Source organism: Burkholderia sp. AU38729 (assembly GCF_020419725.1).
Taxonomy (GTDB): domain Bacteria; phylum Pseudomonadota; class Gammaproteobacteria; order Burkholderiales; family Burkholderiaceae; genus Burkholderia.
The window spans coordinates 973808-1029873 of sequence record NZ_JAIZQO010000001.1 but is presented as its reverse complement, the minus strand read 5'-3'; the positions used below and the strand labels follow the sequence as shown (position 1 = coordinate 1029873).

Below are 56066 nucleotides of genomic sequence, written 5' to 3'. Positions count from 1 at the left end.
CGGCTCACGCAGGCTTCATCGAGCGCCACGCGCGCAATCGGCCGTGTTGCGTCGAGCGTGTCGAGCGGCGTGACTTTGAGCCCGGATGCCGTAGCGACGTCGATTGCGAACAGGCCGATCGACTGCCCTTCGTTCGCGATCCGCGCGGGCACCAGCAGCAGGTCGGCGCGCGCGCCGTCGAGCACCTGTTCGAGCGTGCCGGACAGCGCGTAGCCGCCCGCCGTTTCTTCCGCGACGACCGGCAACGACCGCGAAACGGTCGGCAGGTCGAACGGCAGCGCCAGCGTCGCGCTGCACGCGCCTTCTGCGATCCTGGCAAGCCAGTCTTTCGCCAGCGGCGTCTCGGCACAGCCCGCGAGCGCGGTCGCCGCGAGGCACGCCGTCGAAAAATACGGCACGCACGCCACGCGCCGGCCGAGCTGCTCCATCAGCACCGTCTGCTCGACCGCACCAAGCCCCAGCCCGCCGGCTGCCTCGGGCAATGCGAGCGCATTCCAGCCAAGTTCGCCGGACAGCGCGGCCCACAACGCATCGTCGCGGCCGGCCGACTGCCCGAGCGCGCGACGCACGTCGGCGGACGCGCTGCGTTCGGCGAGCACGTCGGCCGCCGCGTCTCGGATCATCGCCTGTTCGTCGGTGAGCGCCAGATCCATTTCTCAGCTCCCGTACACGCGCTGCGCGGGGCGCGCAGCGGCGAGCAGCTGCGCCACCGCCGGGCCAACCTCGGCCGCTTCCCAGCGCGCGCCGCGATCGACGCTCGGGCCGGTACGCCAGCCTTCCGCGACCGCGATCATCCCGCCCGCGACCTCGAACACCTGGCCCGTCACGTCGGCCGACAGCGCGCTGCCGAGCCATACGACCAGCGGTGCGACGTTGGCCGGATCGAAATAGTCGAAGCCGCCGTCCTCGGGCTTCTTCATCATGTCGGCGAAGACGCCTTCGGTCATCGACGTGCGCGCGGCCGGCGCCAGCGCGTTCGCGCGCACGCCGTAGCGCTGCAGCTCGACCGCCTGCATCAGCGTGAGCGCGGCGATCCCAGCCTTGGCCGCGCCGTAATTCGACTGGCCGATCGAGCCTTGCAACCCGGCGCCCGAACTCGTGTTGACGATCCGCGCGTCGACCGGGTTGCCGGCCTTCGCCGCATCGCGCCACACACGCGCCAGCACGCTCGACAGGCAGAAGTGGCCGCGCAGGTGCACGCGCATCACGTCGTCCCAGTCGGTTTCGGTCATGCTCGTGAACATCTTGTCGCGGCAGATGCCCGCGTTGTTGACGAGCACGTGCACGTCGCCGAATGCTTCGCGTGACGCGTCGACGATCCGCTGTGCGGTGTCGACCCGCGTGATGTCGTCCGCATTGGCAAGCGCGCGACCGCCGCGCTGTGCGATCTCGTCGACGACCGCTTGCGCGGCGTCGTGCCGGATGTCGTTGACGACGACCGCCGCGCCTTCGGCCGCGAACGCCAGCGCGTATTCGCGCCCGAGCCCGCCGCCCGCGCCGGTGATGATGACGGTGCGTCCGTTACAGATTCCCATGCTGGTGCCTCGTGGATCGTGAAGGTGACGCGCTCACAGGCGCTCGATGATCGTGACGTTCGCGAGGCCGCCGCCTTCGCACATCGTCTGCAGCCCGTAACGGCCGCCCGTGCGCTCCAGCTCGTGCAGCAGCGTCGTCATCAGCCGTGCGCCGGTCGCGCCGAGCGGATGGCCGAGCGCGATGCCGCCGCCGTTCGGGTTGGTCTTTTCGTGCGGGAAACGCGTGTCGGCGAGCCAGGCCTGCGCGACCGATGCGAACGCCTCGTTCATCTCGACGACGTCGATCCGGGACCAGTCGAGGCCGCTCTTCTTCAGCGCAGCCTTCGTCGCGGGAATCGGCGCGGTGAGCATCCACAGCGGATCGTCGCCGAGCACGCTCAGGTGATGGATGCGTGCGCGCGGCGTGAGACCGTAGCGCTTCAACGCCTCCTCCGACACGATCAGCAGCGCGGCGGCCGCGTCGCAGGTCTGGCTCGCAACGGCGGCCGTCAGCGAGCCGCCCGGCGTCAGTGGTTCGAGCGTCGCCATCTTCTCCAGCGACGTGTCGGGGCGTGGCGTTTCGTCGTGCAGCACGCCTTCGAGCGGCACGATTTCCCGCTTGAAATGCCCGGCCTCGATCGCCGCCACCGCGCGGCGGTGGCTTTCGAGCGCATAGCGCTCCATCGCGTCGCGCGACAGGTTCCAGTGATCGGCGATCCGCTGCGCTGCGACGAACTGCGACACCGGCGCGTCGCCGAAGCGCGCGCGCCAGCCGGTGCTGCCCGAGAACGGGTCGTTGAAGCCGAGCGGCGCCGCGCAGGTCATCGCGGACGAGATCGGGATCTGCGTCATGGTCTGCACGCCGCCGGCCACCACCACATCCTGCACGCCGCTCATCACCGCCTGCGCGGCGAAGTGCACCGCCTGCTGCGACGAGCCGCACTGGCGATCGACCGTCACGCCCGGCACCTGCAGCGGCAGCCCCGCTGCGAGCCAGCAGGTGCGCGCGATGTTGCCCGCGAGCGGGCCGATCGTGTCGACGCAGCCGAACACCACGTCGTCGTATTCATCGGCGGGAATCGCGTTGCGCTCGACCAGCGTCTTCAGCACGAAGCCGCCGAGGTCCGCCGCATGCACGTGCGCGAGCCCGCCCTTGCGGCGGCCGGTCGGCGTGCGCAGCGCGTCGACGATATAGGCTTGTCTCATCAGTTCAATTCCTCGAGGTCGAAGGTCTGCGCGGGGCCGATCGGCAACGCGTCGCCGAGGATCGCGTCGGCCACGCGGGCCTTGTGGAACGCGCTGTCGCCCCAACTGCCGGACAGCGCCCAGATGCGTTTCATGAAGATCTGCAGGTCGAGCTCCCACGTGTAGCCGATCGCGCCGTGCACCTGCATCGAGTGGCGTGCGGCGAGCTGCGCGGCCGACGTCGCCGCGAGCTTCGCGTGCGACACGAACACCGCACGTTGCGGGTGGTCGTCGGCGATCGCCTGTGCGGCGCGCGCCACCACCGGCCGTGCGAACTCGTAGCGGATCGCGACATCGGCGAGCAGGTGCTTGAGCGCCTGGTACGAGCCGATCGCCTTGCCGAACTGCTTGCGCTGCGCGCTGTAGTCGATCGCGACGTCGAGCACGCGCTGCGTGAGGCCGAGCAGTTGCGCGGCGACCGCGAACGCGCCGTGGTCGAGCGCGCGGTTCAGCAGCGGCGCGGCTTCGTCGGCGCTCGCGATGCGGGTGGCCGCCGACGGCTCCCAGTCGAGCGTGAACAGCCGCCGCGACGGGTCGACGCTGTCGACCGCACGCCACGCGCACTGCGCGGGGTCGACGCGGTGCAGCTCGCCGCGGTGCTCGCACAGCAGCGTCTGCGCGACGTGCACGTCGGCCGCATACGGATTCACCGGATGCACGAGCGCGACGCGCGCACGCCCTTCGGCGATGTCGCGCAGCAGCGCATCGCGCCAGTCGCTCGCCGGCAGCCGCGCGAGCACGCCGGCCGACACGAGCGCCGTGTCGAGCAGCGGCTCGGGGCTGCCGAAATAGCCGTAGGCCTGCGCGAGCAGCGCCCATTCCGCTTCGGTCAGGCCGAGGCCGCCGTGCGCGTCGGGCACCGACACGGCGGTCAGCCCCTGCGACGCGAACAGCGCCCATAGGTCGTCCGAGCGCCCGGTCGGCGTGGCCCACAGCTCGCGGATCAGCTCGGGCGTCATCTCGGTCATCAGCAGGCGCTTCACGCTGTCCGCGAGCGCTTCCTGGTCTTCATCGAATACGAAATCCATACGATGTCCGTTCTGTAAGAGTGGCGCCGGCGCGCTTACGCGCGCGGCATGCCGAGCATCCGTTCGGCGACGATGTTGCGCTGGATCTCGTTGGTGCCCGCGTAGATCGTGCCGGCCTGCGCGAACAGGAAGCCGTCGAGCCAGTGGCCGAGCGTCGCGTGCTGCGCGGCCGTCTGCGGGACGACCTCGCCGTGCGCGCCGAGGATATCGAGCGCGGTCTGGTGCATGCGCAGGTCGAGTTCCGACCAGAACACCTTGTTGGTACTCGACTCCGCGCCGATATGGCCGCCCTTCAGCAGCCGGCTCGCGGTCGCGTAGGTCGACAGCGCATACGCCTGCGCATCCATCCATGCCTGCACCACGCGTTCGCGCAGCGTCGGATCGCGGTCGGCGCTGTCGCGGTGTGCGAGATACAGGTCGCGCAGCGCCTGCGCGGTGCGCTGGAAGCGTGCCGGCGAACGCAGCATCAGCCCGCGCTCGAACCCGGCCGTCGCCATCGCGACCTGCCAGCCCGCGCCTTCGGCCGCGAGCCGGTTCTCGACTGGCACACGTACGTCGTCGAAGAAGATTTCCGCGAAGCCGGTCTGCCCGTTCAGTTGGCGGATCGGCCGCACCGTGATGCCCGGCGCGGACAGCGGCACCATCAGGAACGTGAGCCCGTGGTGGCGCGACGATTCGGGATCGCTGCGGAACAGGCCGAACAACCAGTCGGCCCACACCGCGCGCGTCGACCAGATCTTCTGGCCGTTCAGCACGTATTCGTCGCCGATGCGGGCGGCCGTCGTTCGGATCGCGGCCATGTCCGAGCCCGCGTTCGGCTCCGACCAGCCCTGCGCCCACACGTGTTCGCCGGCCGCCATCGCGGGCAGGAAGCGCGCCTTCTGCTCCGCCGTGCCGAAATCCATCAGCGTCGGGCCGAGCAGGAAGATGCCGTTCTGGTTCACGCGCATCGGCGCGTCGGCACGCCAGTACTCTTCTTCGAAGATCAGCCACTCGATCAGGTCGCAGCCGCGCCCGCCGAGCTCGCGCGGCCACGTGACCATGCTCCAGCGGCCGGAATGCAGCGTGCGCTCCCATTCGCGGTGCGCGGCGAAGCCTGCCTCGGTGTCGAAGCTCGGCAAGCGCTCGCGCGGCACGTGCGCCGCGAGCCATGCGCGGATCTCCGCGCGAAACGCCTGTTGCTGCGGCGTATAGGTCAGGTTCATGCGCGTGCCTCCTCGGCGGTTGCCTGCGCATCGAAACGCGCGTCGCGCTTCTCGACGAACGCGGCCCGCGCTTCCGTCGAGTCGTTCGTCATGTACGCCTGCAGCGTGAAGCCCTGCTCCCAGCGGTACTTGTCCTCGAGATCGCCGTCCTCGACGCCGTTCAGCGCCTCCTTCGCGAGCCGCACCATCGCCGGGCTCTTCGCCTCGATCTTGCGGGCGATCGCGAGCGCCGCGTCGCGCAGCGTGTCGCGCGTCACGACCTGCTCGACCGCGCCGAGCCGGTACGCTTCGGCCGCGTCGATCATGTCGCCGGTGAAATACATCGCGCGCACCTTCTGCACGCCGAACAGACGCTGCAAATGCGCGCCGCCGCCCATCGCGCCACGGTCGATCTCTGGCACGCCGAAGCGCGCGCAGTCGGCCGCGACGACGATGTCCGCCGCGCCGCAGATGCCGATCCCGCCGCCGAGCACGAAGCCGTGCACGGCCGCGATCACCGGCTTCGGGTTGCGGTGCACCGCGCGGAACGTCTCGTAGTTGCCCGCGTTGACCGCCACGATCCGTTCCGGATGCGCGGCCAGCTCCTTGATGTCGACGCCCGCGCAGAAACCGCGCCCTTCGCCGCGCACGACGATCACGCGCACGTCGTCGTCCTCGCCGAGCGCGTCGAGCGCGCGAGAGAGCGCGTGCCAGCCCTGTGCGTCGAGCGCGTTCACGGGCGGATGGGCGATCACCAGTTCGGCGATGCCGCCGGCGCGATCGATCCGGAACGGCATCGCGCCGGCCGGTTGGTTGGATGCTGTCATCTCCTCTGCCTCCCTGTGATTGTGTTCACGCGGCCTGTGCGGCCGGCACGCCGCGCAGCGCGGCCAATGCATCGAGCCGCTCGCCGGCTTCCGCGACGATCCGCGCGATCAGCGCGTCGCACGATTCGATCGCGCCGATCATCGCGGCCGCCTGACCGCTCGGCAGCACGCCTTCATCCGGGCGGCCCTCGACGATCGCGCGCTGGATCAGGAACGGCGCGTTCGCCGCCATCAGCGTCTGGCTGGCCGTGTAGTCGTGCGAACGCAGCGCCTTGATCGCGAGGCCGAGCATGTCGCCCGTGCTCAACCCGTTCTGGCGCCGCCACGCTTCGGCGGTCTTCAATGCGAACCACGTGCGTCGCAACGGGCCGAAGCGTTCGAGCTTCAGCAGATACGGGTTGTCGATCATCCGTTGCGGCAGCCCGTCGAGCGCGTCCGATACGCGGATGCGCGCCGGGTCGCCGACCGCGACGTAGCGTTCGAGCGTCTCGCGCGGCACCGGCGATTCGGCGCTCATCAGGAAGCGCGTGCCCATCGCGATGCCGGCCGCGCCGTACGCGAGCGCGGCAGCCAGCCCGCGCCCGTCGAAGAACCCGCCGGCCGCGACCACCGGCACGCGCACCGCGTCGAGCACCTTCGGCAACAGCAGCGTGGTGGGCACCGAGCCGGTGTGGCCGCCGCCTTCCGCGCCCTGCACCGTCACGATGTCCGCACCGAGTTCGACCGCCTTCGCCGCATGCTTCGGCGCGCCGACGGTCGGCATGCAGACGATGCCGGCCTCCTTGAAGCGGCGGATCGTCTTCGCATCGGGCCCCCGGCCGTAGCTCACCGCGCGCAAGCGGTGCTTGATCGCCAGCTCGACGACCTGCTGCGCGTTCTTCTGGAACATGTGGAAGTTGATGCCGAACGGCTGGTCCGTCAGCGACTTCACCTTCAGGATCTCGGCCTCAACCTGCTCGGGTTCGAGCGTCGCGCCGGCCAGGAAGCCGAAGCCGCCCGCGTTGCCGGTGGCCGCGACGAGCCGGGCATCGGCCACCCAGCCCATCGCGGTCTGCACGATCGGGTAGCGGCAGCCGAGCAGGTCGCACAAAGGCGTATGCAGCGTCGTGCTCATGCGGCGGCTCCGTTGACGGCAACCGGTGCCTGCGCCTGAGCCTGTGTGTCGCCGCGGTCCGCGCCGTTCGGCTGGCGCTGCGAGCTGGCCATGCTGCGCGCGTCGTAGCCGCCGAGGCGGTCGCCGCTCACCAGTTCGTTGTGCGCATGCGCAAAGTGATGCCACGCGAACGCCGCATCCATCGCCGCGCGCTTGCCCTGCAGTTCCTCGACGTGGTTCAGCGCCTGCTTGGTCAGCGTGAGCCCGAGGCGCGGCATCGTCGCGATCTTCGCGGCGATCGCGTAGGTCGCGTCGCGCAGCCGCTCGCGCGGCACCACGCGGTTGACCATCCCCATCTGGTACGCGCGCTCGGCCGGCATCCGCTCGCCGAGGAACAGGAACTCCTTCGCTATGCGCGGGTTCAGCTCGTACGCATGCGCGAAATACTCGACGCCCGGAATCCCCATCCGCACGACCGGATCGGCGAAGAACGCATCCTCGGACGCGACGATCAGGTCGCACACCCACGCGAGCATCAGCCCGCCCGCGATGCATGCGCCCTGCACCATCGCGATCGTCGGCTTCGGCAGGTCGCGCCAGCGCCGGCACATCCCGAGGTACACCTCCTGCTCGCGCGCATAGAGGAATTCGCCGCCTTCCTTGTCGACGTGGTCGTACCACAGCGACGCGCGGTCGAACGATTCGTGGATGTCGCGGCCCGGCGTACCGATGTCGTGGCCCGCCGAGAAATGCTTGCCGGCGCCCGCGAGCACGATCGCCTTCACCGCGTCGTCGTGCGCCGCGCGCCGGAACGCCGCGTCGAGCGCATACGTCATCTTCGAGTTCTGCGCGTTGTGATACTCGGGGCGGTTCATCGTGATCGTCGCGATGCCGTCCTCCACCGCGTAGTCAACGACACCGTCGCCGAAGGTCACCTGGGTCGCTTCCATGTCGTGCCTCATCCCCGGCGCGGCGCCGGATCGTTGCGCACGATCGTCGCGCGCAGGTTGTGCGGATCGAGCGCACGGACGATGCGCAGGTCTTCCGCAGTCGGCGGGGCCGTCGTGCCGATGTCGGGCGCCGCGATCAGCGGGAAGCCCGTCGCGTCCTGCACTTCGTCGAAGCTCACGCCCGGATGCAGCGAACGCACGCGGATCGCATGGTCCGGCCCGCCGAAATCCATCACGCACAGGTCGGTGACGATGCTGCGCAGGTCGACGAAGGTCTTCATCCCGGGCAGCCGGCGCGCCGGGTTGTAGCCGACCGTGCACACCATGTCGACTTCGCGTTCGACGAACGTGCGCTTGCCGTGGCCGCTGACGAAGAACGAGTTCGCGTGGTTCGTCGTGTTGCCGGGGAAGCCGCGCGCGCCGAGCAGTTGGGTTTTCGGGCGCGCGTAGTCGCTGCCGAGCCACGAGATGTTGGCCTGGCCGAAGCGGTCGATCTGCGTCGGCATCACGAGTGCGTGGCGGCGGCCGTGCCACAGGCAGTCGAACACGCGCTCGTAGGTCATCCAGCCGCTCGCCTTCACGCGATAGCCGTCGGGTCGGGGCCCAAGCGGCACCGGCTCCTCGACGAGATACGCTTCGCCGTCCGTCAGCATCAGCCCGTTGTTGTACGCGAGCCGCGCGAGACCGGCCGCGAGCCGCGGGCCCGTGCCGATGCCGGTCGCCAGCACTTCGCCGTCGTCGCGCCAGAGTCGCGCGGACGCGACGATCATCAGTTCCGCGAGGGAATGGTCGAGAGATTCGCTCACAGGCGCTCCTTTACAGAATCGGCAACGGCAGCGTCGTCACGTGCGACAGGCCGCCGACGCCTTCGAGGTACTGGCGTTCGTCCTGGCCGACCACGTCGCGCAGGTACGCCGTCGTTTTCGCGTCGTCTTCCGCACTCGCGCAGTACGCGCGCAGGTGCGGCAGGTCCCAGCCGTAGGCCGGCCCGCACGACGTCGGGTGCGCGCCGCCCGGCGCAGGCACGACGCCGGTGACGAGCGAGCGCTCGAACGGATTGCGTTTGGCGGCATCGAGGTCCTCGCTCGCGAGCGACGCGTCGACCGTTTCCGCCGACACGTAGCAACGCTGCGCGGCACGGGCCATCCACGCATCGAAGAACGGATCGGGGCCATCGATGCGCGTGTTGCCCATCCGGTCGGCCGCGTTCACGTGCAGCAGCGCGACGTCGAGGTCGATCGCGGGCATCGCGAGCAGCGTCTCGCCGTCGTCATATGGCGATTGCACGGTGCGCAGTTGCGGCGCGTGATCGAGCAGCGCGGTGCCGAGCCCGGCGCGGGTCGGCAGGAACGGCAGGCGCGCGGCGGCCGCGCGCAGGCCGAGCTGCAGCATCCCTTCGTCGAGTTCGAGCACGTCGACGCGGCCGTGCTCGCGGGCCCGGCGGAAATGCGGTTCGAGCGGAATCACGTCGAGCGACACGAAGCCGAACACCACCTTGCGCACCTTGTCCGCCGCGCACAGCAGGCCGACATCGGCGCCGCCGTACGCGACGATCGTCAGGTCCTTCAGGTTCGAGCGCGCGATTTCGCGCACCAGCGCCATCGGCTTGCGCCGCGGCCCCCATCCGCCGATGCCGATCGTCATGCCGTCGGCGAGTTGCGCGACCACGTCGCGCGCGGACATCGTCTTGTCGAGAGGTTTCATCGTCATCGTGCTGGCTTACCGGTATCCGATGCTGAAATCGTGGCCCCACTGGCTCACCTTCGTGGCCTCGAACACCGCGTGCTTCGACCAGTCGACCGTGAGGCCGCCGAAGCCGTATTCGAGATCGAAGCCGCCGGGGGTCTTCATGTAGAAAGAGATCATCTGATCGTTGCAGTGGCGGCCCAGCGTCGCGGACAGCTTCACGTCGTGCGCGGCCACGCGATCGAGCGCGCGGCCGACTTCGTCCATCGAGCCGACTTCCGCCATCACGTGCACGCAGCCCGACGGCACGGCCATCTCGAACAGCGCGAGGCTGTGATGGCGCGCGTTGCGGCAGTGCATGAAGTGGATGCGCTTCTCGGGTTCGGCCGGATCGGGCGTGAACTTCACCCGAAAGATGTCGGACAGCTCGAAGCCGAGCACGCCGCGCACGAACGCGTCGGTCGCGTCGAACTGCGGCGCGGGCAGCACCGCGTGGCCGAGCCCCATGTCGCCGGTGACGAAGTGCGAGACGCCCAGCGGCGACACGAAGCGGCGGAAGTCGCAGCGCGCGCCCCAGTACAGCTCGTGGCGATTGCCGGACGGGTCGGTGCACCACGCCATCGCCTGCACGCGGCGCAGCGCGGCTTCGTCGCGGGTCGCGCGCACCGGCTCGACGCCCGCCCGCTGCAGGGCCGCCAGCGCGGCATCGAACGCGGCGCCGTCGGGCAGTTCCCAGCCCGACGCGAAATAGCGGTCGGTCGAGCCGGGAACGATCACGTAGCGGAAATCGCGCTCGTCCATCTTCAGGTACAACGCGCCGTCGGGCGCGTCGAGCGCCTGCATGCCCAGCACGTCTTCCGCATAGCGGCGCCACGCGTCGACGCGGGTCGCCTCGACGACGACATAGCCAAGCGCACGGACATCGATCATGTCGGCCTCCTCCAGGTTCAGAATCCGTTGTTCGTGAAAGGATTCTGGCCGGTCGGGGGTGGTGTTACATCGTCTGTTGGGACGAGAGGCGGCGGGGAATCGGCGCGGCGCAGGTGCGCGCGGAAGCCCGGTGGGACGGGCCATGCATGCGGGAGGAGACGGCGAGCAGGTGCGGGTCGCCGCGGCGCGGCAGCCCGGGTCAGTCGAACGGGTTCAGCAGCCGGACGCCGGTGCGGGCGAAATCCGCGACGTTGCGCGTGACCACGGTGAGATCGTTGATCAGCGCGGTGGCCGCGATCAGCTTGTCGAGTTCGTGCGTCGGATCGGGCACGCGCAAATGCCCCCACATCTGGCTGATCTCGATGTCGACCGGCAGGATGTTCGGCGCATAGCCGGACAGGATGGTCGCCATCCAGGCCTCGAGCGCCGACGCCTGAGGATGATCGCCGCGATGACGGATCAGATCGACGCCGCGGCGAAGTTCAGCAACCGTCACGACGGACAGGTAAAGCGGGCTTGCGTCCGCCGCGGCCTGCGTGAAGAACGCCCGCACGCCCCGGTTGGTTCGCTTGCCCTTCCTGATTTCGCTGATGATGTTCGTATCAATCAAATACACGCCTGGCCTCGCCGGAATCCTGAACACGTTGAAAATCCGCGTCGTCGCCAACATCGGGCATGCTCATCAGCACTTGCGCAAATGTCTTTCGCTTCGGCCGGCCGAGCGCATCGGCCAGGATGGCCCGATGTTCGGCCTCGGCACTCCTGCCATTTGCCGCAGCCTGCTCGCGCAGGCTCTGAACGATACTGTCATCCACGTTACGCACCAGTAGATTTGCCATGAATTCCTCCATCCGGGTTTGATATCAATGATAGCGCCACGAGGGCGAATTGCAATCATTGCTATCATCTCCATTCACGGAAAGAGGACGGTGATTGGCGTCGGCGAACGGCAACGGGCCGCATGAATCCACTCGGCATGCGCCGCTCGCCCGACGGGTCGAATTGCTGTCTGCAAGGTAAGCCGGAACGGAACGGCAGGAAAGACGGCCGATTGGCTATTCACCGCGTCTTGCGAAGACGCACGCACACGCTGCAGCGACGGGGCTGCATTCACCGCCTCCACGCGCCGTACTCGCGTCGGTCGTCAGACGGCAGTCTTGCCAACCCTCGTTGCCCCGCCCGTATCGGCAATGCCGGCATTGCCCGCACCGGCACACGCAACGACGTCTCACCCACTCAGAACCGATACGAGATCCCGATCTGCAACACCGGGTACCACCGATAGCGCGACATCACCTGCCGCAGCGAATCCAGCCCGCTCGAGGCCAGGATCTGGCTCTTCGCCGGCCCGGCCGCGGCCGCCAGTTCCGGCGACAGCGTGTACGAACATTTCGGTATCCCGTACGCCACGCCGAGGTCGGCAACGAAGCCCAGCCCCTTCGACGACGGCCGGTGCCCGTAGCCGATCCCGAAGTACGGCATCACGGTCGGGTAGCGCGCTTCCGCCACCGCGAACATCCCCGGCATCGCCGGATAGCGCTTGCCGCCGAACACATAAGCGCCATTGGTCGGCACCGATACGCCACGGAGATCGTCGTCGTTGAAGCGCAGGCCGAGGGTCGCCCGGAAGCCGCTGCCGCGCCATGGAAAGAGGTCCGCGTACAGGCCGCCCTGGCGCAGCTTCAGGTCGTCCTGATAGCGATTGCCGGCTACCGTGAAGTCATGCGAAATATCGATCGCATTGAAGTCCGCATGCGCACCCAGCATCGAATTGAAGCTCACGGCCGCGCCGATGCCGACGCCCTGCGTGCCGCCCTGCAGGTAGATCTCCTGCGCGAGGACATGCATGCTCGCGGCACACGTCACCGCGACCGCTGCCCATTGTTTCACCGTCGTTTTCACGGGCGCCTCCCCCGACATGTGCCGGGCGCGCCTCGCCAACGCACGTGGCCTGTGCCGCCACGCGTGACGCGAACCCCGGCACGACACCTTGCAAGCACGCTTGCTGTTCGACGGATCGGGAACGCGTTGCCCCTTGCGCATGACCAATACGACATGCGCGGCATGTACGCCGCTCCAGGCGGCGCCCACGCCCCGATCCGATTCCCCGTTTGTTTCGATGTCGTTACATGCCGCCGATGCCCTGATCGTTCTGGCGAGATTCGTCTGCACTGACGGCACCGGGTCCACCGCAAGGCACGTGCCATGCCACGCAAATCCATGCGCAGCAAGCGTCGCATCCAAACGCTCGCCGTCGTGCTGGGCGAAATCGGGAGAAACGTTTCAGGAACGTATCGATATCCGGCACGCGACGCCGCAGCGCGCGATTGTGTGCGCACGCATCGATATCGCGATGCACGCCGAACAAGGCCGGACGGCCGTCAGCGCACGTCCGTCTCCGTTACCGTCGATCGGACGTGGCCGCATGCATCGAAGAAACGTTGCAAAGGTGTGACCTCGCACAGGGCGTGGGCGAGGCCGATACGCAAGCGTGCCCGGCAGGTCAGGGGGAATACGGATGCCGGTTCACGCATGCTGCGCGAACGGGTCGTCGTGCGAGCCGCAACCGGTCACTACACCGCACCGATTCCCGCATCGCCCGAAGTTTCATCGACCGACGACAGCCGGCCAGCGGATGATAGAATCGTCCGTCCATACCCTCTGGACGGACACAATGCAAAAACTGCAGTGGTCTAGCGGAATCGATAACGAAATCGAATTCTGGTCGAAGTGGTTGGATACGAAGGGCGGTCCGTGGCCGGAAGATTTTCAGTTCCGCATCAACCCCGACACCGAAGTACATCCATGGATGGCCGAGCTGCTGAACGGCATTCCGAATCCGAAGATCCTCGACGTGGGTGCCGGCCCGATGACGGTGCTGGGCAAGAAGATGAACGGCATGCCGCTGGACATCACCGCCGTCGATGCGCTGGGCGATCTGTACAGCCGCCTGGATTTTCCCTCAGGGCTTCCCCTCATCAAAACCCGGCAGTGCGAAAGCGAATGCCTGACCACGATGTTTCCGGCAAACACGTTCGACCTGACCTATGCGAAGAACACGCTCGACCACAGCTACAATCCGGTCGAAGCGTTTCGACAAATGGTCGCCGTGACGAAACCCGGTGGCTTCATTGCGACCGAGCATGCTGCGAACGAGGCGCTGAACGAGAACTGGGAAGGCTTCCACCAATGGAACTTCCACGTCGACGGGCGCGATTTCCTGATCTCGAATCGAAACGAGACATTCAGTATCTGCCGCGAAATCGAGGGCCTGGCGACGATCGAAACGCTCTCCCCTGATCGCGCTGACCATATCGGTTGCGTGATGCGCAAACTCTGATCGGCGACGCAGGGTGCGGCCGTTCAATTCATTCGCACCCATCGGAACGATTCACCACTCGCGCATTCCCGCCCCCCTGAATTCCACAGTCCGAACCGGTCGGCCGGAATCGCGGCATGGCGACCGCAATCGGACATTGCTACCGCCTGCCGTGCAAATCCGGCAACGCTTTCCGGATGCAGCGATGCATTCGATCCGGGTGCGAACCCGCATCGTCATGGCATCGCTGTTCCTTCTGGGGACCCAGCGTTTCTGACCGCCAGGTTGATTTACACTTCGGCGTCCAACCCACCCACGTTATCGATGACGAAGTCCGCTCCGCCCCCCAATAGTCCGCGCGTATTCGGCCTGGATATACTGCGCGCGCTCGCGGTTCTCCTCGTTCTCGCCAGCCATACCGTGGCGCACGGGGCGCCGCCGGCGTGGCTGCGGTGGTACTTCTCGGCACAGGGGACGATCGGCGTAGAGATCTTTTACGTTCTGAGCGGGTTCCTGATTGGAAGCGTACTGATCCGGTCCCGGAAAGCGGGCAAGCTCAAGGCCCCGGGCGATGTTCTTGATTTCTGGAAGCGCCGCTGGGCACGCACCCTCCCGCTCTATGCCTTCTTCCTGCTCGTCTATCTACGCTTCGACTACCACGGCCCGGCATCGCTCGACGTCGCCTGGCCGTTCTTCCTCTTTCTCCAGAATCTGGCGTGGCCGATAGGACCATTCTTCGAGCACTCGTGGAGCCTGGCCGTGGAGGAATGGTTCTACCTGTTGCTCCCGTGCATATTTCTCGCCGCCGCAGGAATGCTGAAGTCGAACGGACGTGCGATGCTCGCAACGTGCGCCGTGTTCATCGTTGGCCCGCTTGTCGCAAGGATCGTTTTTGGTTGGCATGCCCAGTCGCTATCGGATGTCGATCGTCATGTTCGATCCATCGTCTTGTGCCGGCTGGATTCCCTGTTCATTGGGGTAATCGTGGCGTATATCCGCATCGAACGACCGAAACAGTTTGCGCGTCTTGCATCGCTCTGGAAATTTGCGTTGCCGATTTTTGCCGCCCTGACGCTCTACTTCGCGTGCGGTGCGCCTTATCTCGTCACCAACGCCATCGTCCGCACCATGGCATACCCGATGCTGTCCGTCGTCATCGCCGCGTTGCTTCCCGCAGCGATGACCATTCGCACGTCGGGCAGTCGTCTGCTCGATCGTTTCATCGACTGGACCAGTCGGATTTCGTATTCCCTCTACCTGGGACACATCTGCATGCTGACACTGGTGCTCGGCATGTTTGCAAAATACGGTTGGTCAATCGAAAGTCATCGCACGACACTCATCCTGTATGTCACCCTCGCCGGCTTCTATTTCGCATTCGCACATCTGACATACAAGTTCGTCGAGCAGCCCTACATCCGGCTTCGCGACAAGGTCATGGGGAACAGCGATGAGCGAAGCGGGTGCAATGCTGTGAGCGTTCCCGCAGTCCGGCCGGAAACCCCGGCAAAGCGTTCGCCGGAAGTGCTTGCGAACGTGCAACACATCGAGCATCGGTAGCAGGGCCGTCACGCGAATCGGAAATGCAAAGGCCGCTCGCAACGAGCGGTCAGCCCTTCGCGTTCGGTCGGCCGTGCTACAACCCATACCCACCCGACACATTCAACTGCTGCCCGGTGATGTAATTGGCCCGGTCCGACGCCAGGAACACCGCCGCCCGCCCGACGTCATGCGCCTTCCCCCAGCGCTTGAGCGCGAGCATCTTCTGCGTCTCGTCGATCCACGCCTGGTCGAATTGCCCCTGTTCGAGCAGCACCGGAAACATCCCGGCCTCGATCACGCCGACCAGGATCGAATTCGCGCGAATGTCGTAACGCCCTTCCTCGCGCGCCAGCCCCTTGACCAGCGCCTCGTTCGCCGCCTTCGGCGCGACCGACAACCCGTCGCGATCCGGCCAGCGCAAGTGCCCGGCCGAGCCTAGCGTCACGAACGATCCGCCGCCCGACGCACGGAAGTGCGGCAACGCAGCCTTCGCCGCCACGAAGAAGCCGACTGTCTCGACGTCGATCGCGCGGCGCCAGTCGTCGTGCGTCATGTCGCCGATGTAACGCTGGTTCACGAACGGCCCCGCCGCCCAGACGACCGTATGCACGCGACCATGCGCGCCGATCGCGGCCGCGAGCGCGGCCTCGACCTGGGCGGGATCGGTCACGTCCACGCAGTGCGTGGTGGCCGCAACGCCTTCGCCGCGAATCTCGCGCGCGACGCGCTCGGCCACGTCGGCCTTGCTCCGATAGCCCACCGCGACCGGCACGCCGGCACGCGCAAACTCGAGCGCGACACCCTGCCCGATCCCACCGCTGCCGCCGAACACCAGCACCGCGCCCCGCGGAAACCCGTTGTCGTTCATGCGTTCATCCCGTTCGTGTGTCGCGGCGCCGCTCAGGCCGCCGCCTCGGTCCCCGCCCGCAGGCGGTACTTCAGCACCTTGCCGGCCGCGCTCGTCGGCAATTGCTCGACGAACGTGAAATGCCGCGGCACCTTGTAGTTCGCCATGTTGCGGCGCGCCCAGTCGTTCAGTTCGTCGGCGTCGGCATGCGCGCCCGGCCGCAGCACGACATACGCATGCCCGACTTCGCCGAGCCGCGTATCGGGCACGCCGACCAGCGCGACCTGCGCGATCGCCGGATGCGCGGCGAGCAGCCGCTCGATCTCGGCCGGATAGCAGTTGAAGCCACCGACGATGAACATGTCCTTGATGCGATCGGTGATCTTCAGGTTACCGTTCGCATCGACGCAGCCGAGATCGCCCGTATGCAGCCAGCCGTCCGCATCGACGGTCTCGCGCGTCGCGTCCGGCTGGTTGAAGTAGCCGCGCATCACGTTGTAGCCGCGCACCCAGATTTCGCCGGTTTCGTCCGGCCCGAGCGGCTCACCGCCTTCGCCCGCGATGCGCAATTCGACCTCCGGCATCGGGCGCCCCGACGTATAGGCAACCGTCGCCGCATCGTCGCCCCGGCGGCACAGCGTCGCGAAGCCGCACGATTCGGTCAGCCCGTAGCCGGTCAGCACCGTCTCGAAGCCGAGCTCCGCGCGCATCCGCTCGATCAGGCTCGGCGCGATCGCCGCGGCGCCCGTCACCGCGATCCGCAGCGACGACAGGTCGCGCGTCGCACGATCGGGCGCATCGAGCAGCGCGTAGTACAGCGTCGGCGGGCCGGGCAGCACCGACACGCGGTCGTCGGCGACGCGCCGCAGCACGTCGGCCGGCTGGAACACGAGATGCGGCAGCACGGTTGCGCCGCTCGACAGCGCGGCGAGCCAGCCGGCCTTGTAGCCGAACGTGTGAAAGAACGGATTGACGATCAGGTAGCGGTCGTCGGCGCGCACGCCGGCGATCGCCGCCCATGCCTGCGCGGCGCGCAAGTTCTGGCCGTGGGCGGTCATCACGCCCTTCGGGCGGCCCGTCGTGCCGGACGTAAACATCAGGTCCATCACGGTGTCGGGCGTGACCTGCGCTTCGCGTTCGCGCACCGCGGCCAGCGGCACCTCGGCGCCGCGTGCGAGGAACGCGTTCCATGTCTCGTCGCGCGCGCCTGAAGGCAGTTCGCCGTCGAACACGACGACGCGCTCGAGCGTCGCGGGCCGGTGCGGCGCGAGCATCGCCGGATACGATTCGCCGAGGAAGGTGCCGCAGCAGAACAGCAGCCGCGCGCCGCCGTCGTGCAGGATGCCGCCCACCTCCATCCCCTTCATCCGCGTATTGACCGGCACGAGGATCGCACCGACGGTGTGGATCGCCAACGCCGCGACGATCCATTCCGGCAGGTTCGGCGCCCACACCGCGACGCGGTCGCCTGTCTCGATACCGCTCGCGAGCAGCGCGCGGGCCGCGGCGACGCGCGCCGCGTCGAGTTCCGCGTAGGTCAGCCGGCCATGCTCCGACTCGATCGCCGGATGCGCGCCGTGGCGCGCGGCTGCCCGGGCGATCAGCGCGGGCGTGGTCAGGATTTCGTTGTCCATCGTCATAGATCAGGGTGACCGTGCGCGCCGCCGGCGCGCGACGGCTCAGTCGGGAAACACCACGCGCAGCGCGTCGCTCGCGGGCCGTGCGCAACAGGCGAGCGTCCAGCCGGCCGCGATCTCGTCGTCGTCGAGCACGTGGTTGCTGTCGAGCGCGACCTCGCCGCGCTCGATCCGGCACATGCACGCGCCGCATTGCCCCATCCGGCAGGAATTCGGCGCCGGCACGCCCGCGCGCAGCATCGCGTCGAGCAGCGTTTCGCCGGGGGCACTGTCGAACGCGAACGCGTCGCCGTCCAGCACCGTCTCGATCGCCGCGCCATCGCCGGATGCCGAGGCCGCCGCTGCGACGCTTGACGCCGTCGTATCCGCCGACGCCGATGCCGGCGCCGGCGCATCGGGCAGCGAGGCGAAACGCTCGACATGGACCCGCGAGCGCGGCAGCCCGAGGCCGAGCATCGCGGCCAGCGCGTTCTCCATGAACAGCGCGGGCCCGCAGATGAACGTCTCCTGCTGGCTGAACGGCCGCGCGAGTTCCTCGAGATGGCGCTGCTGCGGAATGCCCTGCACGCTGTCGAGCCAGTGCATCACGCGCACGCGGCCCGGATGGCGCTGCGCGAGCTGCTGCAGCTCGGCGCGGAAAATCACCGAGCGCTCGTCGCGGTTCGCGTAGATCAGCGTCAGCATCCCGCGTCCGTGCACGAGCGCCGACTTCAGGATCGACAACACCGGCGTGATGCCGCTGCCGCCCGCGAACAGCAGCAGGTCGCCGTCGAGCGTGCGCGGCGTGAACACGCCGGCCGGCGGCAGCACGTCGAGCGCATCGCCCGCCTTCACGCGGTCGCACAGCCAGTTCGACGCGCGGCCGTCGCGCACGCGCTTGACGGTGATCTTCGGCGCGGCGTCGATGCCGGGCGCGCTCGACAGCGAATAACAGCGCGCGACGGTCGCGTCCGCGCACGGCACGTTCAGCGTCAGGAACTGACCGGGCCGGTACGCGAAGGCGTCGCGCAACGCGGCCGGCACGTCGAACACGAACGAGCACGCGTCGTCGCTTTCGGCAATCACGTCGGCCACGGTCAGCCGATGGAAGCGCGAATCGCTCATGGCCGGCTCCTCACGTCACGCGGCCGCACGGGCCACCGGCGCGCCGGGCGTCGTGTAGGCGCCGTCGAGATAGACGAGCGGGTCGACATCGCCGCTCATCAGCACCTCGCGGATACGCCCGATGAACACCGTGTGCGTGCCGTATTCGAAGCGGCCGTCCTGCTCGCACACGAGGCTCGCCTGCGCGTCGCGCAGATACGGCACGCCTAGCGCCGACGTGTGCCAGTCGCCGGTCGTGAAGCGCGCCTCTCCCTTCAGGCGGCCGCTGCAGTCGATCGCGATGCCTTCGTGGGCCGCCGACAACACGTTCACGCAGAACCCGGCGCCCGCGTCGAGCGGCGGATACAGCGACGCACTGCGGTTGATGCAGATCAGCAGCGAGGGCGGATCGGTCGACAGCGAATCGACCGCCGTCGCGGACATCGAATAGCGCCGGCCGTCGTGCGCGCTGCTGATGACCGTGACGGAGCGCGCGAGGCGGCGCATCGCGAGCAGCATGTCGGTGCGCAGCGGATGGGTGGTGAGATCGCTCATCATTGGACTCCGTCAAGTTCAGTCGTGGATGGCCGGGCGGATTGGCCGCCGGCGTCGGCCGCGCGAGCAGCCAGGTGGTCGGCGGCGAGATACCCGAAGGTCATCGCCGGACCGAGCGTCGAGCCCGCGCCGGGGTAGCTCGCGCCCATCATCGAGGCGCTGGTGTTGCCGATCGCATACAGGCCGTCGATCGGCTCGCCGTCGGCGCGCAGCACGCGGGCATGCACGTCGGTGACGAGCCCGCCTTTCGTGCCGATATCGCCCGCGTCGATCCGCACCGCGTAGAACGGCGCCTGGTCGACCGGCCCGAGGCACGGGTTCGGTTTGTTCTGTGGATCGCCGTAGTACGTGTCGAACAGGTTGTCGCCCTTGCCGAACGCTTCGTCGATCCCGGTTGCCGCGTAGCGGGCCATGTCGCGCAGCGTGTCGTGCAGGCCGGCCGTGTCGATGCCGATGCGCGCCGCGAGCGCGTCGATCGTGTCGGCCTTCACGATCACGTCGCGGAACGCGGCCGGAATCCGTGAATCGGGCATCATCGACGCCGGCATGATCGGCCCGCACGGATACTTGCGGCGAAACCGCGCGTCGAACACCATCCACGCCGGCACGTTCGCGCCGGTGCGCGCATGGTCGCGATACATCGCCGGCACGAATTCGGAATACGGCGCGGCTTCGTTGACGAAGCGCTTGCCGAGGCGGTTCACGATCACGCAGCCCGGCAGGTTGCGCTCGACGAACAGCGCGCGCTGCTTCTCCTCGCCCGCGACACCGACCGTCGGCGCGCCCCACACGTGCGTCATCAACGCCAGCGCGCCGCCGAGCCGGTGGCCTTCGGCGATCGCGTCGCCGGTGTTGGCCGGCGGCGTCGCGCTCCACTGCGCCTGCGTCGGCTGCGGCAGGTAGCGCTCGCGCATCGGCTGGTTGCGCTCGAAACCGCCCGCGCCGAGGATCACGCCATGCCGCGCGACGATCGTCACGAGCTGCCCGAAGCGCTGCGCGCGCACGCCGGTCACGCGGCCGTCCACGTCGAGCAGGTCGCGCATCGGCGTGTCGAGCCACACGGGTACGTTACGGTCGAGCAGCGCACGGCGCAGCCCGCCGATCAGCGCGTTGCCGAGCGTCAGGCGCCGGTCGCGCCGCGTGCGGCGGCGCATCCCGATATCGAGCCAGTAACGGCCGAACTGCGCGATCGCGAGCTTCATGAAGCCGGGCCCGCGCGAGAACAGCGTGTGCGCCTCCTTCGACGTCACCGCCACGCGCCCGCCGATCAGCGTGCCGGGCGACGCCGGCCGCAGCCGGTCGAGTTCGTCGCCGAGCAGCCCGCCGTCGAACGGCATCGGATCGAGCGCGCGGTAGCCCGGCATCGCACCCGGCACCTTCTGGAAGTAGTCCGCGTATTTCGGCAGCGACTGGTAACGCACCGGCGTCTTCGTTTCCAGGTAGCGCAGCATCTCCGGCGCGCGGTCGAGATAGGTGTCGATCTTCTCGGGCGTCGATTCGCCGGCCACACAGGCTTCGATGTAGCCGCGCGCGGCCTCGCGCGAATCGGTCACGCCGAGCTCGGCGATGTGGTGGTTGCACGGCACCCAGATGCCGCCGCCGGAGACGGCCGACGTGCCGCCGTACAGCGCCGTCTTCTCGATCACGACGACGGACAGGCCGCGGTCGGCCGCGCGGCACGCGGCGAGCAGCGCGCCCGCGCCCGAACCGACGACCACCACGTCGAACACGTATTGCTGTGCTTGCGGGTCGTTCATCGCTGCCTCGTCAGATGAAGAAGTCGGTGTTCTCGCGGCCGAGCATCACGGCGCCGAGGTTCTGGCCGAAGCGGTCCACGTTGTTCGCGTAGTGCGCGCGGGCCGCATGCAGGTCGAGGAAGCGGCGCACCAGCGGATTGCGGTGATAGATGCCGTTGCCGCCCGCGTAGCGCAGCAGCGCGTTCGCGGCTTGCGCGCAGCGCTCGGCGACCTGCGCGGACTGGTAGCGGAAATGCACGCGGCGCTCGATCGACACGGCCGGGCCGCCGGTGACCGACGCCATCAGTTCCGCGAAATTGCGCTTGAGCAGCACCTGCATCTCGTCGATCGCGACGGCCGCGTTCGCACACGCGTTCTGCGCGCCCGGATCGTCGGTCGTCTTCGCGCCGCTGTTGGCCGACACGCGCGTGGCCGCATAGCCGGTGAAATCGTCGAGCGCGCCCTGCAGCGCGCCGATGCACGATGTGCACACCGCGCGCACGAAGATCTGCGCGAACGGCAGCTTGAACAGCGGCGCGTCGTTGACGGCGAGGCCCGGGCTCGTGCCCATCATCCCGTCGATCGCCTTGTGCGTGCGGTACGCGGGCACGAACACGTCGTCGACGACGATGTCGTGGCTGCCCGTCGCGCGCAGGCCGAGCACGTCCCAGTCCTGCTGGATCCGGTAGTCGGCTTTCGGCAGCAGGAAGGTGCGGTATTCGGGCGGCTGGCCGGCAACGGCCGGCGGCACCAGCGCGCCGAGGAACACCCACTCGCACAGTTCGCTGCCGCTCGAGAACTTCCAGTGGCCCGACAGGCGGAAGCCGCCGTCGACCGGCGTCACGCGACCGACCGGCATGTAGGTCGACGCGATCAGCGTCGCCGGATCGCTGCCCCACACGTCCTGCTGCGCGCGTTCGTCGAACAGCGCGAGCTGCCAGTTGTGCACGCCGACGACGCCGTACACCCACGCGGTCGACATGCAGCCGCGCGCGAGCGCCATCTGGATGTCGAAGAACGCCTGCGGATCGAGCTCGTAGCCGCCGTAGCGCTTCGGCTGCAGCACCTTGAAGAAGCCGGCGGCCTGCATGTCGGCGATCGTCTCGGCCGGGATGCGGCCCTGCGCGTCCGCCTGCGCGGCGCGGCCGGCCAGCGTCGGCGCCAGTGCCTCGGCCCGGGCGATCAGCGTGGCGGCCAGTGCGTTCGAATCGTTGTCGCGATGCACGAATGTCTCCTGTGAAGCGGGTGATGCGCCGCGGCGCGTGCCCCGCTCTCGTTCAAAGTTGTTCGGCGCGGCCTGGCCGCGGGCGATGCTCGCCACCACCGATGGTCGGCTTCGCGCGAGCGCGCCGCATCGTCCGACCGGACGACGGGCGCGGCCCGGTGCATCACGCGCAGGCGCGTTCCTTCTCCTTGTTGAAGAACGGGATCACGTGCTCGCCGATGTTGCGGATCGTCTCCATCTGCGCGTCGTGCGGCACCGTGCCCATCTGGCACAGGAACAGCACTTCGTCGACGCCGGCTTCCTGCAGACGGCCGACATAGCCGATGCAGTCGTCCACCGTGCCGTATGCGTGGTTCGGGTTCATCATCGCGAGCGCCGGGTCGGCGAAGTTCACGACGACCTCCTCCGACGCGAAGCGCGAGCGGATCACCATCTCGCCGGTATCGGCCTGCACGAGGTCGTCGCCCCACTTCGCCGGGTCCGGACGCTCGCCGCCCGTGTACCAGTACGCGAGCGATTCCATGAAGTAGCGCTGGCCGCGGATGCCGATCTTGCGGGCGGCCTGGCCGTCGGCCATCACGACCGTCGGGCACAGCGCCGCGAGGTGCTGGGTCGGGCGGAAGCCGACCTGGTCTTCCGGCTTGCGGTTCGCCCACGCTTCGCGGTACACGGCGTTCTTCTTCGCGACTTCGTCGGGGCCGCCGAAGCCGAGCACCAGCGCGCCCATCCCGCGCTGGCCGGCGCGCAGCAGCGCGTCGGTGTTGGTACACGCGAGGTACATCGGCGGATGCGGATCCTGGAACGGCTTCGGGTGGATCGGACGCTTCGGAATCTTGATGTACTTGCCGTCGTGCTCGATCTCGTCCTGCACGAACATCTTCGGCACGAGGTACATCGATTCGTCGATCATCGGCTGCAGTTCGTTGAGGTCATAGCCGAACGCGCCGGCTTCCTGCTGGCTGCCGCCCTTGCCGACGCCGAAGTGCACGCGGCCGCCGGACAGGATGTCGAGCAGCGCGACGCGCTCCGCGACCTTGATCGGGTGGTTCATCGCCGGCGGCAGGCACACGACGCCGTGGCCGAGGCCGATGCGCGTCGTGCGGCCGGCCAGGTACGCAAGGAAGGTTTCCGGCGCGCTCATGTGCGCATAGTTGGTCAGCGACGTGTGCTCGACGCACCAGATCGTGTCGAAGCCGACCTGCTCGGCGAGCAGCGCCTGTTCGACCGTCTCCTTGAATACCCGGTGGTCGCCCTCGCGCGATGCGTCGGTGGTCTGGGCTTCGTAGATGAGGGAAAACTTCATTGCGTGCGTCTCCATGGTTGTTGGACGAGTCGGGTCGTGCAGCCCGCCCGCACGATACGGACGAAGCGCGACGGTCCACGAATGGGAGTGTCGGCGCGCGCACGGGCGCGGGCATCGTCTGTTCGGAGTACCGGCGCGCCCGCGAGGACAGAGGGGTTTCACCGTCATCCGATCGGACTGCGTGAGCGCGCGGACGGCGCGCTAGCATCGAACGGCGGGCGCGTAGCGCGCGCCGACCAACGACAAGGGAGAGAGGGAATGAAGGTATCGATGCTGCTGTATCCGGTCGACGACATCGACACGGCGCTGCCGCTGTTCGTCGACGGACTGGGCCTGACCGTGAAGTTTCGCGACGGCGACCGTTATTGCGCGCTCGACGGCGGCCCGCTGACGATCGCGCTGGTCGCGGGCGACGAGCAGATCGTCGAGCGCGCGGCGCTTACGCTGCGCGTCGACGAGGGCGACGACCTGTATGCGGCGATGGCGCGGGTCGTGAAGGCCGGCGCGTCGGTGCGCGTGCCCGTGCAGGCCGGGCCGCACGAATACCGCGCGGTGCTGGAGGACAAGAACGGCGCACTGCTCGTGATTTCGCAGAAACGGGCCACTTGACCGCACGCCGCACGGGCGCCGGAAACGGGCGCCTCGTGCGCGGCGAGTTGGCTAAGCGTGCGCGCCCGGCGTGCTCAGGTCGCTCGCTTCGAGCAATTCGAGCAGCGTGCGCGCCGGTTGGCTGAGCCGCTTCGCGGCCAGCGCGATGAATTCGATGTCGGGCAGCACCGGCAGCGCATCGCCGTTCACCAGCGGCGCGAGCCCGCGCGTCGACAGATAGTGCGACGTCGCGGTCAGCCCGAGCCCGGCGCGGGCGGCCGCGATGCAGCCCGGCTGGCTGCTGCTCGAACACACGACCTCCCAGCCGATCCCCTTCTCCGCGAGCGCGTTCAGGACGATCGCGCGCGTCACGCTCGGCTCGGCGACCAGCACGAGCGGCAGCGGCCGCTCCGGATCGACGACGGTGCCGGGCCGCGCGACCCATTCGAGCCGCGTGCGCAAGAGCGGCGTGCCGCGCCGTTCGCCGAGCCGCCGCTTGCCGATCATCAGGTCGAGCGCGCCCGCGTCCAGCCCTTCGCAGAGCCGGCTCGTCATGCCGGTGGTGATCTCCAGTGCGACGTCCGGGTGCGCGGCGCGAAACCCGGCGAGCACGTCCGGCAACGCGACGAGCGCGAGGTCGTCCGGCGCGCCGAGCCGCACCAGCCCCTGCAGCCTCGGCTTGCGGAACTGCGACTCCGCGCGGTTCAGCGCCTGCAGGATCACGTTTGCATGCACGAGCAGCGCCTCGCCGTCGGCCGTCATCGCGATCGAATGCGTGTCGCGCACGAACAGCCGCCGGCCGACGCTCTCCTCGAGACGACGGATGTGTTCGCTGACGCTCGACTGGTTGAGCCCGAGCTGCCGGCCGGCTTCGGTGAAGCTGCGGCAGTTCGTGACGGTCGCGAACGTGTTGAGCCAGACGGGATTGAGCATGGCGCATTGTCATCGGCATTACCGATGACAGTCAACGTCTTGAGGCCACTTCCCGATGACCATCGGAATCGGTACCATCGTGCGCTTGGAGACCGCAGGCGCCACGCAACCGCGTGAAGGCGCCCTCCGCGCCGGCCTTTGCACCACCGATTTCGCCATGTCCCGGGAACCCACACATTCCGCGCTGCTCTGGATCGTCGCCGCTGCATTCTTCATGCAGTCGCTCGACACGACAATCGTCAACACCGCCCTGCCTTCGATCGCGCAAAGCCTGCATGCGTCGCCGCTCGCGATGCAGCCCGTCGTGGTCGTCTATACGCTGACGATGGCGATGCTCACGCCGGCGTCCGGCTGGCTCGCCGACCGGTTCGGCACGCGCCGCGTGTTCTCGCTCGCGATTCTCGTGTTCGTGCTCGCCTCGATCGGCTGCGCGGCATCGCATACGCTCGGCCAGCTCGTCGCCGCGCGTGCGCTGCAGGGCATCGGCGGGTCGATGCTGCTGCCGATCGGCCGGCTCGCCGTGCTGCGCCGCGTGCCGGGCGAACAGTACGTCGCGGCGATCGCGTTCGTGTCGATCGCCGGCCAGCTCGGGCCGATCGTCGGGCCGACGCTCGGCGGCTGGCTCACGCAGGCGATTTCCTGGCACTGGGTGTTCATCGTCAACGTGCCGGTCGGCGTGGTCGGGTTCGTCGCCGTGCAGCGCTACCTGCCGCACGACCAGGCGCACCAGCCGCCGCCGTTCGACTTCGTCGGCTGTGCGCTGCTGTCGGTCGCGATGATCGCGCTGTCGCTCGCGATCGACCCGCCGATGCCCGCGCATCGCGCCGCATGGGCGGCCGGGCTCGCCGTGGTCGGGCTGGCGAGCGCGCTTGCGTACCTGCCGCACGCACGGCGCCGCGCGCAGCCGCTGTTCCGGCTCGGGTTGTTCCGTGAGCCCAACTTCGGCTCGGGCCTGCTCGGCAATTTGCTGTGCCGGATCGGCACGAGTTCCGTGCCGTTCATGCTGCCGCTGCTGATGCAGGTGCAGCTCGGCTATACGCCGCTGCAGTCGGGGCTGATGATGCTGCCGGCCGCGATCGCGGGCGTCATCGCGAAACGCTGGATCGCGCCGCTCGTGAAGCGGTTCGGCTACGCGGCATTTCTGGTCGTGAATACGGGGATCGTCGGATGTGCGATCGCGGGGTTCGCGCTGGTGTCGGCGCGGCCCGCGCCGCTGCTGGAAGGCGCGCTGCTGATCGTGTTCGGCACGGCGAACTCGATGCAGTTCGCGGCGATGAACGGCGTGACGTTGAAAGGGCTGTCGCATGCCGACGCCGGCAGCGGCAACAGCCTGTTCACGATGATGCAGATGCTGGCGATGGGGCTCGGCGTGTCGATCGGCGGCGGCCTCGTCAACCTGTTTGCCGCCTATTGGGGCTCGATGGCGCACGGGTTCATGCTGTCGTTCGCGTGCATGGGCGTGGTGACGCTGTTGTCGTCCGTCGTGTTCCGGCGGATCGATACGGCCGCGCCGCCGGCCAGCGCGGCCGCACGCCCGTCCGCGTGAGCGCGGCCGTCAGTTCGCCTGGCGGCGCTCGACGACGCGCTTGAGCACCCAGCGGATCGACGAACCGTCGGCCGGCGGCTGCGCGACGCGGTACTCGTCGATTTCGAGCGTGTACAGGTAGCCGGGCTGGTACGCGAAGCCTTCGATACCGGCGTACCACAGGCTCCACGGCTCGTTGGGGCTGTTGCGCACCTGCAGGCACTCCATCGGAGCGACGCCCGTGCAGCGCGCGGATTGCGGCGCGACGTACACGGTCTTGGTCACCGGTTTGCTGTCCGCCGGGCGCACCGCGTTCGGCTGCGTGGCGACCGCATCGGTCTGGCATCCGGCGAGGAGCGTGCTGCCGGCAATGACGGCCGCGCCGAGCAGCGTTCTGGATGGGCGAATCATCGGGTATTCCTCTGGAAGCGTTGAAGGGCCGATTAGAGGCCCCCACGACAAGAAAGTTCACAAATAGCTTACAGGAATCACACCCCCTTCATGCTCGGCGAGCCGCGCGACATCGCGGAATCGGTCACGTGGCTGTGCTCGCCCGCCGCGCGTTTCGTCACCGGTCAGGCGCTCGCTGGCGACGGCGAATTCACCGTGTGCTGATCGTGTACCATCGACGCTTCCCGATATGCCTGATCGCGCAGCGTTCGTCCGCCTTTTCACATGCGTGCGATCTGCACAGCGCACCTCGCCTCGCATGACCTCACCCGTTCCGTCCGACACCGCGCTGCGCCCGCTGCCGATCGATGCACTCACCGTGCCGGCCGCGCTCGACGGACGCACCGGCACCAACCGCTCGAGCAGCGCGCATCCGCAGATTGCCGCGACCAACGACCTCGACGCGGTGCGCGCGTGGCTCGCCCGCTTCGTCGATACGCCGACCACGTTCCAGAACTACCGCAAGGAAGCCGAACGCCTGCTGCTGTGGGCCGTGATCGCGTGCGGCAAGCCGCTGTCGTCGCTCACGCACGAGGATCTCGTCGTCTACCGGCAGTTCCTGCTCGCACCTGCGCCCGCCGAGCTGTGGTGTGCGAACGGCGGACGCAAGCATCCGCGCGACGATCCGCGCTGGCGGCCGTTCTACGGGCCGCTGTCGGCGGCCAGCCAGCGGCAGGCATTGGTGATCCTGAACGTGATGTTCTCGTGGCTCGTGCAGGCCGGCTATCTCGCCGGCAATCCGCTCGCGTTGTCGCGCCAACGGCAGCGCCGGCCCGCGCCGCGCGTCACGCGCCATCTCGGGCAGCCGCTGTGGCAGTCGGTCAAGGACGCGATCGCCGCGATGCCGCGCGACGACGCGCGGGCACGCTTCCATGCCGATCGCGCGCGCTGGCTGTTCACGCTGCTGTATCTCGGCGGGCTGCGCATCACCGAAGCGGCCGACACGACGATGGGCCAGTTCTTCTGCCGGCGCGACGCGGACGGGCGCGACCGCTGGTGGCTCGACGTGACGGGCAAAGGCGGCCGGCAGCGGCTCGTGCCGGCCACCGACGAGATGATGGCCGAGCTGTCGCGCTACCGGCGCGCGCATGGCCTGCCCGCGTTGCCGTCCGACGGCGAGGCCACGCCGCTCGTGCTGCCGGTCGGCCACGCGCGCAAGCCGCTCACGCGCGCGGCGCTGCACCGGATCGTGAAGCAGGTGTTCCGGCACGCGGCCGACCGGCTGCGTGCGAACGGCGAAGCCGGCGAGCAGCAGGCGCGCGTGCTCGAACAGGCGTCCGCGCACTGGCTGCGCCACAGCGCGGGTTCGCACATGGCCGACGGCCGCGTCGACCTGCGGCTCGTGCGCGACAACCTCGGCCACGTGTCGCTCACGACCACGAGCCAGTACCTGCACGCGGACGACGACTGGCGGCATCGCGAGACGGAGGAGAAGCACCGGATCGGGTGGTAGGCGGCATCCGCCCCGCCCGCCCGCCGCGTCACACTCGATCAGTACACGCCCACCCAGTGCCCGGGCACCCACGCCCAGTGATTGCCGGCCCACCGGTAATGCCCCTTCGCCCAGCGATAGCCCGGCGCAGGCATCGGAGGCGGCACCTCGACGACGGGCGCCGGCTGCGGCGGCCGCACGGGTTCGACCACGCACGCGGACATCAGCGCCGCACTGGCCGTCACCAGCATGGCGAGCGAAACGGATCGGATCTTGATCATCCTGGATTCTCCCTTTTGTGTCGTGAATGGATTCATTGCCGAAGCGGCAACGTCGCGCGTCACGCGGTTGCGCGAATCAGCCCGCTCATCGGCCGCGTCGCACCGCTTTCCGCAAACAGCGCGGACGCGGTACGGCGCGGATCGAGCCGCAGGCTGTCGGCGGCGGCGCCCGAGATCAGCGCGTCGAGCGACGCGGTCGGTTTCAGGTCGCGCCCTTCGTACAGGTCGCCCGGCCTCAACCCCGGCCAGTCGGCGATCACGCGGCCGCCCGCGACCGCGCCGCCCGCCAGCATCGCGACGGATGCCTGCCCGTGATCGGTGCCGCCCGTGCCGTTCGCGGCCGCCGTGCGGCCGAACTCGGTTGCAACCAGCACCGTGGTTTGCTGCCACGCGGGCCCGAGGCCGTCGCGCAACGCGGCGAGCATCGTGTCGAGCGCTTTCAGCTGATTCGCGAGCCGTGCGTTCTGCGCGCTGTGCGTGTCCCAGCCGCCCGTCTCGATCATCGCGATGCGCGGGCCGTCGTCGCGCGCGAGGAACGTCGCGGCGAGCTTGCCGACGCCCGCCGGATCCTGTCGCGCATGCGCATCGCCGGCGAGGCCGCGCGCGTCCATCGCCGACTGCCACAACGGGCCAAGCTGCGCATCGGCCTCGTAGAGCGCCGACACGCGTGCGAGCAGGTCGTCCGGTGCGGCCGGCAAACCGGACGGCGCGTACGACGCGGCCTGCACGGTGCCGCGCAACCCGAGCGGCACGGTCGGCGCGAACGCGATCGCACTTTCGCGCGTAGCCGGCAGCAGCGCGGCGAGCCGGTTCAGCCACCCGTCCTTCACCTGGTACGGCGCGCGGCCACCCGTCTCGAGCACGTTCTGCCCGTCGAAATGCGAGCGGTCGCGATACGGCGAGGCAATCGCATGAACGAACAGCGCCTGCCCGTCGCGGTACAACTGCGCGGTCTGCACGAGCGACGGATGCAGCGCGAACGTGCCGTCGAGCCGCGTCGCGGCCGACGTGTCGATCGCCAGCGCACCGCGCAGCGACGCATACGCGGGTTCGGCATACGGGACGACGATATTCAGGCCGTCGGCCGCGCCGCGCTGGATCACGAACACGAAGCGCCGATCGGTCTCGACGTTCGCGAACACGATCCGCGGTGCGACGAGGATCGCGCCTGCGCCGGCGGCGGCCACGCTCAGGAATTGTCGGCGGGACAGTGCCATGGTCATCTCCGTTGGAAATCGGGTGAGACGAGCAACAGCGCGAGCGACGTGGTCGCGCTTTCGGCGCGCGACAGCGCGGCCGCCGTCGGCGTGCTCAACGAACCGGCGAGCAGCGTGTTGCCGAGCGTGCGCGGATCGAGCCGGTCGCCCGTGCGCGCGGCCAGCCGCTGCGCGAGCTCGACACGACGCACGAGCGCGTCGGGCGCGGCCCAGCTCGCGGCCACATCGTCGTAACCGGCCGGCGAGCCGGGCCGCCACACCGGCTGGCCGAGCTGCGCGAGCAGCGGCGCGGCCTTCAGGTCGCCCGTGTCGCGCCAGCCGAGCCCGCGCAGCGACGACACGGCCCACTCCCACGGCGTCTTGAACTTGCGGTTGACCGGCGACCATGCATCCGTCGAATCGACGAGCGCGCGATAGACGCTCGGCAAATCGCCGCCGCTCGCGTCGAACGCACGCGCCAGCCGGTCGGTCAGCGCCGGCGGCGGATGGTCGGCGACGAAATGACGGGCCAGCTGGAACGCGATATGCCGGCCGGTCGCCTCCGAATGCGCGAGGTCGTGCAGGATCGCGCGCGCCTGCGCTTCGCCGGGCTGGTCGTAGCTGCGGCCCATCACGGTACGCACGCCGGGCTCGTGCAGTTTCGGGCGAAACACGAACGCGCCGGGCGCCGCATCGCCGGGCTGCGGGCCGCGCCCGCCGGCGATGCTCCAGCCGGTCAGCGCACGCGCGAATTCCGTCACGTCGGCCTGCGTGTATCCCGTGCGTACGCCGAGCGTATGCAGTTCCATGATTTCGCGCGCGAGATTCTCGTTGAGCCCGCGTTTGGCCGACGGATTGCGTGCCTCGGCACGCAGCGCGGCCGGGCTGTCGGGGCCGACCGAGCGCGCCTGGTCGAGGAAAAGCTGCATCGCCGGATGCTGTTCGACGGCGACCAGCATGTCCTCGAAACGGCCGAGCACGTGCGGGCGGATCGCGTCGCGTTCGAACGCGCCCGCGTAGGCCGCCACCGGCCCCTTGTCGACCGATACCGCGAAATGGTTCGCCCAGAAATGCACGAGGCGCTCGACGAACGGTGCGGGCGTATTCAGCGCACTATTCATCCGCGCAACGACGGCGCTGCGATACGTGTCGTTGCCGTCGCGCCGGATCGACTGCTCGGTTGCGCGCTTCGTCGCCGGATCGTTGGCCGTCATCGCATTGCGTGCGTTCGCGAAGCGTGTCGCGAGCGCGACCGCGTCGGGCTCGCCGGCCCACGCGGCCGGCCGCGCGTCGTAACGGTCGAACTGCGCGACGAGCGCCGCCTTCGGGTCCGCCGGCGGCGCTTCGTCGGCCCGCGCGCCGAGACCGAAACGGTTCAGCGCGATGGCGGCCGGTGTGATGTCGTTCGGGTGGTCCATGACAGGGCTCTCGCGATGCGTACCCGTGTTTAACGCTGGCCGGCGGGAAATCCGTCGCTGGGAAGACGAATATTTCCGGTGCGTCGCGCGGCTTTGAATGTGTGCGTGCTGCCGCTCGAATGCCCGTCGCGGATTCGGCTGACGCATGCAGCGAATCGGTGGGTCGCTCAGCGGCCGTATCGGGACCCCGCATCCCTGCGAAGGACGGGCCTGTTTCGACATTCGGTTGGCGGGCTTTCACTTGCCTGACCGGCCTCGATCTCACCGGAGGGCTCGCCGGCCGCCCCACCCGGATGCTTGCCGTTCCCGCAAAGCCGCCTAGACTCAATGGAAGGTATCGCCCCCGCGTCACGGCGTTTTGCCGTCCCGACCCAGCGACCACTACGATGCCCACTTTTTCCGTCAGCTTGCGTGCGCGGTTTCGTTGCGTCGGTGCGATGCGTGCGCGCTCGCGCTGGACCCGTGCATGGCTGCTTGCCGTCGCGCTGACGCTGCACGGCTATCCGGCCCATGCGCAGAATCCGCCCAAGGTCGTCGACATCCCGACGCGCCCCGGCGTGACTCAGCGGTTTCTCTTCATCGCGCCGGACGCGCCGAAGGCCGCGGCCATTCTCTATGCCGGCGGACATGGCGGGCTGCAACTGGAACCGTCCGGCCGGTTCGGATGGGGCGCAGGCAACTTTCTCGTCCGCACCCGGCAGATGTTCGTGAATGACGGTATCGCCGTCGCGGTCATCGATGCACCGAGCGACCGGCAATCCGCGCCCTACCTCAACGGCTTTCGGCTGTCGAAGGAACACGCCGACGACGCACGCGCCGTGATTGCGTGGTTGAAGGAGCAACTCCATGTACCGGTCTGGCTGGTCGGGACGAGCCGCGGCACCCAGTCCGCCGCCGCCATTGCGGTTGCGCTGGCCGGCGGCGGCGGGCCCGACGGTCTCGTACTGACGTCCACGATCCTCCGCGAAGAGCGAGGCGGGACCGCGGTCACGGACATGAACCTTGCCAGTCTCACGATTCCGGTTCTCATCGTTCACCACCAGAATGACGGGTGCAAACATTGTCCGGTGTCCGAAACGGATACGCTGCTGAAGAAGCTGGAGCAGTCGCCGAAGGCCGAGCTGATGATCGTGTCGGGCGGCACGTCCCGGGGCGATCCGTGCGAAGCCTTTGCCTATCACGGCTTCAATGGCCTGGAGAGCGGTGTGGTCGACGCGATCTCCGCGTGGATGCTGGCACGCTGAACGTGCGTGCCGCGTAGCGAAGTCGCGGTGGCCGCTTGCGATCCTTCGCCGAAGCCCGGCGTGAGAGCATTGCCGACCAACCTTTCGCGCGCGTACGCGTTGCGCATCCCTGAAAACGCACGCCGCCGCACGTTGCCCGTGCGGCGTTGGCTTACTTGCTCGCCGCGTCGCCCTGCTTCTTCTGCCACTTCGCCGGCAGCCGCCAGTTCCCGCTGCGCCGCAACCCGTCGACGAACTTCGCGCGCTCGTCCGGCGTCAGCGTCGCCGCGAAATCGACGACGCTGCGCTCGACCTGCGCACGCAGCGCCGTATCGGCCGCACGCGTGCGCTCGAGCGCCGCGTCGATCGCCGTGCGATCGAGTTGCGGCGCGGCGAGCAGATCCAGCACGGTGATCCGGTCGTCGCGCCCTTCCCGCGCGAAATCGCGGCCGTCCTTGCGCGCCGCCTTCAGCGCCGCAACGAATTCCTGCTGGCGCGCGTCCGGCAATTCGTCCGCGGCGAAACGCAATGCGGTGTGCGACGCCGGTGCGCCCGCGGCCCGCAGGTCGCGATGCGTCGAAAACCACTGATACGCACCGCCGCCGATCGCGCCGAGCATGAACACGTTCAGCACGACCGAGCCGACGAGGATGAATTTCCAGCCACGTTCAGTCATTCATCGCTCCAGTCGACGCTCGGCCCACCGAACGTCGTAGTCAGATAGCCCGGCTCATGCGCAGGCGGCACGCCGCCGAGCATCAGCATCGACACGGCCACCGCACCCGCGAGCGCGCCGGCCAGACCCACGCCCGCGAATGCCGCGCCCGACCACCACACGGCGCCCCGCCGCCGCGCGCGCCGCGGGGCGGGCGCCGTCGCGACGATGCGCTCGACGAGCGCCGGTGCGGGCGGTGCGACCGTATCGTTGGCGAGCCACGCATCGAGTTCGGCGGCATCGTCCAGCGCGGCCAATGCGTCGCCCGGATGCGCGCGCGCCCATGCCTCGGCGGCCGCGCGCTCGCCGTCCGGCCAGCGCCGCGCATCCGAGCCGTACGCGGCGACGATGGTACGAAATCGTTCGGGTGTCATCGGATGTCCTCGCTAGGTGAGTCGCCCGCCAGTTGCGCGCGCAAGTTTCGCCGCGCACGTGCAAGCAGGCTTTCCAGCGCGTCGACGGTAATGCCCATCAGGTTGGCCGCCTCCACGTTCGACATTTCCTGATAGTACTGGAGCACGAGCGCTTCGCGCTGCCGCGCCGGCAACGCCGCGAGCGCCTGCCGCACGCGCGCGTCGCGCGAGCGGATCTCCGCGCGCGTGGCCGGCTCCGGTTGCGGATCGGGCACGTCGGGCAACACGTCGACCGGTTCCTCGCGGCGGCCGCGCAAGCGGTCGTAGCACAGATTCAGCACGACGCGATGCAGCCACGTGTCGAACCGTGCCTCGCCCTCGCGCCAGCCCGGCGCCTGTTTCCAGATCCGCAAGAACGTCTCCTGTGCGACGTCCTCGGCTTCCGTGCGGTCGCCGAGCATGCGCGTCGCGAGTGCGAGCAGCCGCGGCAGCTTGCGCGCGACGAGCATGCGCACGGCCGACGCGTCACGCGCACCGACCCGTGCGACCAGGGACGCGTCCGGATCGCCGTCGCTCAACGCGGGGCGCTCCAGCGCATCGCGTGTCTGTGCCGCGGCGCGATCGTTGATGCGCCCGCCGGCAGACTGAAGCTCATCGTCGTGCTCTCCTTGCATGCGCCGCGCCATTACCCGGCCCCGCCCCAGTGGCGGTTCGGGATTGCCGCGCGCATCGCGCACGGCCTCGGCAAGGTCCGTTTCATCGGCATCCGTTTCAGGCTGCATGGCGATCGGGTCGATCGGGCGCCGGCCGCCCGTTTGCGCGCGCGGCGGCCGGCGTGCTCAATATACGACGACCGGCGCGGGCCGGTAATAGGCCGGACGCGCCGGCACCACGACACAGCCGGCCAGCACGACAACTGCGGCCGCGAGTATCACTACGGTTCGAACAGGCATGGCTGCGCCTCATGACGTTACGGGAAGGCGCCACCGCGCCGGCACCGCGTGCCGTGCGGCGGCATGCACATCAGGCCCAGTGACCCGGCACCCAGCGCCAGGCCGGGCCGCGCGCAGCCCAGTGGCCCGGCACCCAGTGATAGCCGACGCGCACCACTTGCCAGTGGCCCGGAATCCACACGTAGCGGCCCTGCCGCCAGTGCCAGTGGCCCTGGTCCCACACGTAGCCCGCGCGCGGCGCCGGCATCACTTCGACGCGAGGCGCCGGCGGCGCGTAAGGCGCGACGATGACAGCCTGCGCGAAGGCGGCCGACGCAGCCAGCGCGACCACGCATGCCGCTGCGAACCGCAATGGAATGGAAAGCTTCATGCAAGACTCCGAAGTAGCGGGTATCGACCGGAAGCGGCCGTTCATGCGTTAAACGGCGCGGGCGAACGGAATCCGTCGCGGAGTCTGCAAATAAATTTCGGTCGAACTTGGCGCGCGTCGGTGCTGGCCGGATGCCGCGATCCCCGAGTTCGTGGCCTGAGCCCACGCTTACGCGGGGTTGCCCTGCTGTCACAACCCGGCAAAACTGCCCTTCGACAATGTCTCGCACCGGGATCCCGCTCGTTTCCGGCTCACGCACTGGCCGCGCTCGCGCACGGCCAGGCGGTTCCACCTCTCGCGTCTCCACCCACGAAAACACCGACCATGTCGAACCAGGACAACTCCCCGATCCAGCCGAACGAGCCGGCCGCGTCCGTGTCGCGTCGCGGCTTCCTGAAACTCGCCGGCGTATCCGGCCTCGCCACCGCCGCCGGTGGCCTCGCGGCAGCCAGGGCCGCCGCGTCGAACCCGGACGGCACGCCCGAACAGGTGCACCTCACGTGGGGCAACGACCCGACGTCGGAAGTCGTGATCTCGTGGGCCTCGCTCGCGTCGGCCGTCAATCCGCGTGCGCGCATCGTCGCCGACGGCGAGCCGGCGCGCACCGTGCACGGCGTCCAGCGCGTGTACACCGACGGCCTGAACGGCGAGACGGTATTCGCGTACCACGCACGCGTGCACGGGCTCAAGCCGAATACGCGCTACCGCTACGAGATCACGGCCGACAACGACAGCAACGCCGCGCAACCGTTCTCCGCGCATTTCTCGACCGCGCCGCGCGGCCGCGCACCGTTCCGCTTCACGAGCTACGGCGATCTCGCGACGCCGAACGGCGCGTGGGTGCTGTCCTCGCCGCAGAGCCGCTTCGCGGTGCAGGCCGTCGAGCAATTCCAGCCGCTGTTCCACCTGCTGAACGGCGACCTCTGCTACGCGAACCTGAACCCCGCGCACCAGCCCGAGGTGTGGCGCGATTTCGGCAACAACAACCAGACGTCGGCCGCGAATCGTCCGTGGATGCCGTGCCCGGGCAATCACGAGATCGAGTTCAACAACGGCCCGCAGGGGCTCGACTCGTATCTCGCGCGCTATACGCTGCCGGAGAACGGCACGCGCTTCCCGGGCCGCTGGTACAGCTTCCGCGTGAGCTCGGTGCTGTTCGTCTCGCTCGATGCGGACGATGTCGTGTACCAGGACGCCGCCGCGTTCGTCGGCGGCCCCGCGCCGCTCGTGCCGGCCGCGAGCACTGGCCACCCGCCGATCGAACCGGGCACGTCGTTCTACGTGCGCGGCTACAGCAACGGCGAGCAGACACGCTGGCTCGAACACACGCTGCGTCATGCGGCGCATGACGACGACATCGACTGGATCGTCGTGCAGATGCACCAGGACGCGCTCAGTTCGTCGAAGACGGGCAACGGTTCCGACAAGGGCATTCGCGAAGCATGGCTGCCGCTGTTCGATCGCTACGGCGTCGACCTCGTGCTGTGCGGCCACGATCACGACTACGAGCGCAGCTACCCGGTGCGCGGCTGCAATCACCGCGCGGGTGTCGATGCGACGACCGGCGAAGTCGTCGAGACGCTGCAGCCGCGCCCGGTCGGCTCGAACGACCCGGACCGCACGACGTTCGACACGAGCCACGGCACGATCCACCTGATCCTCGGTGGCGGCGGCACCAGCGCGCCGCTCGACGTGTACGGCGAGAACCCGGCCACCGGCTTTGCGCGGGCGAAGGTGTTCACGAAGCCGAACCGGCCGGTGCCGGGCACGGCGCCGAATACGTTCGTGCGCGCGCCGGCCGATGCGCTCGAGGATGCGATCTGGTCCGCGCGCCGCGATACGGGCACCGGTTACGGGATTGCCGTGTTCGACCACGACCCGGGCAAGCCGGGCGGGCACACGACGATCACGATGCGCTACTACCACGCGCCGGGCGCCGACCAGCACCCGACCGCCGATTACGAACTGTTCGAGACGATCGAGCTGAGCAAGAAGCGGCGCGAGCGGTGATCGGGCGCGCGCCCGTTGCGACGGGCGCCTGATGCGGTGCGGTCAGGGCGTGTTGCGGCTTGGCACGCGCTAGACTGCCCGCCTCGCCCACCGGCCCGTGAAGTTGAGTTTCGAATACCGCATCCACACGACGCCACCGGCCGACGCATTCGACGCCATCGCGAATGCGTTGATGCCAGCGCATCACGACGTCGACATCGATTCCGACCAACGACAACGTGAAGTCCGCGGCGACGCCGGCGGCTGGCCGCTGATCGCCCTGTCGACCGACGAAGACGGCTTCTTCCTGGTCACGACGCGCGGGCCGACACGGGACGCGATACTCGGCTCGATCGGCCGCGCGTTGTCGGCAATCGGCGCGGCCTGGCGCATCGACGACGCGTGACCGGTTGCCGCGTGACGCCCATGCTCCCGGATGATCGGCCTCAAGCGCCGGGCGGATCACCACCGACGCCGCTGCTCGATCTCCGTCTCCCCGTTAAACTACGCGTTTCCGCCGGCAATGGCCGTCCCGCATGCCGAATGCGCGCGTGGCGCATGCAGGCGGAGCCGAATCATCCGAATTTGCATTGGCATGTTGAAACAGGCAGGAAGCATGAAGCGCAAGAACAAGGCCACGCTCGCCGGGCTCGGCGCGGTGTTGTTGTGGGCCTCCGTGGTCGCCCTCGTTCGTGGCGTGAGCGAAAGCCTCGGCGCGACCGGCGGCGCCGCGATGATCTATACGGTCGCATCCGCGCTGCTGCTGTTGACGATCGGCTTCCCCGATCTCAGCAAATTCCCGAAAAAGTATCTGCTCTGGGGCGGGCTGCTGTTCGTCGCGTACGAGCTGTGCCTGGCGCTGTCGATCGGTTATGCCAGCAACGGCCAGCAGGCGATCGAAGTCGCGATGGTCAACTATCTGTGGCCGAGCTTCACGCTGGTCGCGGCGATCGTGTTCAACAAGCAGCGCGCCAACCTGCTGGTCGTGCCCGGCGTCCTGCTGTCGATGCTCGGGATCTGCCGGGTGCTCGGCGGCAACCGGGGACTCGACCCGGCCGGCATGCTGCACAACGTCGCGGACAATCCGCTGAGCTACGGCCTCGCGTTTTTCGGCGCGCTGATCTGGGCCGGCTATTGCACGGTGACGGCGCGCCTCGCCGACGGCAAGAACGGCGTCACGCCGTTCTTCATGCTGGTGGCGCTGGCGCTCTGGATCAAGTTCGCGATCGAAGGCGGCGGCGGCATGACGTTCAGCCTGCATGCGGTCATCTATGTCGTGCTGGCGGCATCGGCGCTGGGGTTCGGCTATGCGGCCTGGAACACCGGCATCATGCACGGCAACGTGACCGTCATCGTCGGCGCGTCGTACTTCACGCCGGTGCTCGCCGCCCTGCTCGCCGCGACGCTGCTGCATGCGCCGCTGTCGATCGAATTCTGGCAAGGTGCATCGATGGTATGCGGCGGGTCGATCCTGTGCTGGCTCGCGACGCGCAGCCGGCGTCGTGAACAAGCCGTGCCCGTCCGGGTCGGCAACGAAGCGCAGGGCAACTGCCAGGGTTGACGATGCCGGACGCTTGCGTTGCGATGCCGCTTGAAAGCCCTCCGGTGGCCCTGCATACCGCCAACCATTCGGGCTAGCGCGACGCCAGTGCGATACGCACGGCCAGCCCGGCCAGCACCGTACCCATCAGCCAGCGCTGGACCGACGCCCAGACCGGCCGCCCCGCCAGAAAGCCCGCGATGCCGCCTGCCATGCAGGCAATCAGTGCATTCACGCTGACACTCACGGCGATCTGCACGCAGCCGAGCGCCAGTGATTGCGCGAGCACGCTGCCGTGCCCCGGCGAAATGAACTGCGGCAGAAGCGACAGATACATCACCGCGATCTTCGGATTCGCGAGGTTCGTGACGAAGCCCATCGTGAACAGCCTGGCCCGGCTGTCGTGCGGCAACTGCCTGACCTGGAATGCCGAGCGACCGCCCGGCTTCAACGCCTGCCAAGCCAGGTACGCCAGATAAAGCGCACCGGCGAAACGCAGCGCGTCGTACGCATACGGCACGGCCATCACCAGCGCGGTGATGCCGAGCGCCGCGCACACCATGTAGAACACGAACCCCAGCGCGACGCCGCCGAGCGACACCAGCCCGGCACGGCGGCCCTGGCAGATCGAGCGCGACACCAGGTAGATCATGTTCGGCCCGGGCGTCAGCACCATGCCGAGCGACACGAGTCCGAAAGCAAGCAAGGTGGGCAAGGCCGGCACGGCAATCTCCTTCGGGACGAAGCGGTCAGGGGCGAGTTCGAACACTGTATTGCATCTCGACTGTCATCGGCTTGAATAAACTTCAAGTCGCCCATGAGCGCGGTTCATCGCTGAAGCCGCTCGTTACCTGGCCTTTCTCGCGCGCGTGTCGACCGCCTTCGCCGCCTTCGCGCGTTGCGCGTCGACGAGCCGCACGAACTCGTCTGCGATCGCGTTGCCGGCCGTATTCCACGACAACCGCACCGAGCGATGCAGCCTCGGCGACAACTCCAGTACGCGGCCGCCGAACGGCGTGTACGTGAGCGTGATGCGCGGCACGATCGACACGCCCATGCCGGCCTCGGCCATCGACAGAATGGTGCGCATCTCGACCACGTTGAACGCGGCCCGTAGCGACACCCCGCCGCGCGCGAAGTAATCCGCGATCACCGGCCCGCAGCCTGCCTTCGAGAAGATGAACGGCGCCTTGGACAACTGCTTGGCCGACACGCGCTTGCGGCCGGCGAACATGCCGTCGGCCGCCACCGCGACAAAATTCTCGTCGAGCAGCGGCAGATTGTGTGCGAACGTCTTCGTGCCGGCCACCACGCCGATATCGGCCGTACCGTCGTCGATCCACCCTTCGACCTCGCTGTCCGTGCCTTCGAGCAGCACCGCCGACACGCCCTGGTGCATGTCCTTCAACGCCTCGAGCGCGGGCACGACGAACGCCAGCGACACGCTCGGCAACGACGCGACCACCAGCTTCCCTTCGAGCTTGCCGCGCGACAGGCTGAACTGCTGGCGCAGCTGCTGCGCTTCCCGCACCACGTTCTGCACGTACGGCCACAGGCGTTCGCCCGCCGCCGTCAGGACGACCGGCTGCCGGTCGCGCCACAGCAGCTTGACCTCCGTGAGGTCTTCCAGCTCGGTCAATGCATGACTGATCGCGGACTGACTGCGGCTCAACCGGTCGGCCGCAGCCGTGAGCGAGCCGAGTTCGACCACGGCCGCCAGTGCCTGCAACTGGGCCAGTGTCATCGACGCCTCCTTGTTCGAAGTTATGAATCTGGCACATGAAATGACAAACCGTCATGAATTATATTGAACCGCGAAAATGATCACGTCGACGCGCCCCATGACGCGCCACGGCCAGTGCCGACTGCCCTTCGCAATGCTCGGGTAAGATGCACCGTCGAACCGCCTGTCGATTGCCTGCGGCCCCGGCCGCACAACGGCGCGGCGCCAGGCGATCGCTCCGGTTCAAGCCAATCCAGAACACCTGCGTGCCAGACACACGCGACCGCCGCGGGCGCCATCGACAGCGCTCGCTGCCGGATATGCCGCGACATGCCATTCCATGATGCATTTCAATCTGACTGAAGGGGTGCTGGTCTCCAGCCTGCAAGGGCTCAGCGCGTTCGAGCTGGCCGGCATCGCCATCGCGCTATTGCTGGGCGGCATGGCCAAGGGGATCACGGGCATCGGCGTGCCGCTGATCGCGATGCCGATACTCAGCCAGTTCCTGCCGATCCGGCATGCGGTGCTGCTGTTGTCGATGCCGATCATCCTCGGCAACATCCCGCAGGCGCTGGAAGGCGGCCAGTTGCTGGCGACGGCACGCAAGATCGCCGCGCCGATCGCGGGCACCGTCATCGGCAATATCGTCGGCGTGGCGATCCTGCTGTCGCTCAATCCGGGTCATGCGCAGGCGGCGTCCGGCGCGCTGTTGATCGTGGCCGCGGCGCTGATGCTCGCCGCGCCGAAGCTCAACCTGCCGGAAGCATGGCGGAAGCCCGTCGGTTTCGCGCTCGGCTGCGGTGCGGCGCTGATGGAGAGCATCGCGTCGGTTCCCGGCCCGCTGCTCGCCACCTACCTGATTTCGTCCGGCGCGACCGGGCGCGTCTTCACGAAGCAGATCGCGATCATCCTTGTGGTGTCGATCGTCACGCTGATCACGACGTTCAGCGGCGCCGCGCATGCAAGCGGCGCCGACCTCGCGATCTCGGCGGCGGCGAGCCTGCCGGCGATTGCCGGCATGTGGCTCGTTCGCCCGCTGCGGGACAAGATGTCGCCGAAGCGCTTCCGGATGGTCGTGCTGCTGTTCGTGCTCGTCGCGGCATCGCAGATGATCTGGAAATCGGGCGTGTTCCGGCATGGTGGCTCGCACGTTACGCAGATGAACCACGCGCACACGGGCAAGAACTGACAGATGGCGCAAAGCCATCGATCGCGCATGCGTTCTGAAAGCTGCGAAGCGTAGTATTCGCGGACCCGGCGTATCGCCCCGCCCGACGGGCCGAACGATACGTCACCGACTTGGCTGCTCGCTCGCGGATGCCCGCATCGGCGCTGCCACGCTTTCAAAGGCATGACATGGAAACCTACGTATTGCTCGGCTGCGGACTCGGCCTTGGCCTGTTGATCGCCGTCTGGGGCATCTGGCAACTCAAGTAACGCGTGGCCGCCCGTCCACGCGCAAGCCATCCGTATGGAGACGGACGGGAAAATGGAGTTTGCGTTTGTAGTCGTCACCCAACTCCTTCGCACTCCGATTCAGCCATCCGACAGCGTCGGCTACCCGCGTCCGCTTCCGTTCGAAAGCAGATGTGAACGCGCGGCGTCGAAGTGCGTGCATTCGGCCTTGAGCCAATTCGAAAACGCCTCGGTACGCGGATCGTCGGGATGGCGTGACAACAGCACGTAGCGCGCCGGCGCACGCACGTGCCGGCCAAAGACATCCACGAGCCGCCCGCTCGCGATCTCGTCATGCACGAGCGCGCCGCGCCCCATCGCGACACCTTGATGGTTCAGCGCGGCCGTGATCGCCAGGCTGGAGAAGTTGAACTGCGGGCCGTCAAGATGCGCCGTCCACGCCGGACGGACTTCGTCGAGCCACGTGCGCCACTCCACGAACTCGGGCGCGCCGCCCCACGGCGCAGCGTCGTGCAGCAGGACGACGCCATCCAGCGATTCGCCGCGGGCAAAAGCCGGATGCTGCGCCAGATATGCCGGCGTGGCGACCGGAAACAGGATTTCGTCGAGGATGGCCTCGGCATGCAGCCGATCGTATTGCACCGGGTCGTAGCGCACCGCGACATCGATGTCGTCGGTCTCCATGGCCTGGCGATCCAGCACCTGAAACTCGGCCTTCACGCGCACCGGCACGTTCGGCTGTTGCCGGTGAAATTCGGACAGGCGCGGCATCAGCCACTGCAGCGCGAGCGACGGCAGGCAGCTGACCTGTAGCGGGGCATCCGGCATGCCGAGCGCCTGAAGCGTGCGGTTGATGTCGACGAACGCGCTCGACATCGTCCCGAGCAGGATTGCACCCTTCTCGGTCAGCTTCAGTCCGCGCGCCTGGCGCACGAACAGCGGATAGCCGAGCCGGTCCTCGAGGTTCCGGATCTGCTGGCTCACGGCGCTTTGCGTCAGGTTGAACGCCTGGGCCGTCTTCGTGAAGCTCAGCAACCGGCCGGCGGTTTCAAAGCAGAGCAACGCACCCAGGATCGAACCGTCGAGTCGCATAGATATCAGTCAGGCTAATGGATTCATTAGAAATCGGCGCTTTCGCGCAGGCGTCCAGGATCGTAGCATTCCGGCCATACCTGTCGCACAAGACCGATCCATGACCCTCACGCTCCAGCCCGCCGATCTATTAGCTCAACTGCAATCCCGTCACCCGCTGCTGTGGCTGAATCCCCATGCCGGCAGCCCGTTGCCGCACGACGCGCCGGGGCTCGGCGCCATTGCGATGGCCGAAGCGCGGCTGGCGCGCTGCGAACCGCTGATGGCCGCGCTGTTTCCCGAACTCGCGGCAAGCGCGGGAAAAATCGAATCGCCGCTGATGCCGGCAGACGACCTGCCGCGCAGGCTGGCGCTCCCGGCAGACACACACGGCGCCTGGTTCATCAAGCGTGACGACGCGTTGCCGATCGCCGGTTCGATCAAGGCGCGCGGCGGCTTTCATGAAGTGCTCGCGCTCGCGGAGTCGATCGCGATCGAACACGGGTTGCTCGATCTCGCGGGCGACCGGCGGATCCTCGCATCGGCCGCCGCACGCGAACGGTTTGCCGCGCACACCGTCATCGTCGGCAGCACCGGCAATCTCGGCCTGAGCATCGGCGTGATGGCCGCCGCGCTGGGGTTCGAATCGGTCGTGCACATGTCGACCGACGCGAAGCCGTGGAAGAAGGCGCGCCTGAGAAAGCGCGGCGTTCGCGTGATCGAACATGACGGCGACTATGCGCAGGCCGTCGCGGCCGGACGCGCACAGGCACGCGATCAGCCGCGCAGCCACTTCGTCGACGACGAAGGCTCGCTGATGCTGTTCCTCGGCTACGCGGCCAGCGCCCGGCATCTCGCCGCGCAGCTCGCCGACGCGGGCCGCCGCGTGGACGCGACGCATCCGCTCTTCGTCCATATCCCGTGCGGAGTCGGCGGCGCACCGGGCGGCATCGCTTATGGCCTCAAGGCGCTGTTCGGCGAGCACGTGCATTGCTTCTTTGCCGAACCCGTCGCGTCGCCGTGCATGCTGGTCCAGCTGGCCGCCGGCCCCGGCAAGCCCGTGTCCGTCTACGACGTGGGGCTCGACAACCGGACCGAAGCCGACGGCCTGGCCGTCGCACAGGCATCGCACCTCGTCAGCCCGCTGATGGCGTCGCTGCTGTCCGGCGTGTTCACAGTCAGCGACGCGCAGCTCTACGCGCAGTTGCTCGCGGTTCAGCGCGCGACGGGCGTGGAACTCGAACCGTCGGCCGCTGCCGCCGTCAGTGGCCCCGGCTGGCTGACGGCGTCCCCGGCCGGCCGCGACTACGTGCGTCGCCACGCGATCGATCTGCGCCGGTCGACGCATGTCATCTGGGCGACCGGCGGCTCGCTCGTGCCGCCGGAAGAGCACCGACGCTTCCAGTCGCATGCGAAAGCGCTCGCCGGCGCCGCAGCCAACCCGTGACGCAGCGGGGCAAGCGTTCAGCCCCGCTCGCGAAGACGCGTTAGACTGTCCCGATGGAACAATGCCGTTATTGCCAGAGAATCCGCGATGAATGGGATTGCCACGGTGACGAATGCCGCCGGGCAATCGCCAAGGCGCTGCGCCGGCAGCGCGCGGGCCTGCCCATGGTGCCCGATCGCATCCGCAACGAACTGCCGTCCGGCGCGCCGACCCAGCAGGTGATCGCCGTGCTGTCGCGCCAGCGCCTGCGCGCGCGCCGCGGCAACGAGGAACGCCGGGAACGCAAGGAAATCGACGACGACGTCTGATCGATCCGGCAGCGTCGCAGTTCGCCCCCCTCTCCGCCCTCGCCTTCGCCGCCGCGCGCCCGTCCGCGCGTGCGCGCGCATCCGCCGCCCTTTCCCTTGCAAATCCGACAACATCGATTAGGGACGGAAGGCATTTATCTCGAAATTATTGCCCCGGCTGCAACGATCTTTCGCCAAAACTCACGTTTACCCTAGGTCAACCGGCGCCTACGATGTAATCAACCGCTTACGACATGGTGTCGAACGCGGAAAGCCAAAAACATCGGAGGTCATCATGAAATCGCTCGTTTCCGCAGTCGTTGCCGCTGCCGCCCTGTCCGCCTCGTTCGGCGCCTTCGCCCAAAGCACCGTGACCCGCGCTCAAGTGCGCAATGAACTCGTCCAGCTCGAAAGCGCCGGCTACAAGCCGAGCCAGTCGAGCCCGTATTACCCGGCCGACATCCAGGCCGCGCAAGCCCGCGTGCAAGGTGCCGACAACAGCGGCTACGGTGCGCAACCGGCCGCGACCGTCCAGGGTGGCGCACCGGCCGTCAAGGCGCAAAACCCGCGCGACTCGGTCTACTTCGGCCACTAAGCAAGCCTGCCGCTGCGCGCGTTCGCGCGCAGTCCGAACCCGCCACGAGCCCGTCTTGCGACGGGCTCGTGGCGGGTGCAACGCGCGGACCCGCGAGCGGCCGTCACCGGCCGCCGCCCGACGCGACCCGGCCGGCCGCTTCGTCCGTCCCGCTGCCGGCGCCACGCCCGTTGCCGACCAGTTCCTGATAGCGCACGAACACGCGCTGCGCGGACGCCTTCGCCGCGTACATCGCCGCATCGGCCTTGACGAGCAGTTCCTCGGCCGACGCACCGTCGGCCGGAAACTCGCTGACGCCGATACTCGCGCCGACGGCCACGCGCCGGTCGCCGAACTCCAGCTCCTCGTCCATCACGCGCTGGATGCGCGACGCGACGTCGCCGATCACCGCCGGTGAACGCACGTCGGTAACCAGCACGATGAATTCGTCGCCACCGAGCCGCGCGACCATGTCGCCGCCACGCAGCACGAGGCTCAACCGCTTGGCGACCGCGACGAGCGTGCGGTCGCCGGCCGAGTGGCCGTGCTGGTCGTTGATCTGCTTGAAGCGGTCGAGGTCGACGAACATCACGGCCAGCCCTTCGTGCAGCGCGGCTGCCCGCCGGATCGCGGCATCGAGATGCTCCATGAACAGCAGGCGATTCGGCAGTTCGGTCAGCGCATCGTGTCCGGCGAGGTGCGTGAGTTCCAGCTGCTTCGCGCGCAACATCGCGACCTGCGTGCGGATCTCGACGCGCATGCTGTCGAAACAGCGCGCGAGCACGCCGATCTCGTCGGCACGCCCGACCGGCAACTGCTCGCTGGCCGGATCGTCGAACACGTGCGTCGCGGCGCGTGCGAGCGTTTGCAGCGGCCGCGTGATCGCACGCGCGAACAGGATCGCGAGGATCACCGCCATCAGGCTCGACACCAGCACCATCCGGACGATCCGCTCGCCGAGCATGCCCGCCGGCGACAACACGTCCGCCAGCGGGCGCCCCATCCCGAGCACGACGAAGCGGTTGCCCTCGTCGTGCCCGAACGGCGTGCGCACGAACGCGAACATCTGGCCCGGCGCCGCGGCGGGGTCGGCCAGGCCATCGAGGGTCACGTTTGTGCGCGCGCTGTCGAACAGCGCACGCGTGACGGCGAAGCGGTCCTGCATCAGCACGCGCCGGCCTCGATCGAAGCCGAACGTCTGCGTCGGATCGGGATGCACGAGGAAATCGCCCCACTCGTTCGCGAGGTACACCGTGTAGTCTTCCGGCAGATCGCGCTCGAGCCGGTCGAACACGCGCGACAGCTCGACGTCGACGACGAGCGCCCCCACCGTCTGGCCCGACGCGTCGACGACCGGCGTACCCACGCGCAGGATCGGCAGCCCTTCGGCCGCGTGCGCGCCCGTCTCGTGGTTGATCACGATCGGCGACAGGTAGATATGACCGGGCGCCGTGGCCAGCGTATCGAATACGTAGGAAAACTGTCCTTTCTCCTGCAACGCACGGTCCGGCAGGACGACGATGCCGTTCGCATCGCGATCGACACGGATGCGTTCGAGGCCGAAATCCCCGCGCGCGATCAGGCGGATCTGCAGGTACTCCGGGTGATTTCTCATGAAGCTGTAGAACACCTGCTCGAGCCGCGCACGTGGCGCGCCATCCCGGTTGTCGCCGCCGGAGACCCGCGCACACGACGGCAACTGTGCGAGCACGAGCGCATCGTCCGAGACGTCGGACAGCGCCGTGGTGAAGCGCTGCCCGAGCAGTTGCGTCGACATCAGCAGGCTGTGCTGCGCTTCCTGCACGAGCATCGTGCGGTTCGCGCGATACGCGTAATAGCCGGTCGTGCCGGACGCGATCACGCCGATGCAGGCGAACAGCACCGACAGTTTCGACGTGAGCCCGAGCCGGATCATTTTCCGAAACGCTCCGGCCGGTCGCCCGACACGATGCGGCTCCACAGCGATTCGCGCCGCGCGATGTCCTCGACGGGCTGGAGCCAGACGAGATGCTGGTGCCCGGTGTCGAGTCCCGGCGGCGACGCGAGCGTGTTCGCGAGGCCCTGGCGTTCGGTCAGCAGCGCGCCGATCGCCGGTTCGAGCATGTAATTGATCCACGCGAACGCGAGCGCCGGATGTTGCGCGCCGCGCGTGACAGCCCAGCAGTCGAGCCACGCGAGCGCGCCTTCATCCGGGATCACGTAGCCGACGTCCGCGCCGGCCCGTCGCAGCAGTTCGACCTGTTGCGTGCCGTAGTTGCCGAACATCAGCGCCGCACGATGCTGGACGAACAACGCGGTCGCCTCTTCAGGAAGCGTGTAGTACGTCAGCAGGTTGCGGCGCAGGTCGATCAGCTTGTGCGCGACGGCGAGCGTCTGCGCGGGCGACAGGCGAAACGGATCGCGATAGCCGAGCGCGAGCGCCGCGAACGAGAAATTGTGCTGCGCGCTGTTGAAGTCGAGCACCTTGCCGCGATAGCGCGGATTCCACATCTCCCGCATCGCGCGCGGCGCGGCCGGCACCTGCTTGCGGTCGTAGATCAGCCCCATCGACGAATACGTGAACGGAATCGCATACGGGGCGCCCGCTTCAACGAGCCCGTCGATCGCCGCGAGTTGCTGGAAGTTCGGCAACTGCCGCCGCCGGTTCGGGATGCGCGACAAGTCGATCGGCGCGAGCAGGCGTTCGTGCGCATAGCGCTGGATCTCGGCCGTATTCGCGGCCAGTACGTCGTACGGCGGCGGCGCCGCGCTGTGCATGCGCGTCCACAGTGCTTCGTCGGAGTCGACGAACGTCACTTCGACGCGCGCGTGAAATTGCGCCTCGAACGCACTGACGACATCGTCGTCCGCATAGCCGGGCCATGCGAGCACACGCAGCACGGTGTCGTTGACGGTTTCGGGAGAGGCGGCGAACGCTGGGGGAAGCACGGAGGCAAGTAAGCCCGCCGTCAAAATGATGAGCAGCCGGCGCACGGCGAACCGTACGCGCGTACGCGCGCCGATTCCCCTGATGAATAGGACCCCGTGTGAATCGCCCGGCTGCATTCGACTGTCCTTTTTCGAGTCGATGCGATATCCCGCAACAAGACCATAAAACCTGTGGTCGTGCAATCGGAAGAAGCCGTACCACGGGAGCGCGGGCGCCGTTGCTCACCGCCGTATGACGGTAACGTTACGCCGGCCTCTTTCCTCTGACGGAACGCGCGTCAGCGCCACGCCTGCGTGAATTCCGCGATCACGCGCGACAGGTGTGCACGCATCGCGTCGCGTGCCGCCGTTGCGTCGCGCGCCATGATCGCCGCGAAGATCCGCTGGTGATCTTCCTGCGACGCCTCACGCAGCGCGGTCGAGTGAAAATGCTCCTCGATCTTGTCCCACAGCGGATCGCTGCGCGCGCAGTCCCACATCGCGGTGACCATGTGCAGCAGCACCGTGTTGCCGGTCGATTCCGCGATACGCAGGTGGAACTGGCGATCGGCCGCGTCGTACGCGACCTTGTCGTCCATCTGCTCGCGCATCGTCGTCAGCGAGAAAAACAGCCGGTCGAGATCCGCATCCTTGCGTTCAGTCGCCGCGAGCGCCGCGACTTCCGCCTCGATCAGCCCGCGTGCGCGCAGCGTCTCGATCGGCCCCGGGCCGCGCGGCACCTCGAACGTCACCGGCCGCGCGGCGTCGGCCGCCGATACGTAGATGCCCGAACCGATTCGCACCTCGACGATCCCCTGCACCTCGAGCGCGATGATCGCCTCGCGCACCTGCGTGCGGCTCACGCCGAACTGGTCGGCCAGGCTGCGCTCGGACGGCAGCCGCGCGCCGGCCTCGAACGCACCGGCGGCCACCATCGCGTGAATCTGCCGCGCAAGGCCGATATAGGAGCGATCCGCGGCATCGGTATCGCGGCTGGCGGGCAGGCTGGAAAGATCGGTCATCGAAAGGCTCGCAACAGGCTGGCCGGCGCCGTCGCGGCGCCGGATCGCCAAAATGGTACACCAATTACGGGCCGCCTCCGATTCGGCGTGGTGGCCGGTGCGACGCGTGCCTTTCCGGTGATGCGCTGACGCTCCGATTTCATCTCGACAACTGGTAAACCACTATCCCGCGAAACTGGCATACCAATCATAATCCGCACACCGGAGACGGGGCCGCCACGCTGCCGCCCGTCCGTCCGATTCCTCAACCGCCCGTCAGGAGCCGCTCCAGTGAAGATGTCTTTCCGTTGGTACGGCGAGTCCGATCCGGTCTCGCTGCAATACATCCGCCAGATCCCGGGCGTCACGCATATCGTGTCCGCGATCTACGACGAACCGGTGGGCGAAGTCTGGCCCGCGCACAAGATCGACGCGCTGAAGGCGACGATCGAGCGCGCCGGCCTGCAGTTCGAAGTCGTCGAGTCGGTGCCGGTACACGAGGACATCAAGCTCGGCAAGCCGGGCCGCGACCGCCTGATCGACCACTACCGTCAGACGATTCGCCATCTCGGCGCGGCCGGCGTGCGCGTGATCTGCTACAACTTCATGCCCGTGTTCGACTGGACGCGCACCGAGCTGTCGAAGACGCTCGACGACGGCTCGACCTGCCTCGCGTTCAGCACCGACGCGGTCGAGCGGATCGATCCGGACGACGGCATCGCGCTGCCGGGCTGGGATTCGAGCTACCGGCCCGAACAGTTGAAGGCGCTGCTCGCCGAGTATCGCGACGTCGACGAAGCCGCGCTGTGGGCGAACCTCGAATACTTCCTGAAGGCGATCATCCCCGTCGCCGAGGAAGCCGGCGTGAAGATGGCGATCCACCCCGACGATCCGCCGCGCCCGATCTTCGGGCTGCCGCGCATCGTGAAGAACCGCGACGATCTCGCGCGGATCGTGCGCATCGTCGACACCCCCGCGAACGGGCTGACGCTGTGCTCGGGCTCGCTCGGCGCGGGCCCGCAGAACGATGTCGAGGCGCTCGTGCGCGAATTCGGCGCGATGGGCCGCATCCACTTCGCGCACATTCGCAACGTGAAGGTCGACGCGAACGGCGATTTCGAGGAAACCGCCCACCTGTCGAGCTGCGGCTCGCTCGACATCGCCGCGATCGTGAAGGCGTACCACGACACCGGCTTCACCGGCTACGTGCGCCCCGACCACGGCCGCATGATCTGGGGCGAGACGGGCAAGCCCGGCTACGGCCTCTACGACCGCGCGCTCGGCGCGGTCTATCTGAACGGCCTGTGGGAAGCGCTCGCGAAGTTCGACCGCACGCCGTCGCACGCCACGCGCTAACCCGCCCATCAAGGCCGCCGGCGCTGCGGATCGCCGGCGGCCCGTCACGATATTCCGCGCGGAGACACCGCATGCCACGCATCCGATGGGCCATGATCCTCATGTGCTTCCTCGCAAACGTCATCAACTTCATCGACCGCGCGAACCTCGCGATCGCGGCGCCCAGCATCCGTGCCGACCTCGGCCTCGACGCGGTCGGCATGGGGCTCGTGCTGAGCGCATTCTTCTGGACCTACGCGTTCCTGCAACTGCCGGCCGGCTGGTTCATCGACAAGGTCGGCGTGCGCGTGAGCCTCGCGCTCGCGGTCGGCTGGTGGTCGGTGTTCACCGTCGCGACGGGCGCCGCGCGCGGCCTCGCGCAGCTCGTCGGCGTGCGGCTGATGCTCGGCGTCGGCGAAGCGGCCGCGATCCCGTCGTTCGCGAAGGTCGCGTTCAACTGGTTTCCGCGCAGCGAACGCGGACTCGCGAGCAGCATCTTCGACAGCGGCTCGCGCGTCGGCTCCGCGCTGTCGCTGCCGCTCGTCGCGTGGCTGATCTCGATCGTCGGCTGGCGCGGGTCGTTCGTGATCACGGGCGGCATCGGCATCGTGTGGGCGCTGGCGTGGTGGTTCGTCTATCGCGACCCGGAACGCTATCGCGCGATCGCGCCCGACGCCGTCGATGCCCTGCTCGCGCAGCGCGGCGCCACGACCGTTGCGGCCGCAACCGATGGCCCGAAGGTGTCGTGGCTCGACCTGTTCCGCTACCGCACCGTGTGGGGCATGATGATCGGCCTGTTCTGCCTGAACTTCGCGATCTACTTCTTCATCACGTGGTTCCCGAGCTACCTGCTGCAGTCGCGCGGCTTCTCGCTCGCGTCGCTCGGCACGTGGGGCATGCTGCCCGCGCTGCTCGCGATTCCCGGCGGCTGGCTCGGCGGCTATGTGTCGGACAGCCTGTTCCGGCGCGGCTGGAGCGCGACCGCCGCGCGCAAGACCTGCCTCGTGCTCGGCATGCTGCTGTCTTCGTCGATCGCGCTGTCGGCCTTCGTCGAGAACGTGTGGGCCTGCCTCGGTTTGTTCGCTCTCGCGTATGCGAGCCTGTCGTTTGCAGGCGCCAACGTGTGGACGCTCGTCGGCGAAGTCGCGCCGACGCCCGCGCATGTCGCATCGCTCGGCGGCATCCAGAACTTCGCCGGCAATCTCGCGGGGATCTTCATCACGACGTTCACGGGCGTGATGCTGTCGATCACGAAGGGCTCGTTCGTCGTGCCGCTCGCGGTGGCCGGTGCGTTGTGCGTGGTCGGCGCGCTGTCGTACCTGTTCATCGTCGGCAAGGTCGAGCCGTTGCCGCCGCTGCGCGGCGCCGCGACCCGGCAGAACGTCGAGCCGAACGCGGCCTGACGCGGCAGGAAAGCGCGGCCCGCCTTGAACTGACCTCGCCTGCGCTTTCCTTTTCGGGCCGCGCATCGGACAATGAGCCGCGCCCGCCGGCGCGGCGCCACTCCGGCCCGCGCGTGGCGACGGCGCGCGCCACCCTCGCCGATGAAACGCTACGAAACCCTCGCCCACACGATCGCCGACGACATCCGCAACGGCAACCTCGCCGTCGGCACGCGCCTGCCGTCGCTGCGGCAGATCATCGCGCAGCACGGCGTGAGCCAGTCGACGGTGTTTCGCGCGTACTACCTGCTCGAACAGTGGGGGCTGATCCGCGCGCGCGAACGCTCGGGCTACTATGTCGCGCCGGGCGCCACGCCGGCGGCGAGCCCGGCCGCCAAACGCCACGCAAGCCGCGCCGGCGTCACGCGCAAGGTCGACATCAGCAGCCTCGTGTTCTCCGTCCTCGACGCGGCGACCCAACCCGGCATCGTGCCGCTCGGCTCCGCGTTCCCGTCGCCGCAACTGTTTCCGCTGCCGCGTCTCGCGAAATCGCTCGCGCAGGCCACGCGGCTCGTCAGCCCGTGGAGCACGGTCGTCGACCTGCCGCCCGGCAACGAGGCGCTGCGCCAGCAGATCGCGCGGCGCTATCTCGCGACCGGCGTCTCGCAGCCGATCGACGAGATCGTCGTCACGAACGGCGCGCTCGAAGCGCTGAACCTGTGCCTGATGGCCGTCACGCGGCCCGGCGACGTCGTGGCCGTCGAAGCACCCGGTTTCTATGCGGCGCTGCAGGCGATCGAACGGCTCGACCTGCGCGCGGTCGAGATTCCCGTCGATCCGCGCACGGGCCTCGATCTCGATGCGCTCGCGAACGCGCTCGACCGGCACGACATCCGCGCGTGCTGGTTCATGACCAACTTCCAGAATCCGACCGGCGTCACGCTGTCCGTCGAAAAAAAGCGCGCGCTCGTCGCGTTGCTCGCCGCGCGCGACGTACCGCTGATCGAGGACGACGTGTACGGCGAGCTGCACTTCGGCCCCGACTACCCGCTGCCCGCGCGTGCGTTCGATCGACACGGCCTCGTGATGCATTGCAGCTCGTTCTCGAAAACGCTCGCACCCGGCTACCGGATCGGCTGGGCCGCCGCCGGCCGGTTCGCGGAGAAGGTGCAGCGGCTCAAGCTGATGACGACGCTGTCGGCCAGCATTCCCGCGCAGGTCGGCATCGCGAACTATCTCGAGCACGGCGGCTACGACCGGCACCTGCGCAAGCTGCGCGGCGCGCTGCACACGCAGCTCGACCGGATGGACGACGCGCTGCGGCGCTGGCTGCCGGCCGGCGTCGAATGGGTGCGGCCCGAAGGCGGTTATTTTCTGTGGCTCGCGTTTCCCGACGCGATCGACGCGATGGAGCTGCATCGCCAGGCCATCGCACGCGGGATCAGCTTCGCGCCGGGGCCGCTGTTTTCGGCCGCGCACGGCTTCGAGCGTTGCGTGCGCGTGAACTTCGGCCATCCGTGGAGCCGCGACATCGAACGTGCGATCCGTGTGCTCGGCGAGCTCGTCGCGCAGCCGTCGGTCCGCAAGGGCGGTTGAATCTCACCCGGGGCGCGCCGCCGGCGTCACGGCGATGCGCGCAAGCCGCATGCGGGTTACAGTGCTGATCCCGCCGCCCTTCACGATTGCCCATGAGTCAACTGCCCTACCTCGATCACGACGCGCTGTTGAAACTGACCGTTGAAGCCGCGCACATCACGCAGTCGTGCCTCTGCACGAAAACGCCGCTCGCCGGATGGACGACCCTGCCGCTGTCGCTGCAGGACGCGCAACTGACCGAAGTCGCCACGCTCGCGCCACTTGGCGAGACGGAACCGACCTACGCCGAATATCATCCGGCCGGCACGCGCTACGCGTCGGACGACGCGCCGATCGCACTGCGCCATTTCCCGTACAACCGCTGCACCGTCAACCGCTGCCGCTCGTGCGGCCGCCTGTTCCTGCGCTATCAGGAAGGCGGCGGCTACTTCATCGACCAGCGCATCCGCGCGCTCGATCCGGCGCTCGTCGTCGACGCTCCCGCATAAACGCCCGCCACGGGCATGCACGCACGCATGCCCGGCCCGCGCCGGCGTCACGCCGGCTATCTGCTGCGCCCTTTTCGTCCCCATCTGCTGCTTGTCCCGCCGCACCGCGTTCCTTACGCTGTCCCCGGTTGCCTGACACCCGTCGCAACGTCTGTCCCGAGCCGCGCGCGCCGCGCCACGGCTCCTCTCGCGTATCACGTCATGTATCGATATACCGTTTTCGACCGGGCGCTCGTGCACAGCCGCGCCGCCCAGTTTCGCGACCAGCTCGAGCGCTGGCAGCACGGCACGCTGAGCGAGGACGCATTCCGGCCGCTGCGCCTGCAGAACGGCTGGTACGTGCAGCGCCATGCGCCGATGCTGCGCGTGGCCGTCCCGTACGGCGAACTGTCGAGTGCGCAGCTGCGCGTGCTCGCGCGGATCGCGCGCGACTACGACGTGCCGGACGACGCCACCTACCGCGCCGCATCGGACGCGCAGGCCCTGCTCGGCACGCTGCGCCTGCCGACCCGCAGCGCGCACTTCACGACACGCACCAACGTGCAGTTCAACTGGATTCCGCTCGACAAGGCCGCCGACGTGATGGACCTGCTCGCGACCGTCGACATGCACGGCATCCAGACGAGCGGCAACTGCATCCGCAATATTTCGTGCGACGAGCGCGCGGGTGTCGCGCCGGACGAGATCGCCGATCCGCGCCCGTTCGCGGAAGTGATGCGCCAGTGGACCACGCTGCATCCCGAGTTCGCATTCCTGCCGCGCAAGTTCAAGATGGCGATCACCGGCGCGACCGAAGACCGCGCGGCCACCGACTGGCACGACGTCGGGCTCAAGCTCGTGCGCAACGACGCAGGCGAGCTCGGCTTTCGCGTGAGCGTCGGCGGCGGGATGGGCCGCACGCCGATGATCGCGACGCTGCTGCGCGCGTTCCTGCCGTGGCAGCACGTGATGAACTACATCGAGGCGATCGTCCGCGTGTACAACCGCTACGGACGGCGCGACAACAAGTACAAGGCGCGCATCAAGATCCTCGTGAAGACCGAGGGGCAGCGCTACATCGACGACGTCGAGGAGGAGTTCCGCCAGATCGTCGATCACGACGGCGGGCTGCACACGATTGCCCAGGTCGAGTTCGACCGCGTCGCCGCATCGTTCGTCCCGCCGCGGCTCGAGCCGCGCACGGTCAGCCTGCGCGACGCGAACCTGCGCCTGTCCGCCCAGGCGGCACGCCATCCGGCCTTCGCGCGCTGGCTCGCACGCAATGTGGCTGACCACCGCGATCCGGCGCTGCGCATCGTCACGCTGTCGTTCAAGCGCCGCCTGCAGGCACCGGGCGACGCGTCGCCGGACCAGCTCGACGCGCTCGCCGATCTCGCCGACCAGTTCTCGGCCGGCGAGGCGCGCGTCACGCACACGCAGAACGTCGTGCTGCCGTGGGTGCATGTCGACGACCTGTTCCTGCTGTGGGAAAACGCGCGGGCGATCGGGCTCGCCAGCGCGAACGTCGGACTCCTCACGGACATGATCGCGTGCCCGGGCGGCGACTTCTGCGCGCTCGCGAATGCACGCTCGATCCCGATCGCCGATGCGATCGCCGAGCGCTTCCAGGATCTCGACATGCTGCACGACGTCGGCGACATCGACCTGCACATCAGCGGCTGCATCAACTCGTGCGGCCATCATCACAGCGGCCACCTCGGCATCCTCGGCGTCGACAAGGACGGCGCCGAGTGGTATCAGGTCACGCTCGGCGGCTCGGACGGCTCGACCGCGAGCGGCCCCGCGCGGCCGGGCAAGGTGATCGGCCCGTCGTTTTCGGCGGACGAGATCGTCGATGTCGTCGATGCGATCGTCAATGCGTATCTCGACGCGCGCATCGACGACGACGGCCGCAGCGAACGATTCATCGACACCGTCCGCCGCATCGGCACGGAACCGTTCAAGGCCGCCGCGAACGACGCGCGCCATCAGGTGGAGCACGCATGACGCACGAAGAGAATCCGACCGCACGCATCCGGCTGCTGACACCGGCCGAACACGCCGGCGATTCGCAGCAGCACGGCACGGCGACGCTGACGATCGGTAACGACGAGGAACTGCCACCGCTCGCCGAACACATCGCGCGGGCCGCGCGCATCGACCTCGCGTTTCCGTCGTTCACCGATGGGC

At 68.4% G+C, this 56066-nt stretch carries 56 protein-coding genes (2 of these 56 running past the window's edge); 20 read left to right on the top strand and 36 right to left on the bottom strand.

The genetic code is table 11. The features are described 5' to 3' along the window. The 14 genes from LGM56_RS04515 to LGM56_RS04450 all read right to left on the bottom strand — a co-directional run. Window positions 1–653: the 5' portion of an acyl-CoA dehydrogenase family protein gene (locus LGM56_RS04515; RefSeq protein ID WP_226203077.1), read on the bottom strand. It extends 586 nt beyond the left edge of the window; only the first 653 of its 1239 coding nucleotides appear in the window; its start codon is at window positions 651–653; its stop codon lies beyond the left edge, outside the window. 3 nt (window positions 654–656) lie between these two features. Beyond that, window positions 657–1535 carry an SDR family oxidoreductase gene (locus tag LGM56_RS04510; protein ID WP_226203075.1) on the bottom strand — a complete coding sequence of 293 codons (879 nt, stop codon included), beginning with the start codon at window positions 1533–1535 and terminating at the stop codon, window positions 657–659. A 33-nt stretch (window positions 1536–1568) separates the two neighbouring features. Then, window positions 1569–2720 carry an acetyl-CoA C-acetyltransferase gene (locus LGM56_RS04505; RefSeq protein ID WP_226203073.1) on the bottom strand — a complete coding sequence of 384 codons (1152 nt, stop codon included), beginning with the start codon at window positions 2718–2720 and terminating at the stop codon, window positions 1569–1571. Further along, window positions 2720–3787 carry an acyl-CoA dehydrogenase family protein gene (locus tag LGM56_RS04500; protein ID WP_226203071.1) on the bottom strand — a complete coding sequence of 356 codons (1068 nt, stop codon included), beginning with the start codon at window positions 3785–3787 and terminating at the stop codon, window positions 2720–2722. The genes LGM56_RS04505 and LGM56_RS04500 overlap by 1 nt, the downstream gene beginning before the upstream one ends. A gap of 35 nt (window positions 3788–3822) precedes the next feature. Beyond that, complete coding sequence (locus LGM56_RS04495; RefSeq protein ID WP_089496833.1) at window positions 3823–4992, bottom strand: acyl-CoA dehydrogenase family protein; 1170 nt, start codon at window positions 4990–4992, stop codon at window positions 3823–3825. After that, window positions 4989–5798, bottom strand: a complete 810-nt coding sequence (locus tag LGM56_RS04490; protein WP_226203069.1) for an enoyl-CoA hydratase family protein — start codon at window positions 5796–5798, stop codon at window positions 4989–4991. The genes LGM56_RS04495 and LGM56_RS04490 overlap by 4 nt, the downstream gene beginning before the upstream one ends. 25 nt (window positions 5799–5823) lie before the next feature. Then, window positions 5824–6912 (bottom strand): NAD(P)H-dependent flavin oxidoreductase, encoded by a 1089-nt coding sequence (locus LGM56_RS04485; protein ID WP_226203067.1) that lies wholly within the window; start codon window positions 6910–6912, stop codon window positions 5824–5826. After that, window positions 6909–7841, bottom strand: coding sequence for an enoyl-CoA hydratase (locus LGM56_RS04480; RefSeq protein ID WP_089462538.1), 933 nt, complete (start codon window positions 7839–7841; stop codon window positions 6909–6911). The genes LGM56_RS04485 and LGM56_RS04480 overlap by 4 nt, the downstream gene beginning before the upstream one ends. Window positions 7842–7849: 8 nt before the next feature. Beyond that, window positions 7850–8647 (bottom strand): CoA-transferase subunit beta, encoded by a 798-nt coding sequence (locus LGM56_RS04475; protein ID WP_226203066.1) that lies wholly within the window; start codon window positions 8645–8647, stop codon window positions 7850–7852. A gap of 10 nt (window positions 8648–8657) precedes the next feature. Further along, a complete protein-coding gene (locus LGM56_RS04470) occupies window positions 8658–9551 on the bottom strand; it encodes a CoA transferase subunit A (RefSeq protein WP_226203064.1) in 894 nt (297 codons plus the stop codon). Between the two features lie 9 nt (window positions 9552–9560). Next, on the bottom strand, window positions 9561–10457 hold the full coding sequence (locus tag LGM56_RS04465; protein ID WP_089427358.1) for a VOC family protein: 897 nt from the start codon (window positions 10455–10457) through the stop codon (window positions 9561–9563). A 199-nt stretch (window positions 10458–10656) separates the two neighbouring features. Next, on the bottom strand, window positions 10657–11073 hold the full coding sequence (locus LGM56_RS04460; RefSeq protein ID WP_226203062.1) for a type II toxin-antitoxin system VapC family toxin: 417 nt from the start codon (window positions 11071–11073) through the stop codon (window positions 10657–10659). Then, on the bottom strand, window positions 11060–11296 hold the full coding sequence (locus tag LGM56_RS04455) for a FitA-like ribbon-helix-helix domain-containing protein (protein WP_039351245.1): 237 nt from the start codon (window positions 11294–11296) through the stop codon (window positions 11060–11062). Before LGM56_RS04455 ends, LGM56_RS04460 begins: the two co-directional genes overlap by 14 nt. A 397-nt stretch (window positions 11297–11693) precedes the next feature. After that, window positions 11694–12377, bottom strand: coding sequence for a hypothetical protein (locus LGM56_RS04450; protein ID WP_226203059.1), 684 nt, complete (start codon window positions 12375–12377; stop codon window positions 11694–11696). 754 nt (window positions 12378–13131) lie between these two features. Here LGM56_RS04450 and LGM56_RS04445 point away from each other — a divergent pair. After that, entirely contained in the window at window positions 13132–13797 is a 666-nt protein-coding gene (locus LGM56_RS04445; RefSeq protein ID WP_226203057.1) for a class I SAM-dependent methyltransferase, read from the top strand. A 303-nt stretch (window positions 13798–14100) separates the two neighbouring features. Next, on the top strand, window positions 14101–15336 hold the full coding sequence (locus LGM56_RS04440; RefSeq protein WP_226203055.1) for an acyltransferase family protein: 1236 nt from the start codon (window positions 14101–14103) through the stop codon (window positions 15334–15336). A gap of 76 nt (window positions 15337–15412) precedes the next feature. On the opposite strand, the gene LGM56_RS04435 is transcribed toward LGM56_RS04440, so the two are convergent. The 7 genes from LGM56_RS04435 to LGM56_RS04405 form a co-directional block, all read right to left on the bottom strand. Beyond that, window positions 15413–16186 (bottom strand): SDR family NAD(P)-dependent oxidoreductase, encoded by a 774-nt coding sequence (locus LGM56_RS04435; protein ID WP_226203053.1) that lies wholly within the window; start codon window positions 16184–16186, stop codon window positions 15413–15415. Between the two features lie 32 nt (window positions 16187–16218). After that, window positions 16219–17805, bottom strand: a complete 1587-nt coding sequence (locus tag LGM56_RS04430; protein ID WP_319000748.1) for a FadD3 family acyl-CoA ligase — start codon at window positions 17803–17805, stop codon at window positions 16219–16221. A gap of 39 nt (window positions 17806–17844) precedes the next feature. Continuing rightward, window positions 17845–18906 (bottom strand): ferredoxin--NADP reductase, encoded by a 1062-nt coding sequence (locus LGM56_RS04425; protein ID WP_226203049.1) that lies wholly within the window; start codon window positions 18904–18906, stop codon window positions 17845–17847. 15 nt (window positions 18907–18921) lie between these two features. Further along, the gene (locus LGM56_RS04420) at window positions 18922–19440 is read right to left on the bottom strand and encodes a flavin reductase family protein (protein ID WP_089429085.1); all 519 of its coding nucleotides are present in this window, start codon (window positions 19438–19440) and stop codon (window positions 18922–18924) included. Beyond that, window positions 19440–21197 (bottom strand): FAD-dependent oxidoreductase, encoded by a 1758-nt coding sequence (locus LGM56_RS04415; protein ID WP_226203047.1) that lies wholly within the window; start codon window positions 21195–21197, stop codon window positions 19440–19442. The genes LGM56_RS04420 and LGM56_RS04415 overlap by 1 nt, the downstream gene beginning before the upstream one ends. Before the next feature lie 10 nt (window positions 21198–21207). Beyond that, window positions 21208–22401: an acyl-CoA dehydrogenase family protein gene (locus tag LGM56_RS04410; protein WP_226203045.1), complete on the bottom strand. Its 1194-nt coding sequence runs from the start codon at window positions 22399–22401 to the stop codon at window positions 21208–21210. A gap of 163 nt (window positions 22402–22564) precedes the next feature. Continuing rightward, window positions 22565–23704 carry an LLM class flavin-dependent oxidoreductase gene (locus tag LGM56_RS04405; protein ID WP_039350902.1) on the bottom strand — a complete coding sequence of 380 codons (1140 nt, stop codon included), beginning with the start codon at window positions 23702–23704 and terminating at the stop codon, window positions 22565–22567. Between the two features lie 258 nt (window positions 23705–23962). Here LGM56_RS04405 and LGM56_RS04400 point away from each other — a divergent pair, with 258 nt between their 5' ends. Further along, entirely contained in the window at window positions 23963–24313 is a 351-nt protein-coding gene (locus LGM56_RS04400) for a VOC family protein (protein ID WP_226203043.1), read from the top strand. A 51-nt stretch (window positions 24314–24364) separates the two neighbouring features. Here LGM56_RS04400 and LGM56_RS04395 read toward each other — a convergent pair whose 3' ends face one another. Next, window positions 24365–25225 carry a LysR family transcriptional regulator gene (locus LGM56_RS04395; RefSeq protein ID WP_089496816.1) on the bottom strand — a complete coding sequence of 287 codons (861 nt, stop codon included), beginning with the start codon at window positions 25223–25225 and terminating at the stop codon, window positions 24365–24367. A 157-nt stretch (window positions 25226–25382) separates the two neighbouring features. On the opposite strand from LGM56_RS04395, the gene LGM56_RS04390 reads away from it, so the two are divergent. Then, the gene (locus tag LGM56_RS04390) at window positions 25383–26771 is read left to right on the top strand and encodes a DHA2 family efflux MFS transporter permease subunit (protein WP_226203041.1); all 1389 of its coding nucleotides are present in this window, start codon (window positions 25383–25385) and stop codon (window positions 26769–26771) included. 9 nt (window positions 26772–26780) lie between these two features. Here LGM56_RS04390 and LGM56_RS04385 read toward each other — a convergent pair whose 3' ends face one another. Beyond that, the gene (locus tag LGM56_RS04385) at window positions 26781–27161 is read right to left on the bottom strand and encodes a DUF4377 domain-containing protein (RefSeq protein WP_226203039.1); all 381 of its coding nucleotides are present in this window, start codon (window positions 27159–27161) and stop codon (window positions 26781–26783) included. Window positions 27162–27251: 90 nt separating this feature from the next. Here LGM56_RS04385 and LGM56_RS04380 point away from each other — a divergent pair, with 90 nt between their 5' ends. Next, complete coding sequence (locus LGM56_RS04380; RefSeq protein WP_226203037.1) at window positions 27252–27365, top strand: SDR family oxidoreductase; 114 nt, start codon at window positions 27252–27254, stop codon at window positions 27363–27365. A 94-nt stretch (window positions 27366–27459) separates the two neighbouring features. After that, window positions 27460–28653, top strand: a complete 1194-nt coding sequence (locus LGM56_RS04375; protein ID WP_226203035.1) for a tyrosine-type recombinase/integrase — start codon at window positions 27460–27462, stop codon at window positions 28651–28653. A gap of 38 nt (window positions 28654–28691) precedes the next feature. On the opposite strand, the gene LGM56_RS04370 is transcribed toward LGM56_RS04375, so the two are convergent. The 3 genes from LGM56_RS04370 to LGM56_RS04360 form a co-directional block, all read right to left on the bottom strand. Next, the gene (locus LGM56_RS04370; protein ID WP_041493558.1) at window positions 28692–28910 is read right to left on the bottom strand and encodes a YXWGXW repeat-containing protein; all 219 of its coding nucleotides are present in this window, start codon (window positions 28908–28910) and stop codon (window positions 28692–28694) included. 62 nt (window positions 28911–28972) lie between these two features. Next, window positions 28973–30130, bottom strand: a complete 1158-nt coding sequence (locus LGM56_RS04365) for a DUF1501 domain-containing protein (RefSeq protein ID WP_413226747.1) — start codon at window positions 30128–30130, stop codon at window positions 28973–28975. 2 nt (window positions 30131–30132) lie between these two features. Then, entirely contained in the window at window positions 30133–31527 is a 1395-nt protein-coding gene (locus tag LGM56_RS04360; RefSeq protein ID WP_226203031.1) for a DUF1800 domain-containing protein, read from the bottom strand. A gap of 386 nt (window positions 31528–31913) precedes the next feature. Here LGM56_RS04360 and LGM56_RS04355 point away from each other — a divergent pair, with 386 nt between their 5' ends. Continuing rightward, window positions 31914–32771, top strand: coding sequence for an alpha/beta hydrolase (locus LGM56_RS04355; RefSeq protein ID WP_226203029.1), 858 nt, complete (start codon window positions 31914–31916; stop codon window positions 32769–32771). Window positions 32772–32922: 151 nt separating this feature from the next. Here LGM56_RS04355 and LGM56_RS04350 read toward each other — a convergent pair whose 3' ends face one another. The 4 genes from LGM56_RS04350 to LGM56_RS04335 all read right to left on the bottom strand — a co-directional run bounded on the left by LGM56_RS04350 (window position 32923) and on the right by LGM56_RS04335 (window position 35141). Further along, on the bottom strand, window positions 32923–33426 hold the full coding sequence (locus LGM56_RS04350) for a periplasmic heavy metal sensor (protein ID WP_226203027.1): 504 nt from the start codon (window positions 33424–33426) through the stop codon (window positions 32923–32925). Continuing rightward, window positions 33423–33839: a hypothetical protein gene (locus LGM56_RS04345; protein WP_226203025.1), complete on the bottom strand. Its 417-nt coding sequence runs from the start codon at window positions 33837–33839 to the stop codon at window positions 33423–33425. The genes LGM56_RS04350 and LGM56_RS04345 overlap by 4 nt, the downstream gene beginning before the upstream one ends. Continuing rightward, entirely contained in the window at window positions 33836–34600 is a 765-nt protein-coding gene (locus tag LGM56_RS04340; protein ID WP_226203023.1) for an RNA polymerase sigma factor, read from the bottom strand. The genes LGM56_RS04345 and LGM56_RS04340 overlap by 4 nt, the downstream gene beginning before the upstream one ends. 241 nt (window positions 34601–34841) lie before the next feature. Continuing rightward, window positions 34842–35141: a YXWGXW repeat-containing protein gene (locus tag LGM56_RS04335; protein ID WP_226203022.1), complete on the bottom strand. Its 300-nt coding sequence runs from the start codon at window positions 35139–35141 to the stop codon at window positions 34842–34844. A 324-nt stretch (window positions 35142–35465) separates the two neighbouring features. On the opposite strand from LGM56_RS04335, the gene LGM56_RS04330 reads away from it, so the two are divergent. The 3 genes from LGM56_RS04330 to yddG all read left to right on the top strand — a co-directional run bounded on the left by LGM56_RS04330 (window position 35466) and on the right by yddG (window position 38691). Beyond that, window positions 35466–37151: a purple acid phosphatase family protein gene (locus LGM56_RS04330; RefSeq protein WP_089442329.1), complete on the top strand. Its 1686-nt coding sequence runs from the start codon at window positions 35466–35468 to the stop codon at window positions 37149–37151. Window positions 37152–37248: 97 nt separating this feature from the next. Then, window positions 37249–37536, top strand: a complete 288-nt coding sequence (locus tag LGM56_RS04325; RefSeq protein ID WP_226203021.1) for a hypothetical protein — start codon at window positions 37249–37251, stop codon at window positions 37534–37536. 210 nt (window positions 37537–37746) lie between these two features. Then, the gene (gene yddG / locus LGM56_RS04320; protein WP_226203020.1) at window positions 37747–38691 is read left to right on the top strand and encodes an aromatic amino acid DMT transporter YddG; all 945 of its coding nucleotides are present in this window, start codon (window positions 37747–37749) and stop codon (window positions 38689–38691) included. Between the two features lie 73 nt (window positions 38692–38764). Here the strand turns inward: yddG and LGM56_RS04315 are convergent, their stop codons facing one another. Beyond that, the gene (locus LGM56_RS04315; protein WP_226203249.1) at window positions 38765–39394 is read right to left on the bottom strand and encodes a LysE family translocator; all 630 of its coding nucleotides are present in this window, start codon (window positions 39392–39394) and stop codon (window positions 38765–38767) included. A 123-nt stretch (window positions 39395–39517) separates the two neighbouring features. Beyond that, complete coding sequence (locus tag LGM56_RS04310) at window positions 39518–40414, bottom strand: LysR family transcriptional regulator (RefSeq protein WP_226203019.1); 897 nt, start codon at window positions 40412–40414, stop codon at window positions 39518–39520. 319 nt (window positions 40415–40733) lie between these two features. Here LGM56_RS04310 and LGM56_RS04305 point away from each other — a divergent pair, with 319 nt between their 5' ends. Beyond that, window positions 40734–41582: a sulfite exporter TauE/SafE family protein gene (locus tag LGM56_RS04305; protein ID WP_226203018.1), complete on the top strand. Its 849-nt coding sequence runs from the start codon at window positions 40734–40736 to the stop codon at window positions 41580–41582. Window positions 41583–41950: 368 nt separating this feature from the next. Here the strand turns inward: LGM56_RS04305 and LGM56_RS04300 are convergent, their stop codons facing one another. Then, window positions 41951–42907, bottom strand: coding sequence for a LysR substrate-binding domain-containing protein (locus LGM56_RS04300; protein WP_226203247.1), 957 nt, complete (start codon window positions 42905–42907; stop codon window positions 41951–41953). Between the two features lie 61 nt (window positions 42908–42968). On the opposite strand from LGM56_RS04300, the gene LGM56_RS04295 reads away from it, so the two are divergent. From LGM56_RS04295 to LGM56_RS04285, 3 genes are all read left to right on the top strand, one after another. After that, window positions 42969–44327, top strand: coding sequence for a D-serine ammonia-lyase (locus LGM56_RS04295; RefSeq protein WP_413226751.1), 1359 nt, complete (start codon window positions 42969–42971; stop codon window positions 44325–44327). A 53-nt stretch (window positions 44328–44380) separates the two neighbouring features. After that, window positions 44381–44635 (top strand): hypothetical protein, encoded by a 255-nt coding sequence (locus LGM56_RS04290; protein ID WP_027791787.1) that lies wholly within the window; start codon window positions 44381–44383, stop codon window positions 44633–44635. Window positions 44636–44909: 274 nt separating this feature from the next. Beyond that, window positions 44910–45209, top strand: coding sequence for a DUF4148 domain-containing protein (locus LGM56_RS04285; protein WP_089432805.1), 300 nt, complete (start codon window positions 44910–44912; stop codon window positions 45207–45209). A gap of 103 nt (window positions 45210–45312) precedes the next feature. On the opposite strand, the gene LGM56_RS04280 is transcribed toward LGM56_RS04285, so the two are convergent. The 3 genes from LGM56_RS04280 to LGM56_RS04270 form a co-directional block, all read right to left on the bottom strand. Continuing rightward, window positions 45313–47103, bottom strand: coding sequence for a sensor domain-containing diguanylate cyclase (locus LGM56_RS04280; RefSeq protein WP_226203016.1), 1791 nt, complete (start codon window positions 47101–47103; stop codon window positions 45313–45315). Further along, on the bottom strand, window positions 47100–48233 hold the full coding sequence (locus LGM56_RS04275; protein WP_226203015.1) for an extracellular solute-binding protein: 1134 nt from the start codon (window positions 48231–48233) through the stop codon (window positions 47100–47102). Before LGM56_RS04275 ends, LGM56_RS04280 begins: the two co-directional genes overlap by 4 nt. A 161-nt stretch (window positions 48234–48394) precedes the next feature. Continuing rightward, window positions 48395–49117, bottom strand: coding sequence for a FadR/GntR family transcriptional regulator (locus LGM56_RS04270; protein WP_089429080.1), 723 nt, complete (start codon window positions 49115–49117; stop codon window positions 48395–48397). 270 nt (window positions 49118–49387) lie between these two features. On the opposite strand from LGM56_RS04270, the gene uxuA reads away from it, so the two are divergent. The 6 genes from uxuA to LGM56_RS04240 form a co-directional block, all read left to right on the top strand. Continuing rightward, window positions 49388–50452 (top strand): mannonate dehydratase, encoded by a 1065-nt coding sequence (gene uxuA / locus LGM56_RS04265; protein WP_179254888.1) that lies wholly within the window; start codon window positions 49388–49390, stop codon window positions 50450–50452. 71 nt (window positions 50453–50523) lie between these two features. Next, window positions 50524–51834 (top strand): MFS transporter, encoded by a 1311-nt coding sequence (locus LGM56_RS04260; RefSeq protein WP_226203013.1) that lies wholly within the window; start codon window positions 50524–50526, stop codon window positions 51832–51834. A gap of 141 nt (window positions 51835–51975) precedes the next feature. Beyond that, window positions 51976–53409, top strand: coding sequence for a PLP-dependent aminotransferase family protein (locus LGM56_RS04255; protein ID WP_089496800.1), 1434 nt, complete (start codon window positions 51976–51978; stop codon window positions 53407–53409). Between the two features lie 92 nt (window positions 53410–53501). Further along, complete coding sequence (locus LGM56_RS04250; RefSeq protein WP_089496799.1) at window positions 53502–53897, top strand: hypothetical protein; 396 nt, start codon at window positions 53502–53504, stop codon at window positions 53895–53897. A 27-nt stretch (window positions 53898–53924) separates the two neighbouring features. Further along, complete coding sequence (locus LGM56_RS04245; protein ID WP_413226750.1) at window positions 53925–55883, top strand: nitrite/sulfite reductase; 1959 nt, start codon at window positions 53925–53927, stop codon at window positions 55881–55883. Next, a protein-coding gene (locus LGM56_RS04240; RefSeq protein ID WP_089496797.1) for a DUF934 domain-containing protein crosses the window boundary here: on the top strand, window positions 55880–56066 show its 5' end (the start). It continues 227 nt past the right edge of the window; the window shows 187 of its 414 coding nt (coding positions 1–187); it begins with the start codon at window positions 55880–55882; the stop codon falls past the right edge of the window. The genes LGM56_RS04245 and LGM56_RS04240 overlap by 4 nt, the downstream gene beginning before the upstream one ends.

What these genes read in the sequence shown, in the direction of transcription:
- LGM56_RS04510 (WP_226203075.1), bottom strand. Translation starts at nt 1,535, where the DNA reads ATGGGAATCTGTAACGGACGCACCGTCATCATCACCGGCGCGGGCGGC.
- LGM56_RS04505 (WP_226203073.1), bottom strand. Translation starts at nt 2,720, where the DNA reads ATGAGACAAGCCTATATCGTCGACGCGCTGCGCACGCCGACCGGCCGC.
- LGM56_RS04500 (WP_226203071.1), bottom strand. Translation starts at nt 3,787, where the DNA reads ATGGATTTCGTATTCGATGAAGACCAGGAAGCGCTCGCGGACAGCGTG.
- LGM56_RS04495 (WP_089496833.1), bottom strand. Translation starts at nt 4,992, where the DNA reads ATGAACCTGACCTATACGCCGCAGCAACAGGCGTTTCGCGCGGAGATC.
- LGM56_RS04490 (WP_226203069.1), bottom strand. Translation starts at nt 5,798, where the DNA reads ATGACAGCATCCAACCAACCGGCCGGCGCGATGCCGTTCCGGATCGAT.
- LGM56_RS04485 (WP_226203067.1), bottom strand. Translation starts at nt 6,912, where the DNA reads ATGAGCACGACGCTGCATACGCCTTTGTGCGACCTGCTCGGCTGCCGC.
- LGM56_RS04480 (WP_089462538.1), bottom strand. Translation starts at nt 7,841, where the DNA reads ATGGAAGCGACCCAGGTGACCTTCGGCGACGGTGTCGTTGACTACGCG.
- LGM56_RS04470 (WP_226203064.1), bottom strand. Translation starts at nt 9,551, where the DNA reads ATGACGATGAAACCTCTCGACAAGACGATGTCCGCGCGCGACGTGGTC.
- LGM56_RS04465 (WP_089427358.1), bottom strand. Translation starts at nt 10,457, where the DNA reads ATGATCGATGTCCGTGCGCTTGGCTATGTCGTCGTCGAGGCGACCCGC.
- LGM56_RS04455 (WP_039351245.1), bottom strand. Translation starts at nt 11,296, where the DNA reads ATGGCAAATCTACTGGTGCGTAACGTGGATGACAGTATCGTTCAGAGC.
- LGM56_RS04450 (WP_226203059.1), bottom strand. Translation starts at nt 12,377, where the DNA reads ATGTCGGGGGAGGCGCCCGTGAAAACGACGGTGAAACAATGGGCAGCG.
- LGM56_RS04445 (WP_226203057.1), top strand. Translation starts at nt 13,132, where the DNA reads ATGCAAAAACTGCAGTGGTCTAGCGGAATCGATAACGAAATCGAATTC.
- LGM56_RS04440 (WP_226203055.1), top strand. Translation starts at nt 14,101, where the DNA reads ATGACGAAGTCCGCTCCGCCCCCCAATAGTCCGCGCGTATTCGGCCTG.
- LGM56_RS04435 (WP_226203053.1), bottom strand. Translation starts at nt 16,186, where the DNA reads ATGAACGACAACGGGTTTCCGCGGGGCGCGGTGCTGGTGTTCGGCGGC.
- LGM56_RS04430 (WP_319000748.1), bottom strand. Translation starts at nt 17,805, where the DNA reads ATGACGATGGACAACGAAATCCTGACCACGCCCGCGCTGATCGCCCGG.
- LGM56_RS04425 (WP_226203049.1), bottom strand. Translation starts at nt 18,906, where the DNA reads ATGAGCGATTCGCGCTTCCATCGGCTGACCGTGGCCGACGTGATTGCC.
- LGM56_RS04420 (WP_089429085.1), bottom strand. Translation starts at nt 19,440, where the DNA reads ATGAGCGATCTCACCACCCATCCGCTGCGCACCGACATGCTGCTCGCG.
- LGM56_RS04415 (WP_226203047.1), bottom strand. Translation starts at nt 21,197, where the DNA reads ATGAACGACCCGCAAGCACAGCAATACGTGTTCGACGTGGTGGTCGTC.
- LGM56_RS04405 (WP_039350902.1), bottom strand. Translation starts at nt 23,704, where the DNA reads ATGAAGTTTTCCCTCATCTACGAAGCCCAGACCACCGACGCATCGCGC.
- LGM56_RS04400 (WP_226203043.1), top strand. Translation starts at nt 23,963, where the DNA reads ATGAAGGTATCGATGCTGCTGTATCCGGTCGACGACATCGACACGGCG.
- LGM56_RS04395 (WP_089496816.1), bottom strand. Translation starts at nt 25,225, where the DNA reads ATGCTCAATCCCGTCTGGCTCAACACGTTCGCGACCGTCACGAACTGC.
- LGM56_RS04390 (WP_226203041.1), top strand. Translation starts at nt 25,383, where the DNA reads ATGTCCCGGGAACCCACACATTCCGCGCTGCTCTGGATCGTCGCCGCT.
- LGM56_RS04385 (WP_226203039.1), bottom strand. Translation starts at nt 27,161, where the DNA reads ATGATTCGCCCATCCAGAACGCTGCTCGGCGCGGCCGTCATTGCCGGC.
- LGM56_RS04380 (WP_226203037.1), top strand. Translation starts at nt 27,252, where the DNA reads ATGCTCGGCGAGCCGCGCGACATCGCGGAATCGGTCACGTGGCTGTGC.
- LGM56_RS04375 (WP_226203035.1), top strand. Translation starts at nt 27,460, where the DNA reads ATGACCTCACCCGTTCCGTCCGACACCGCGCTGCGCCCGCTGCCGATC.
- LGM56_RS04365 (WP_413226747.1), bottom strand. Translation starts at nt 30,130, where the DNA reads ATGGCACTGTCCCGCCGACAATTCCTGAGCGTGGCCGCCGCCGGCGCA.
- LGM56_RS04360 (WP_226203031.1), bottom strand. Translation starts at nt 31,527, where the DNA reads ATGGACCACCCGAACGACATCACACCGGCCGCCATCGCGCTGAACCGT.
- LGM56_RS04355 (WP_226203029.1), top strand. Translation starts at nt 31,914, where the DNA reads ATGCCCACTTTTTCCGTCAGCTTGCGTGCGCGGTTTCGTTGCGTCGGT.
- LGM56_RS04350 (WP_226203027.1), bottom strand. Translation starts at nt 33,426, where the DNA reads ATGACTGAACGTGGCTGGAAATTCATCCTCGTCGGCTCGGTCGTGCTG.
- LGM56_RS04345 (WP_226203025.1), bottom strand. Translation starts at nt 33,839, where the DNA reads ATGACACCCGAACGATTTCGTACCATCGTCGCCGCGTACGGCTCGGAT.
- LGM56_RS04340 (WP_226203023.1), bottom strand. Translation starts at nt 34,600, where the DNA reads ATGCAGCCTGAAACGGATGCCGATGAAACGGACCTTGCCGAGGCCGTG.
- LGM56_RS04335 (WP_226203022.1), bottom strand. Translation starts at nt 35,141, where the DNA reads ATGAAGCTTTCCATTCCATTGCGGTTCGCAGCGGCATGCGTGGTCGCG.
- LGM56_RS04330 (WP_089442329.1), top strand. Translation starts at nt 35,466, where the DNA reads ATGTCGAACCAGGACAACTCCCCGATCCAGCCGAACGAGCCGGCCGCG.
- yddG (WP_226203020.1), top strand. Translation starts at nt 37,747, where the DNA reads ATGAAGCGCAAGAACAAGGCCACGCTCGCCGGGCTCGGCGCGGTGTTG.
- LGM56_RS04310 (WP_226203019.1), bottom strand. Translation starts at nt 40,414, where the DNA reads ATGACACTGGCCCAGTTGCAGGCACTGGCGGCCGTGGTCGAACTCGGC.
- LGM56_RS04305 (WP_226203018.1), top strand. Translation starts at nt 40,734, where the DNA reads ATGATGCATTTCAATCTGACTGAAGGGGTGCTGGTCTCCAGCCTGCAA.
- LGM56_RS04290 (WP_027791787.1), top strand. Translation starts at nt 44,381, where the DNA reads ATGGAACAATGCCGTTATTGCCAGAGAATCCGCGATGAATGGGATTGC.
- LGM56_RS04285 (WP_089432805.1), top strand. Translation starts at nt 44,910, where the DNA reads ATGAAATCGCTCGTTTCCGCAGTCGTTGCCGCTGCCGCCCTGTCCGCC.
- LGM56_RS04280 (WP_226203016.1), bottom strand. Translation starts at nt 47,103, where the DNA reads ATGATCCGGCTCGGGCTCACGTCGAAACTGTCGGTGCTGTTCGCCTGC.
- LGM56_RS04275 (WP_226203015.1), bottom strand. Translation starts at nt 48,233, where the DNA reads ATGCAGCCGGGCGATTCACACGGGGTCCTATTCATCAGGGGAATCGGC.
- LGM56_RS04270 (WP_089429080.1), bottom strand. Translation starts at nt 49,117, where the DNA reads ATGACCGATCTTTCCAGCCTGCCCGCCAGCCGCGATACCGATGCCGCG.
- LGM56_RS04260 (WP_226203013.1), top strand. Translation starts at nt 50,524, where the DNA reads ATGCCACGCATCCGATGGGCCATGATCCTCATGTGCTTCCTCGCAAAC.
- LGM56_RS04255 (WP_089496800.1), top strand. Translation starts at nt 51,976, where the DNA reads ATGAAACGCTACGAAACCCTCGCCCACACGATCGCCGACGACATCCGC.
- LGM56_RS04250 (WP_089496799.1), top strand. Translation starts at nt 53,502, where the DNA reads ATGAGTCAACTGCCCTACCTCGATCACGACGCGCTGTTGAAACTGACC.
- LGM56_RS04245 (WP_413226750.1), top strand. Translation starts at nt 53,925, where the DNA reads ATGCCCGGCCCGCGCCGGCGTCACGCCGGCTATCTGCTGCGCCCTTTT.